The sequence below is a fragment of the Streptomyces aurantiogriseus genome (assembly GCF_014649375.1).
GTDB classification, from domain to species: Bacteria; Actinomycetota; Actinomycetes; order Streptomycetales; family Streptomycetaceae; genus Streptomyces; species Streptomyces aurantiogriseus.
In genome coordinates, this window is the sequence record NZ_BMSX01000031.1 from 57672 (window position 1) to 108170 (window position 50499).

Annotated in this window: 47 protein-coding genes and 2 pseudogenes (1 of these 49 cut by a window edge); 21 read left to right on the forward strand and 28 right to left on the reverse strand. The window is 71.2% G+C overall.

Annotated features, from left to right (window positions below):
- The 9 genes from rfaE2 to IE263_RS42065 form a co-directional block, all read right to left on the reverse strand.
- Positions 1-115, reverse strand: the start of a protein-coding gene (rfaE2, locus tag IE263_RS42025; RefSeq protein WP_189943390.1) for a D-glycero-beta-D-manno-heptose 1-phosphate adenylyltransferase. The gene continues 1313 nt to the left of window position 1, outside the view; the window shows 115 of its 1428 coding nt (coding positions 1-115); its start codon is at positions 113-115; the stop codon falls past the left edge of the window.
- On the reverse strand, positions 112-753 hold the full coding sequence (locus tag IE263_RS42030; protein ID WP_189943391.1) for a D-sedoheptulose-7-phosphate isomerase: 642 nt from the start codon (positions 751-753) through the stop codon (positions 112-114). Before IE263_RS42030 ends, rfaE2 begins: the two co-directional genes overlap by 4 nt.
- On the reverse strand, positions 750-1985 hold the full coding sequence (locus IE263_RS42035; RefSeq protein WP_189943392.1) for a glycosyltransferase: 1236 nt from the start codon (positions 1983-1985) through the stop codon (positions 750-752). The genes IE263_RS42030 and IE263_RS42035 overlap by 4 nt, the downstream gene beginning before the upstream one ends.
- The gene (locus IE263_RS42040) at positions 1982-2944 is read right to left on the reverse strand and encodes a glycosyltransferase (protein WP_189943393.1); all 963 of its coding nucleotides are present in this window, start codon (positions 2942-2944) and stop codon (positions 1982-1984) included. Before IE263_RS42040 ends, IE263_RS42035 begins: the two co-directional genes overlap by 4 nt.
- A complete protein-coding gene (locus IE263_RS42045) occupies positions 2941-3948 on the reverse strand; it encodes a glycosyltransferase family 9 protein (protein ID WP_189943394.1) in 1008 nt (335 codons plus the stop codon). Before IE263_RS42045 ends, IE263_RS42040 begins: the two co-directional genes overlap by 4 nt.
- Positions 3945-4673 carry a D-glycero-alpha-D-manno-heptose-1,7-bisphosphate 7-phosphatase gene (locus IE263_RS42050; protein WP_373312266.1) on the reverse strand — a complete coding sequence of 243 codons (729 nt, stop codon included), beginning with the start codon at positions 4671-4673 and terminating at the stop codon, positions 3945-3947. The genes IE263_RS42045 and IE263_RS42050 overlap by 4 nt, the downstream gene beginning before the upstream one ends.
- Positions 4670-5665, reverse strand: coding sequence for a glycosyltransferase (locus tag IE263_RS42055; RefSeq protein WP_229911466.1), 996 nt, complete (start codon positions 5663-5665; stop codon positions 4670-4672). Before IE263_RS42055 ends, IE263_RS42050 begins: the two co-directional genes overlap by 4 nt.
- A gap of 104 nt (positions 5666-5769) precedes the next feature.
- Entirely contained in the window at positions 5770-7404 is a 1635-nt protein-coding gene (locus IE263_RS42060; RefSeq protein ID WP_189943395.1) for a carbamoyltransferase family protein, read from the reverse strand.
- Positions 7405-7451: 47 nt separating this feature from the next.
- On the reverse strand, positions 7452-8447 hold the full coding sequence (locus tag IE263_RS42065) for an NAD-dependent epimerase/dehydratase family protein (protein WP_189943396.1): 996 nt from the start codon (positions 8445-8447) through the stop codon (positions 7452-7454).
- Positions 8448-8806: 359 nt separating this feature from the next.
- Here IE263_RS42065 and IE263_RS42070 point away from each other — a divergent pair, with 359 nt between their 5' ends.
- Both IE263_RS42070 and IE263_RS42075 read left to right on the forward strand, forming a co-directional pair.
- Positions 8807-9370, forward strand: a complete 564-nt coding sequence (locus tag IE263_RS42070; protein WP_189943397.1) for a hemerythrin domain-containing protein — start codon at positions 8807-8809, stop codon at positions 9368-9370.
- Between the two features lie 455 nt (positions 9371-9825).
- Positions 9826-11091 (forward strand): MFS transporter, encoded by a 1266-nt coding sequence (locus IE263_RS42075; RefSeq protein ID WP_229911467.1) that lies wholly within the window; start codon positions 9826-9828, stop codon positions 11089-11091.
- A gap of 153 nt (positions 11092-11244) precedes the next feature.
- Here IE263_RS42075 and IE263_RS42080 read toward each other — a convergent pair whose 3' ends face one another.
- The 3 genes from IE263_RS42080 to IE263_RS42090 form a co-directional block, all read right to left on the reverse strand.
- Positions 11245-11769 carry a hypothetical protein gene (locus tag IE263_RS42080; RefSeq protein ID WP_189943399.1) on the reverse strand — a complete coding sequence of 175 codons (525 nt, stop codon included), beginning with the start codon at positions 11767-11769 and terminating at the stop codon, positions 11245-11247.
- 233 nt (positions 11770-12002) lie between these two features.
- On the reverse strand, positions 12003-12581 hold the full coding sequence (locus tag IE263_RS42085; protein ID WP_189943400.1) for a hypothetical protein: 579 nt from the start codon (positions 12579-12581) through the stop codon (positions 12003-12005).
- A gap of 209 nt (positions 12582-12790) precedes the next feature.
- Entirely contained in the window at positions 12791-13753 is a 963-nt protein-coding gene (locus IE263_RS42090; protein WP_189943401.1) for a helix-turn-helix transcriptional regulator, read from the reverse strand.
- Positions 13754-13815: 62 nt separating this feature from the next.
- Between IE263_RS42090 and IE263_RS42095 the strand changes: the two genes are divergently transcribed.
- Positions 13816-15051 (forward strand): epoxide hydrolase family protein, encoded by a 1236-nt coding sequence (locus IE263_RS42095; RefSeq protein WP_189943402.1) that lies wholly within the window; start codon positions 13816-13818, stop codon positions 15049-15051.
- Here the strand turns inward: IE263_RS42095 and IE263_RS42100 are convergent.
- The gene (locus tag IE263_RS42100) at positions 15044-15271 is read right to left on the reverse strand and encodes a hypothetical protein (RefSeq protein WP_189943439.1); all 228 of its coding nucleotides are present in this window, start codon (positions 15269-15271) and stop codon (positions 15044-15046) included. The two genes, IE263_RS42095 and IE263_RS42100, sit on opposite strands and share 8 nt — an antisense overlap.
- The gene (locus IE263_RS42105) at positions 15243-15692 is read right to left on the reverse strand and encodes a hypothetical protein (protein ID WP_189943403.1); all 450 of its coding nucleotides are present in this window, start codon (positions 15690-15692) and stop codon (positions 15243-15245) included. The genes IE263_RS42100 and IE263_RS42105 overlap by 29 nt, the downstream gene beginning before the upstream one ends.
- Positions 15693-15900: 208 nt before the next feature.
- Here IE263_RS42105 and gnd point away from each other — a divergent pair, with 208 nt between their 5' ends.
- The 4 genes and pseudogenes from gnd (at position 15901) to IE263_RS42125 (ending at position 20171) form a co-directional block, all read left to right on the forward strand.
- Positions 15901-17343, forward strand: coding sequence for an NADP-dependent phosphogluconate dehydrogenase (gene gnd, locus IE263_RS42110; protein ID WP_189943404.1), 1443 nt, complete (start codon positions 15901-15903; stop codon positions 17341-17343).
- 63 nt (positions 17344-17406) lie between these two features.
- Positions 17407-18138: a DinB/UmuC family translesion DNA polymerase gene (locus IE263_RS49160; protein ID WP_229911461.1), complete on the forward strand. Its 732-nt coding sequence runs from the start codon at positions 17407-17409 to the stop codon at positions 18136-18138.
- Between the two features lie 248 nt (positions 18139-18386).
- A pseudogene (locus tag IE263_RS42120) lies at positions 18387-18611 on the forward strand (transposase family protein); the annotation flags it as partial.
- A 367-nt stretch (positions 18612-18978) separates the two neighbouring features.
- Positions 18979-20171, forward strand: a protein-coding gene (locus IE263_RS42125) for an IS3 family transposase (RefSeq protein ID WP_229911462.1) whose coding sequence is annotated in 2 segments (ribosomal slippage) — positions 18979-19210 and positions 19210-20171 — 1194 coding nt in all. Because the reading frame shifts where the segments join, the coding sequence is not laid out codon by codon here.
- 79 nt (positions 20172-20250) lie between these two features.
- On the opposite strand, the pseudogene IE263_RS42130 reads toward IE263_RS42125, so the two are convergent.
- Positions 20251-20658 (reverse strand): annotated as a pseudogene (locus IE263_RS42130) (transposase); the annotation flags it as partial.
- 307 nt (positions 20659-20965) lie between these two features.
- Positions 20966-24718, reverse strand: a complete 3753-nt coding sequence (locus IE263_RS42135; RefSeq protein WP_189943406.1) for an nSTAND1 domain-containing NTPase — start codon at positions 24716-24718, stop codon at positions 20966-20968.
- Between the two features lie 264 nt (positions 24719-24982).
- On the opposite strand from IE263_RS42135, the gene IE263_RS42140 reads away from it, so the two are divergent.
- The 3 genes from IE263_RS42140 (at position 24983) to IE263_RS42150 (ending at position 28785) form a co-directional block, all read left to right on the forward strand.
- Positions 24983-25789, forward strand: a complete 807-nt coding sequence (locus tag IE263_RS42140; protein ID WP_189943407.1) for an NPP1 family protein — start codon at positions 24983-24985, stop codon at positions 25787-25789.
- 446 nt (positions 25790-26235) lie between these two features.
- Positions 26236-26460, forward strand: coding sequence for a winged helix DNA-binding protein (locus IE263_RS42145; protein WP_189943408.1), 225 nt, complete (start codon positions 26236-26238; stop codon positions 26458-26460).
- 270 nt (positions 26461-26730) lie between these two features.
- The gene (locus IE263_RS42150; RefSeq protein ID WP_189943409.1) at positions 26731-28785 is read left to right on the forward strand and encodes an alpha-L-fucosidase; all 2055 of its coding nucleotides are present in this window, start codon (positions 26731-26733) and stop codon (positions 28783-28785) included.
- Positions 28786-29012: 227 nt separating this feature from the next.
- Here the strand turns inward: IE263_RS42150 and IE263_RS42155 are convergent, their stop codons facing one another.
- Genes IE263_RS42155 through IE263_RS42195 form a run of 9 tightly spaced genes read right to left on the reverse strand, consistent with a single transcriptional unit; the run spans position 29013 to position 37044 of the window.
- Complete coding sequence (locus IE263_RS42155) at positions 29013-29648, reverse strand: LutC/YkgG family protein (RefSeq protein ID WP_189943410.1); 636 nt, start codon at positions 29646-29648, stop codon at positions 29013-29015.
- Positions 29645-31144 carry a LutB/LldF family L-lactate oxidation iron-sulfur protein gene (locus IE263_RS42160; RefSeq protein WP_189943411.1) on the reverse strand — a complete coding sequence of 500 codons (1500 nt, stop codon included), beginning with the start codon at positions 31142-31144 and terminating at the stop codon, positions 29645-29647. Before IE263_RS42160 ends, IE263_RS42155 begins: the two co-directional genes overlap by 4 nt.
- The gene (locus IE263_RS42165) at positions 31141-31881 is read right to left on the reverse strand and encodes a (Fe-S)-binding protein (protein ID WP_189943412.1); all 741 of its coding nucleotides are present in this window, start codon (positions 31879-31881) and stop codon (positions 31141-31143) included. Before IE263_RS42165 ends, IE263_RS42160 begins: the two co-directional genes overlap by 4 nt.
- Positions 31872-32786: an amidohydrolase family protein gene (locus IE263_RS42170; RefSeq protein WP_373312268.1), complete on the reverse strand. Its 915-nt coding sequence runs from the start codon at positions 32784-32786 to the stop codon at positions 31872-31874. Before IE263_RS42170 ends, IE263_RS42165 begins: the two co-directional genes overlap by 10 nt.
- Positions 32774-33085 (reverse strand): L-rhamnose mutarotase, encoded by a 312-nt coding sequence (locus IE263_RS42175; protein WP_189943414.1) that lies wholly within the window; start codon positions 33083-33085, stop codon positions 32774-32776. The genes IE263_RS42170 and IE263_RS42175 overlap by 13 nt, the downstream gene beginning before the upstream one ends.
- Positions 33082-34092, reverse strand: coding sequence for an aldo/keto reductase (locus IE263_RS42180; protein ID WP_189943415.1), 1011 nt, complete (start codon positions 34090-34092; stop codon positions 33082-33084). Before IE263_RS42180 ends, IE263_RS42175 begins: the two co-directional genes overlap by 4 nt.
- Positions 34089-34847, reverse strand: coding sequence for an SDR family NAD(P)-dependent oxidoreductase (locus IE263_RS42185; protein ID WP_189943416.1), 759 nt, complete (start codon positions 34845-34847; stop codon positions 34089-34091). Before IE263_RS42185 ends, IE263_RS42180 begins: the two co-directional genes overlap by 4 nt.
- Positions 34844-36181 carry an L-fuconate dehydratase gene (locus tag IE263_RS42190; protein WP_189943417.1) on the reverse strand — a complete coding sequence of 446 codons (1338 nt, stop codon included), beginning with the start codon at positions 36179-36181 and terminating at the stop codon, positions 34844-34846. The genes IE263_RS42185 and IE263_RS42190 overlap by 4 nt, the downstream gene beginning before the upstream one ends.
- Before the next feature lie 11 nt (positions 36182-36192).
- Complete coding sequence (locus tag IE263_RS42195) at positions 36193-37044, reverse strand: fumarylacetoacetate hydrolase family protein (RefSeq protein ID WP_189943418.1); 852 nt, start codon at positions 37042-37044, stop codon at positions 36193-36195.
- 855 nt (positions 37045-37899) lie between these two features.
- Here IE263_RS42195 and IE263_RS42200 point away from each other — a divergent pair.
- From IE263_RS42200 to IE263_RS49655, 5 genes are all read left to right on the forward strand, one after another.
- Entirely contained in the window at positions 37900-38949 is a 1050-nt protein-coding gene (locus tag IE263_RS42200) for a sugar ABC transporter substrate-binding protein (protein WP_189943419.1), read from the forward strand.
- A gap of 104 nt (positions 38950-39053) precedes the next feature.
- A complete protein-coding gene (locus IE263_RS42205) occupies positions 39054-40625 on the forward strand; it encodes a sugar ABC transporter ATP-binding protein (RefSeq protein WP_189943420.1) in 1572 nt (523 codons plus the stop codon).
- Positions 40626-40627: 2 nt separating this feature from the next.
- Positions 40628-41671, forward strand: coding sequence for an ABC transporter permease (locus IE263_RS42210; protein ID WP_189943421.1), 1044 nt, complete (start codon positions 40628-40630; stop codon positions 41669-41671).
- 92 nt (positions 41672-41763) lie between these two features.
- Entirely contained in the window at positions 41764-42465 is a 702-nt protein-coding gene (locus tag IE263_RS42215; RefSeq protein ID WP_189943422.1) for a FadR/GntR family transcriptional regulator, read from the forward strand.
- 82 nt (positions 42466-42547) lie between these two features.
- The gene (locus IE263_RS49655) at positions 42548-42679 is read left to right on the forward strand and encodes a hypothetical protein (RefSeq protein ID WP_268256128.1); all 132 of its coding nucleotides are present in this window, start codon (positions 42548-42550) and stop codon (positions 42677-42679) included.
- A 321-nt stretch (positions 42680-43000) separates the two neighbouring features.
- Here the strand turns inward: IE263_RS49655 and IE263_RS42220 are convergent, their stop codons facing one another.
- Positions 43001-44446 carry a glyceraldehyde-3-phosphate dehydrogenase gene (locus IE263_RS42220; RefSeq protein ID WP_189943423.1) on the reverse strand — a complete coding sequence of 482 codons (1446 nt, stop codon included), beginning with the start codon at positions 44444-44446 and terminating at the stop codon, positions 43001-43003.
- A gap of 99 nt (positions 44447-44545) precedes the next feature.
- Here IE263_RS42220 and IE263_RS42225 point away from each other — a divergent pair, with 99 nt between their 5' ends.
- Entirely contained in the window at positions 44546-45490 is a 945-nt protein-coding gene (locus IE263_RS42225) for a DUF4231 domain-containing protein (protein ID WP_229911463.1), read from the forward strand.
- Positions 45491-45572: 82 nt separating this feature from the next.
- On the opposite strand, the gene IE263_RS42230 is transcribed toward IE263_RS42225, so the two are convergent.
- The gene (locus tag IE263_RS42230; RefSeq protein ID WP_189943425.1) at positions 45573-45974 is read right to left on the reverse strand and encodes a DUF3291 domain-containing protein; all 402 of its coding nucleotides are present in this window, start codon (positions 45972-45974) and stop codon (positions 45573-45575) included.
- Positions 45975-46111: 137 nt separating this feature from the next.
- Between IE263_RS42230 and IE263_RS42235 the strand changes: the two genes are divergently transcribed.
- From IE263_RS42235 to IE263_RS42255, 5 genes are all read left to right on the forward strand, one after another.
- Positions 46112-46399, forward strand: a complete 288-nt coding sequence (locus IE263_RS42235) for a hypothetical protein (RefSeq protein WP_229911464.1) — start codon at positions 46112-46114, stop codon at positions 46397-46399.
- 138 nt (positions 46400-46537) lie between these two features.
- Entirely contained in the window at positions 46538-48037 is a 1500-nt protein-coding gene (locus tag IE263_RS42240; RefSeq protein ID WP_189943426.1) for a purine-cytosine permease family protein, read from the forward strand.
- Positions 48034-48576: a cysteine hydrolase family protein gene (locus IE263_RS42245; protein WP_189943427.1), complete on the forward strand. Its 543-nt coding sequence runs from the start codon at positions 48034-48036 to the stop codon at positions 48574-48576. The genes IE263_RS42240 and IE263_RS42245 overlap by 4 nt, the downstream gene beginning before the upstream one ends.
- Before the next feature lie 269 nt (positions 48577-48845).
- Positions 48846-49244 (forward strand): SseB family protein, encoded by a 399-nt coding sequence (locus IE263_RS42250; RefSeq protein ID WP_189943428.1) that lies wholly within the window; start codon positions 48846-48848, stop codon positions 49242-49244.
- Positions 49245-49407: 163 nt separating this feature from the next.
- Positions 49408-50001 (forward strand): ALF repeat-containing protein, encoded by a 594-nt coding sequence (locus IE263_RS42255; protein ID WP_189943429.1) that lies wholly within the window; start codon positions 49408-49410, stop codon positions 49999-50001.
- A 7-nt stretch (positions 50002-50008) separates the two neighbouring features.
- On the opposite strand, the gene IE263_RS42260 is transcribed toward IE263_RS42255, so the two are convergent.
- Positions 50009-50398 (reverse strand): MarR family winged helix-turn-helix transcriptional regulator, encoded by a 390-nt coding sequence (locus IE263_RS42260; protein ID WP_189943430.1) that lies wholly within the window; start codon positions 50396-50398, stop codon positions 50009-50011.
- Positions 50399-50499 lie beyond the last annotated feature (101 nt).

Here is a 50499-nt window from a genome sequence, read left to right on the forward strand (position 1 = left end):
GGGCCTCGCTGACGACCGGCACCGGCGCGTCCGGGGCCAGCCGCTCGGCCCGCCCGCACAGGTCGTGATCGAGCAGCGCGTCCCCCACGACGACCAGCGGCGCGGGGGCGCTCATCCGCCGTCCTTCCCCGTCAGCGCCGTCCACCGGTTCGCAGGCGTACGCCGCCGCTCGACGGCCGCGCGCCGCTCCACGGTCCGGTCGAAGGACTCGCAGAGCATGTGGACGGCCACCAGGTGCAGCTCCTGGACCGTGGCGGCCGTCGCCGCCTCCACGCACAGGGCCGCGTCCGCGCCTCCCTCCAGCGGGTTGGGCGCCGGACCGGTCAGCGCCCAGACGGTCATCCCGAGGCGACTGGCCTCCTTCGCCGCGACCAGCAGGTTCGCGCTGGCGCCGCTGGTGGACAGCAGGATCAGGACGTCCCCGGCCCGGCCGTGCGCGGCGACCTGCCGGGCGAAGATCTCCTGCACGCCGTAGTCGTTGGCGATCGCGGTCGTGGAGGACGTGTCGGCGTGCAGGGCGAGCGCGGAGAACGGCGGGCGGTCGTCGCGGTAGCGGCCCACCAGCTCGGCGGTCAGGTGCTGGGCCTGGGCGGCGCTGCCGCCGTTGCCCGCGACCAGGAGGCGGGCGCCCGCCCCCAGACGATCGGCGAGGGCGGCGCCCCACCGCTGGATGACGGGGGAGGCGTACTCGCGGAAGCCCTCGAGCGCCTTCATCAGGTCGTCGCAGTGCGTGACGTCGCTGGCGAGTTTCATCGGACGACTCCCGAGAGCGAGGGGACGGAGGAGACGGCGCTGTAGACCTGGGTGACCCCGTCGGCGACGCGGTCCCAGGTGTAGCGGGCGAGGACGCGGCGCCGGCCGGCGGCGCCGTACCGGGCGAGCCGGGCCGGGTCGTCGAGGAGACGGCGGATCGTGTCGCAGAGGCCGTGGTCGTCGTCGGCCGGGACCAGCACGCCCGTCACGTCGTCCACGACGGTGTCGAGCTGCCCGCCCACGGCGGTGGCGACGACCGGTGCGCAGCAGGCCATCGCCTCGACCGGGACGATGCCGAACGGCTCGTAGCGGGGGAGGGACAGCACCAGGTCCGCGCCGGACATCAGCCGGGGCATCCGGGTGGGGCTCACCCCGCCCAGCAGCGTCACCCGGTCGGCGACCCCGCAGTCCTCGGCGATCGCGCACAGCCGCTCCGCCTCGGGCTCGGCGCCCAGCAGGGCCGGTTCGGGTCCGCCGGCGATGAGCAGTTCCGCGTCGGGCACGCCGGCCAGGGCACGGATCGCCCGGTCGAAGCCCTTGCGGGGGACGAGCCGGCCGACCGAGAGCAGCCGGCGCGGCGCGGACGCGGGCCGCCGCGCGCCGGGGACCGGGGCGAACTGCGTGGTGTCCACCCCGCAGGGGACGACGGAGACACGGTCGCGGGGGAGCCCCATGGCGACCAGCTCGCCCACCTCGTCCTCGCAGGTGGCGATGATCCCGGCGCACTCGCGCCCCACCGCCGTCTCGATGGCGACACGCTGCGGCGGACTGGTGTCGGCGGCGCCCTGATGCCGCTTCTTCACCGTGCCCAGCGCGTGGTACGTCTGCACCACGGGCACCCCCAGGGAGCGCGCCCCGGCCACCGCCGCCATCCCGGACATCCAGAAGTGGGCGTGCACCACGTCGGGTGGCTCCGCCGCCCACTCCCGCGCCAGCCATGCGCCGAACTCCGGTATGTACGGCAGGAGTTCGTCCTTGGGTATCGGAGCCGGCGGCCCGGCGGGCACGTGCACCACCTTCACCCCGTCCGGCGTGGTGACCCGCTCCGGCAGCCGGGGGTCGTCGCGGCGCGTGTACACGGAGACCTCGTGTCCCCGGCGGGCCAGCAGTCGGGCCAGTTGGGCCACGTACACGTTCTGTCCGCCCGCGTCCGGGCCGCCGAGCTCGGCCAGTGGGCTGGCGTGCTCGGAGACCATGGCGACGCGGCCGGCCGTCGGATGGCTGGGGCTCATCGGGTGACCTCCTTGATCAGGCGCTCCCAGTCGTCCCGGAAACGCCGTTCTCCGTAGCGGGCCTGTACCGCAGCCCGGGCGGCCTCCCCTGTGACGCGGGCGTACGCGGGATCCGCGGCGAAACGGCGGACGGCGTCCTCCAGCACGTCGAACCGGTTGGAGACCACCCCCGCTCCCTCGGGCACCGCCTCCCGCACCTCGGTGGTGTCCAGCGCCACCACCGGCATCCCGAGGAACATGGCCTCCAGCAGGGACAGCCCGAGCGACGTCCACCGGATCGGGTGCAGGTAGAGGCGGCAGCGGGCCATCGCCGGGTGCAGTTCGCCCTGCGGCAGGTCCCGGGTGCGGCAGCGGCCGGGCGGCAGCCCGAGGTGCTCGGCGAGTCCCTCCGTGCGCATGCCGAAGACGTCCAGCGGCACCGCGCGGGCGAACCCCGGCAGCAGGTCCGTCCCGGTCGTACGACCGCGGCGTACGGGCTCGTTGACGACGACCGCGGCGCGGGGCTCCGCGCCGGTCCACAGGTGGCCCGGGTCGATGATGCCGTGCTCGATCACCGCCGTCGGCGCGCGGCCGTTGTCCCACATCAGCCGGTTGAAGTGGGTGACGTGCACGAGCGTGATGTCGGTGCGGTCGGCGAGGGGGTGGCGGGTGTCGACGGCCGACTCGTGCGGGCAGTTGTGCTCGACGTACACGGCGGGCACGTCGATGCCGGGCCGGCGGCCCGTCCACTCCTGCGCCAGCTCCACCTCGTGCGGCCGTTGCAGCACCATCAGGTCGATGTCGGCCGCGCGCAGCTCGTCGGGCCGCAACTCCCGTACCGTGCGCGGCCATTCCCACGTTCTGGCGCGCCCCAGCCCGTCCGGGCCGCGCTCGGGCGTCACCGGGACGAGGAAGGTGTACGGGCCCTGGACCAACGACGTCAGCCATGAGCCGTGCACATGCCAGACAAGGATGTTCATGCGCGCTCCTTGAGCAGTTTCCGCACCGCTTGCACCACGTCCTGAGCCGTGACCTCCTCCAGACACGGATGACGCGGCACCGGGCAGTGCCGGGCCCGGGTGCCCGCGCACGGAGCCGTCTGGTCCCCGAGCAGCACGCTCGGCACGCCGTACGGCGCCCACCGCTCCGCCGGGACGACGGGCGCGAACAGGGACACGACCGGGGTGCCGACGGCCGCGGCCAGATGGGCGGGGCCGGTGTTGCCGCACACCACGACGTCGGCCGTGCGCAGCACGCCCGCCAGCACGCGCGGCTCGGTCTTGCCGCCGAGGTCCACCGCCGTGTCCCCGCTCACCCGTCGGGTCAGGCCCGTCTCGTCGGGGCCGCCGGTGACGATCACCCGGTGACCGGCGTCGGCGAGCAGCGCCACGGCCTCGGCGCAGCGTTCGGCACCCCAGGCACGGGCGGGCGCGCTGGCCCCGGGGTGGACGACGACGTACGGCCCGTTGCCGGTCAGCGCGATGGTGTCGGGCGGCGGCAGCACACGCAGCCGGCCGTCGTCCCCGGGACGCGGCGGGAAGCCCATCGCGGCGGCCGTGTCGAGCGCCGCCTCGGCCTCGTGCCGGCCCGGCAGCCGCCGGTGCCGTACGTCGAGGAGGCTGCCCGGGTGGTCGACGCTGTCGGCGCCGATCCGCCGGACGCCCGCCAGCCGCAGCACCAGGGCGGTGGGCAACGGGCTCTGGTGGAACGAAGTGAGGACGAGCGCGACGTCGAACGCGGCCTCCCTCACACGCTGCACCAGGCCGTCGACGTCCGCCTCCCGCACCGAGGGCGGATCCACGCCCTCCCACGGCGCCGACCACACGATGACCTCGTCCACGCCGGGCAGCAGCCGGGCGGCGGGCTCGCCGCGCGGGCCGCAGAGCATCGTCACCCGCGAGCAGTGCGCGGCGACCGCGCGGACGGCGGGCCCGGCGAGCAGCACGTCACCGAAGCTGTCGAGCCGTACGACCAGTGCTTTCACGCCCCGCCTCCTCGTGTGTCCGCCAGGAGCCGGGTGACGGCCGTGAGCAGGTCGGGGGCGGTCCCGGGCGCCGCCTCGACCTCCTCGGGCAGCGTCGCCGCGTTGGGCACCAGCACGCCCCGGGCACCGGCCGCGTGCGCGGCCAGGACGTCCGCCGCGATGTCGCCGATCACCACGCAGTCGGCCGGTGCCACCCCCAGGCGGCGGGCCGCCTCGATCACCAGTCCCGGCCGGGGCTTGCGGCAGGAGCAGCCGTCGTCGGGCAGATGCGGGCAGTACACCCACGTGCCGAGGCCGCCGAGCAGGGCGTCCGCCCGGTCGTTGACGCGCCGGACGTCGGCGTCCGTGAGCAGCCCGCGGCCGATGCCCGACTGGTTGCTCACCACACCGGTCGCGACGCCCGCCGCACGCAGCAGATCCAGGGCTCGCCGGGCCCCCGGCACCGGGCGCACCAGCTCGGGGTCGCCGTTGTAGGGGACGTCCTCGACGAGGGTGCCGTCGCGGTCGAAGAGGACGGCGGCGAGAGGGGTGGGCCGGTGGCCGGGCGGGTGGTGCACGCCACGGTCGCCCGCTGCGGGGGCCGTGGTCCGGTGGCCGACGGGGCGGTCCCCGGCGCCGCCGTCCGTGGGGCGGCGGCGCACGGCGTGCTCGACCGCCGCGGGGCCCTCGGCCGGGCGGTCCACGGCGCGCTCGGCGGGGGAGCGGGCCGTCGTGCGGCGGTTCACAGCGGGCCTCCCACCGGTACGGCCCCGCGGTGACGCAGCCGGCCCTCGAGCCAGTGGCGTACCGCGAGCGGGGGGATGAGCACGCTCGTGGCGAGCATGGCGGCGATCTCCTGCCGGGTCCGTGGGCCCGGTCGGATGCGGGCCAGGGCGAACTCGGCCGTGCCCAGCGTCCACAGGGCGCCGGCGACACCGGCGGCGCGGCGTCGGCCCGCCAGCGCGCAGGTGGACGCGGCGAGCGCGGCGGCGGTCACCAGGACGTGCCGGGGGAGCCGGCCGCGGGGTGCTTCGGCGCGGGTCCACCAGTCGCGGCCGTGCAGCCGGTTCATCAGGGCGTCGTCCGCGTTGCCGCGCTGGGCGCGTACCGACACCCAGCGGTCGGCCGGGCGTACCGGGTGACGGGTCGTGCGCCGGCCGCGGCGCAGCGTCCATCCGGCGGCCCGGACGCGCAGCGCGAGGTCGGCGTCCTCCCGGAAGGCCCGGCGGAACCGCTCGTCGAAGCCGCCGACGTCGATCAGGGTGGCCGTCCGGTAGGCCATGTCGGCGGTGGCCCAGGCGGCCTGTTCCAGCCCGGCGGTGCCCCGCTCCCAGTCGGTCGGCCTGCGGTCCTCGGGCAGGGGGACGGTCAGCCGCCCCTGGATGCCGCCGGTGGTCGGGCCGGCCGCCTCCAGGTCGTCGGCGAGGAGCCGGGACCAGTCCGGCAGCACCTGGACGTCGTCGTCGAGAAAGACCGTCCACGGCGTGCCGACCGTGCGCCAGCCGGCGTTGCGGGCGGCCGCCGGGCCGCGTCCCCCGGTGCGCAGGGTGCGGACCCGCCCGCGCAGGACGCCGGCCGCCTCCAGCGGCAACTCCCCGACGGGGTCGGGGCGGTCGTCCACCACGACGACCTCCACAGGCGGGTGACCGTGGGCCGCGGCGAGGGCGCGCAGGCAGTCGGCGAGGCAGGGCCGCCCGACCGTCGGGACGACGACGGAGTAGGCGGCGGCGTCCGCCACGGCGGGACCGTCGGCCACAGCGGGCTCGTCCGCCGGCGTCGGCTCGTCCGCCACGGCCGGGTCGTCTCCCATGGCCGGGCCGTCTCCCATGGCCGGGGTGCCCGTCATGCGAACACCTTCTTCCGCCGGATCGCGAACGGCCCGAGCGCGAGCAGATCCACGGGGGCGGACCCGAAGCACTCCAGGGCGTCGCGCGGATCGTCGACCATCGGCCGGCCGGCCGTGTTCAGGCTGGTGTTGACGACCACCGGCAGCCCCGTCCGCCGTTCGAAGCCGTCGATCATCCGTGCCACCAGCGGCTCGTCCGACCGGTCCACGGTCTGGATCCGGGCCGTGCCGTCCACATGGACGACGGCCGGGATCCGCTCCCGCCATGCGGTGGCGACCTCGTGCACGAACAGCATGTACGGGCTGGGCAGCGGCCCGTCGAACAGCTCCGCCGCCCGCTCCGCCAGCACCATGGGGGCGACCGGGCGGAACTCCTCCCGCCCCTTCACGGCGTTGAGGCGCTCCAGGTTCTCCGCGCGCCCGGGGTGGGCCAGCAGGGAGCGGTGGCCGAGCGCCCGGGGACCGTACTCGCTGCGGCCCTGGAACCAGGCCACGACGCCGTCCCCGGCCAACTCCTCCGCGACCGTCTCGGCGATGTCCTCGGGCTCCTCGTAGGGGACGGCCGCCCGCTCCAGCCAGGCGCGCAGCTCCGCGTCGCTCCAGCCGCGGCCCAGGGCGGCGGTCGGCATCGCCTGCACCGTCTCCTTCTGATGGGCGACGTGCAGGGCGGCACCCAGCGCCGTGCCCGCGTCCCCGGCCGCCGGCTGTACCCAGACACGCTCGAACGGACCTTGCCGGTACAGGCGGGTGTTGGCCACACAGTTGAGCGCCACCCCGCCGGCCAAGGTCAGCACGTCCTCACCGGTACGGTCGTGCAGCCACCGCACCAGCCCGAGCAGCACCTCCTCCAGACAGACCTGCGCGCTGGCGGCCACATCGGCGTGCTCCTGCGTCCAGGGGGCGCCCGCCGGACGCGGCGGCACCAGGGAGGCCCAGGGGACGGGACGGGCCCGGAAGCCGCCCTCGCCGTCCAGCCGGACGTACTCGCGCAGTCGGTCGAGGTGGCGGGGCCGGCCGTAGGAGGCGAGGGCCATCACCTTGAACTCGTCGCTGCTGCGCAGGAATCCGAGGTGCTGGGTGAGGTCCTCGTAGAACAGACCCATCGAGTCGGGCAGCGACTGCGAGCCCAGCACGGTGAGTTCACGGTTCGCGTAGCGGCCCGCGAGATGCGAGCCGCACTCGCCGCGCCCGTCGAGCACGAGCACCGCGCAGTCCGGGTGGGGAGAGGCCTGGCCGGCCGAGGCGGCGTGGGCGACGTGGTGGGCGACGAAGCGCACCTTGGCCGGGTCGAGTCCGGGCAGCGCCTCGGCGAGGAACTCCGGGGCGCGGCGCGCGTATTCCTGACGGAGGTGGTCCCAGGGGTCGTTCAGGCCCAACTGATCTGCGGGACGGGCGAGTTCGGGATCGTAGGAGTAGGCGACCGCGTCCAGCTCGGACGGGTCGAGGCCGGCCTGATCCAGGCACCAGCGGGCGGACAGCTCGGGCAGTTCCCAGGCGGAGAAGGGGACGGGTCGTTTGCCGTGCTTGCGACGGCTGAAGCGTTCCTCCTCCGTCGCTGCCACGATCCGGCCGTCCATGACGAGGGCGGCGGCGGGGTCGTGGAAAAGGGCGTTGATTCCCAGGACGCGCATACAGGGCCTCCGTGGCGGCGTGGGGGGAAGGCGTGGTGGAAGACGTCTCAGAGCGGCGGCGCCGGCTCGCGCGTGGGCTGCGTCGCGGCGAAGTAGGCGACCGTGTGCTTGATCCCCTCCTCCCAGGGCACCCTGGGCGCCCAGCCCAGCAGTTCCCGGGCCAGGCCGGTGTCCGGGCGGCGGCGCTGCGGATCGTCGACGGGGCGGTCGACGAACTCGATGCGTGAGGAGGACCCCGTCAGCTCCACCACCCGGCGGGCGATGTCCCGGACCGTGACCTCGTCGCTGCCGCCGATGTTGACGGGCCGCACCGAGTGGCTCGCGGCCACCAGCAGAACCCCGTCGACCGTGTCGTCCACGTAGCACAGCGACCGTGTCTGGCTGCCGTCGCCCGCCACCGTCAGCGGCTCTCCGGCGAGCGCCTGGCAGACGAAGGTGGGCACGGCCCGGCCGTCATGGGCGCGCATCCGCGGCCCGTACGTGTTGAACAGGCGTACGATCCCGGCGTCGGCGCCCCGGGCCCGCACATGGGCGGTGACCAGCGCCTCCGAGAACCGCTTGGCCTCGTCGTACACACTGCGCGGACCGACGGGATTGACGTTGCCCCAGTAGTCCTCCCGCTGCGGGTGCACCAGGGGATCGCCGTACACCTCGGACGTCGAGGCGAGCAGGAAACGGGCCCCGTCACGCTCCGCGACGGCCAGCATGTTGCGGGTGCCCAGGCTGCCCACGTCCAGTGTCTCCAGGGGCAGCCGCAGATAGTCGGCGGGGGAGGCGGGGCACGCGAAGTGCAGGACGAGGTCGTACGGCCCGACGAGGCGGTCCGGGCAGTCGGGCGCGGAGACGTCGCACTCGACGAACCGGAAGCCGGGGCGGCCCTCGAGGTGGGCGATGTTCCCGAGTGAACCCGACACCAGGTTGTCCGCGCAGTCGACTTCGGCACCCGAACCGAGCAGGCGTTCGCACAGGTGGCTGCCGAGGAAACCGGCGCCGCCGGTCACCACGGCACGACGCCAGGGCAGGCAGGAGGTGGCATCAGTCATGGGACGTCCTTCAGCCGTGCTCGGAAGCGCCGGACAGCGGGGGCGACGGCGTCCGGCGTGGCACGGGAGCGTTGTGGAGACAGTGAAGGAACAGGACGCACGGAGCGTGCCGATCGGCGGCACCCGTCCTGGCCGGCCGCCGTTGTCCCGACGGCACTGGCTCGGGGTTCCGAGTCAGTAGCTTTCACACGTTGATCCCTATTGTGCTCAAGCACCAGCGCGTCCGCGACTCCTGCCCCAAAGGCACCACACACACCCCGAACCCCGGGCGAAACCGGTGTCGGCCGCGCGCCGCGGGGCACTCGGGGCCGTGGCGGGTCCGACCGGAGCCGCCGTGCCCAGGGCTGGAGGTGGAGGAGATGGGTCATGGTGGGAACGTCATCGACGAGCTGGTGACCGATCACCGGGAGGTCGAGGAACTCTTCGGCAAGATCGAGGCACTGCCGTCCGGACACAAGGACCGCAAGCTGTACGCGGACCAGGTCACGATCGAGCTGGTCCGGCACTCGGTGGCCGAGGAGGCGTATCTCTACCCGGCCGTGCGCGAGCACGTGGCCGGCGGGGACGCCCTGGCCGACAAGGAGCTGGAGGACCACGCCAAGGCCGAACAGATCATGAAGGACCTCGAGGGCTGCGCGGCGGACGACGCCGAGTTCGACCGGCTGACCGGCATGCTGATGAGCGAGATCCGCGCCCATGTGGCCGACGAGGAGGGGAACCTCTTCCCCAGGTTGCGCGAGGCGTGTCCCGCGGACGCCCTCGACGACCTCGGCGACAAGGTCCGCCAGGCGAAGAAGACGGCGCCGACGCGTCCCCACCCGTCCGCCCCGGACCGACCGCCGGCCAACAAGCTGCTGGCACCGGGGGTCGGCATGGTCGACCGGATGCGTGACGCGCTGAGCGGACGGGGCAAGAAGAGCTGAGACCGGCTCCGCGGAGAAGGGCTGGGCCGGCGGCCATGGAACGCAGTCCATGGTCGCCCCGGTGAGGAGACTGAGACGGCCCTGGGGGCGATGCCGGGGGGCGGATCCGGCCGGCCGGTGGGCGGCCGGGCCCGAGGGCCTGTGATCAACCACACTCGACACAGCGAACACCCGATGAGCAGGGGCACTTGAGGGTTTCGGCGGCGGTGCGGCACGGCGCACCGCCGCCGCTTCCCCCGCCGCGTCTGTAACCATGGTCCGCGCCGTGACCGACTAGGTGGAGTGGCCGTGCAGCGCAGCCGCCGTTCCCCGGTTCCGCTGCCCCCTGTGACCGCTCGCCCCTCGGGTACCGCACTGTGTCTTCCGCACCCTCCCCTGCCCCGAACACCGCCTCCACCCCGCCGCTGACCGGCAGGGCGTCCCGCTCGCCATGGCGGTCCTTGAGGCACCGCAGCATGCGCTGGTGGTCCGTCGCGAACTTCGTCTCGAACGCCGGCACCTGGATGCAGCTCACGGTCCAGAACCTGCTCGTCCTCGAGATCACCGGCTCCGCCGCCGCGACCGGCCTGTCCATGTCCGTCCAGGCCGCTCCCGCCCTCTTCATGAGCCTGCTGGGCGGCGCGGCCGTCGACCGCTGGCCGCGCAAACTGACGGCCGCCGTCAGCCAGGCCCTCCTCGGCGCGGTCGCCTTCACCACGGCCGTGCTCGTCGCGCTGGACCAGCTCGACATGACGTCCCTCATGGTGCTGGCCGCCATCACCGGCACGATCGCCACCGTCGACGGACCGGCCTGTGCCCTGCTGGGCAACGACCTCGTGCCCATGGAGGACGTGCCCTCCGCGATCGGGGTCGGTGCGCTGGTCCACAACGCGGGCCGGCTCGTCGGCGCGGCGCTGGCGGGCGTGACGGTGGGCTTCCTCGGCACGGCCGCCGCGTACGCGGCCAACGGACTGTCGTTCCTCTTCGTGACCGCGGTCATCCCGTTCCTGCGGCCGGCGGCCCCCGCGGCGGGTCGTGCCGCGGGGGCCGCGAAGGCCGCCGTTCCACGGCAGCGCGATCGCCGCGCCGACATGACCGTTCGCGAGGGACTGCTCTTCTTCGCGCGCCGCCCCCGCCTGGTCGCGCTCGCGAGCATCACCGGCATCAGCAGCGTCTTCGGACGGAACTACGGGCTCACCCTCGCCGTACTCGTCACCGGACCGCTCGCGGGCGGGCCGGGAGCGTTCGGCACGGTCTCCACCGTCCTCGCCGTCGGCGGCATCCTCGGTGCGGTCCTGGGCGCCCGCCTGCGCAAGCCCTCCGTCCGCGCGGTGGGCGCCCTCGCGGCCGCGGGCGGGCTGCTGCAGATGGCGGCGGGCCTGTCCCCGTCCCTGGCCGTACTCCTGATCCTGGTCCTCCCCATGGCCGTAGTGGAGTCCGTCTCCGACACCGCCGGCACGGCCGTCCTCCAGACGGATCCGCCCGCCCACCTGCGAGGCCGAGTGCTCGGCGTATGGAGCAGCATCGGCACGGTATGGAGCCTCGGCGGCCCTCCGGCCCTCGGCCTCCTCATGGAACTGGCCGGCGCCCGCGGCGCCCTGGTGACCGGTGGTCTGGTCATCGCGGGCACGATCGGCGCGGGCTTCGTCCTGCGCAGGCGCCGGAACCTGGAGCCGGTGACGCTGCGGCCGAAGCCGGGCGAGGAGATGCCCGAGCGGGAAGCGCTGGGGACGGCTGCCTGAGGGCGCGTACGGGGGTGGGAACGGCTGTGAGGCGGTGGGGTGGCTGTGACGGTGGCCTTCCTCGGCCCCCATCCGTGGGGCCTTCCTCGGCCCCCCACCAGCGTCGGCTGTGACGGGGGCCTTCCTCGGCCCCCACCAGCGTCCGCCCGCCTCTCAGGCGATCAGTGCCTGCCCCGGTCCCAGGAGGTCCAGCAGCTGACGCTGGTGCAGTGCGGCCACCGGGGCGAGGAGGTCCGGGTGGCGGAGCAGCGCCGCGGCCTGACGGTCATGGGTGTCGGGGGTGAGCAGGCGGCGGAACTCCATCGGGATGCCGGTCGTGTGGTCGCCGCCGTCGAGGCCGGCCACGGCGAGGGCGGCCAGCTCCGGGTCGGTGAGGAGGCAGGCCGCCCAGCTGGCCACGACCTCGTCGACCCAGCTGCGCCAGGCCGCGTCGTCCGTGTCCGCGTCGTCCGTGTCCGCGCCGCTGATCCAGTCCAGCTTGGCCGAGCCGCCGGGGCCCGCCATGCCGACCAGGGCGGCGTCCATCACGGTCGGGTAGCGCAGCCACGCCGCGACGGTCACCGCCTGCCGCGCCTGCACCTCGCACAGGGCGGAGGCCAGCGCGCCACCGGAGGCCGGGTAGGCCCGCGTCAGCCACTGGGCGGTCGCCGCGATGAGGGGGGAGAGGTCTGCGCGCACTGAGAGCCGTCCGGGTTGCATACGAGAGCTGCGGGAGCAGGGGTCGTCGAAAACCGTAGCCCGCGGTCCCTGCGGGACGGTACGGCCGAAGCCCCGCAGGTCACGTGGCTTCGGCCACATGCGGCCACATGCGGCCACATGCGGCCACACGCGGCCGGACGTGGCCACTTTCCGGGCACCCGCCCGACGGGGTCAGTGGTGCCCCTACGGGGTCAGCGGTGCCCCGACGGGGGTCAGTGGTGCAGGAGGTACCGGGTGAGCAGGGACCGGGCCCGCTCCGGGCTGATCCCCAGCGCCGTGCCGACCGACTCCCACGACAGCTCGTCGTCCTGGACCGCCTGGGCCGCCTCCTGGCCGATGCCGGGGAGGAGACGCTCCACCGTGGCCACCGCTCTCAGAGCCGCCACCGGCGCGCGCTCCGCCAGGGTGGCCAGCTGGTCCTCCAGCCGGTCGATCAGGTCGGTGAGCTCGTCCGGGAGCGGTACGGTCCGGCGCTCGACGGACCGCAGGTGCTCGCACCAGTCGTGGTAGGCGAGAGTGGTGTCCAGGTCGTACAGCAGGCCGTCCGGCACCCGCTCCCAGTCGATCGGACGGGTCTCGCCGCGCCAGCCGCACGCGCACGCCGCACGGTAGCCGGTCGCTCTCGGACGGCGCATCGTCCCGTCGTACGCCCACCACTCGCTGGTCTCCAGCCCGCTGTCGGCGCCGCTGCCGAAGTCCATGTACACCGGCTTGGGCTCGCTGCCGTCGGCGAGGACCGCGCCGGCGATGCCCTCGTGGGACTCCCCGAACTCCCCACTCGTCCAACCCACGGATCTTCCCCCTTGCTTCAGAGCCTTCCCCCGGGCCGGGCCCGCCACCGCACGGCGACGTCCGCCCCGCAGGCGAGCATGCCCCGGCCCGCCCGCCCCCGAACGGCGGTTTCTCCTCAACACCGATCAGGCCATACCGCGCTCGCCGCAGGCCATACCGCGCCCGCCCGTCAGGGCGTGAACACCGCAAACCCCGCGCACACGGCCCTTCAATCCCCGCCCAGCGCCCCCAGACACCGTGCCGCCTGTCGGCGCAGCGCCTCCGCGAGTTCCGGTGGGGCCTGGGTGAGGGTGAAGTCGGCGTCCACGGAGGTGATCATCCAGGCCAGGTCACGGGGGTTGTCGGAGCCCAGGTGCAGCAGGCAGCTGTGATCGTCCACGGGCTCGATCACGCCCATGCCCGGCCAGACGCGGTCGGCGACCGCCTCGGCGGGCTCGTGCAGCGTGACGGTGGCCTGGAAGGGCCAGGTCCGTGACGAGAGCCGGTGGGCGAGGTAGGTCGCCACATCCCCGTCGGGGAGCTCCCGCGGGACGAACCGCGGGCCGGTCGGGGTGCGCGGAGCGATCCGGTCGACGCGGAAGGTCCGCCAGTCGGCGCGGTCGGTGTCCCAGGCGACCAGATACCAGCGGCGGTCGAAGCTCACCAGCGCGTGCGGCTCGGCCGAGCGGACGCGTGTGCCCTGCCGCGGGTCGGCGTAGTCGAAGCGCAGCCGCTCCCGCCGCCGGCACGCCTCGGCCACGGCCATCAGGGTGTCCGCCGAGACCTTGGGCCCGGGTGCCGTACCCGCCCGGACGGTGGCGGAGTGCAGGGTGCCGACCCGGTGCCGCAGCCGGGAGGGCAGCACCTGCTCCAGCTTGGTCAGGGCGCGCAGCGAGGCCTCCTCGAGGCCGGCCACCGATCCGTCGGCGGCGGTGCGCAGGCCCACCACCACGGCGACCGCCTCCTCGTCGTCGAGCAGCAACGGCGGCAGACTCGCCCCGGCGCCCAGCCGGTACCCGGCGGAACCCCGGGTGGCCTGCACGGGATAACCGAGCTCGCGCAGCCGCTCGACGTCCCGGCGCAGCGTGCGCCGGCTGACGCCCAGGCGCTCGGCCAGGTCGGCGCCGGACCGGTCGCCGTGGGTCTGCAACAGGGCGAGGAGCTTCAGCAGCCTTGCGGAGGTTTCCACCATGGCCCCAGGCTGCCGGAAGGTTAGGACCGGAACTGACCCAAGTGCTGCCTAGCGTCGTGCCCATGACCGAAAAAGCGACACCCGCGTCGACATCCGACGCGACGCCGGCCACCGATCTCCTCTCTCCCTTCCGCATCGACATTCCCCAGGAAAGCCTCGACGACCTCCACGCCCGCCTGGCCGCCACCCGCTGGCCGGACGAGCTGCCCGGGGTCGGCTGGAGCCGCGGCGTGCCGGTGGCCTACCTCAAGGATCTGGCCGCGTACTGGCGCACCGACTTCGACTGGCGGGCACAGGAGGCGGCGCTCAACGCACACCCGCAGTTCCTCACCACGATCGACGGACAGACCCTCCACTTCCTCCATGTGCGCTCCCCGGAGCCGGACGCGACCCCGCTGATGCTGCTGCACGGCTGGCCGGGCTCGGTCGTCGACTTCCTCGACGTCATCGGGCCCCTCTCCGATCCCCGTGCGCACGGTGGCGACCCGGCCGGCGCGTTTCACCTGGTCGTCCCGTCCCTGCCGGGATTCGGCTTCTCCACCCCGCTCGCCGGACCCGGCATGAACGCGGCCCGCATGGCCGCGCTCCTCACCCGCCTCATGTCCCGCCTGGGCTACGACCGTTACGGCGTCCAGGGCTACGACACCGGCTCATGGGTCGCCCCCGAGATGGGCCGGCAGGCCCCGGACGCCGTCCTCGGCGTCCACGTCAACGCCCTGCTCACCTTCCCCGTGGGCGCGGAGGGCGAGATGGACGGCCTCACCGAGGTCGAACAGCGGCGCTGGCAGGCCATGCAGGACGTCAACGACGGCTACCTGCAGTGCAACGCGAAACGCCCGCAGACGGTGGCGTACGGCCTCACCGACTCGCCCGTGGGCCAGCTCGCCTGGATCGTCGAGAAGTTCAAGGAACTCACCGCCCCGGAGGACGGCCTGCCCGAGGACAGCGTCAGCAGGGACCGCTTCCTCACGGACGTCTCCCTGTACTGGTTCACCGGCACCGCCGCCTCGGCCGCCCAGATCTACTACGAGGAAATCTCGGCGAAGGCCTGGGACGAGACCGCGGCTGAGGCCTGGGACGGGGGCCCGGCGGACGGCTGGAGCACCGGCCCCGGCGTCCCCACCGCCGTCCTCGTCTCCACCCGCGACGTGACCATCCGCCCCTGGGCCGAACGCGACCACCACGTCGTACGGTGGACCGAACTCGACCGTGGAGGCCACTTCCTCTCCCTGGAGGCGCCGGAGCTGCTCGTCGACGACGTCCGGGCGTTCTTCGGCGAGGTGAAGCCCCTCACCTGATCCCGGTCCCTCGGCCGAGAGCCGCCCGCTCCACACAGTGCCCGAGGTTCTCCGGGCCGGGCCGGAGCACACCGTCGCGCACCGCGAGGGCGCTGGCCACGGCACGGGAGGCGCAGCCCGTCTTCCTCAGCAGGTGCTCCATGCGGCTGTGCACGGTGACCCGCACGCGATCACGGACGTCCGGGTCGACCTCACGGTGTTCGACGGTCGGATCGTCCACGAGCGCTGAGGATCATGTACGGGGCCAGGCGCGTCTCCGCCGGCTGGGACGCGCCGTCGCCCTGCGGCGGGGCGAGCGGCAGGTCCAGGTCGGGTGCGGGGAAGCCGGCGCCGGTGAGCAGGTCCTGATAGCGGGGGAGGGACCGGTAGTGGCAGGCGGTGGTGACCGTGGTCCCGCTCAGCCGGCGCAGGGTGGTGGGGACGGTGTCGCCGTCGGCGTAGACGGCGCCCGGCTCGCCGTAGCGCAGGGTGGAGAACCGCGCGCCGGTCGCCTCGGGGTTGAGATCGGCGAGGACGAAGGGGGCGCCGGGGCGCACCACGCGGTGGATCTCGCCGGTGAGGGCGGCGAGCCGGGCCTCGTCGGGGTCGGTGCCGGTTCGGGTGACGCCGGCGCGACCGTGCGGACAGGTGTCGGAACTCATCCGGGAGAGAACTTCCATGCCGGTCCTCCGACGTGGACCAGGTCGACCGCCTCGCCGACGCGGTGTTCCAGCGGGTCCGATGCCAGGGGTGCCGAGAAAGGTGCCCCCTCTTCGGCTCGCCATCGAGAAGATCCGGCCCCTCGCCCGTACCAGGGGGCACGAGGGGCCGCCCGCCCCGACCGCGCCACCGATACAAGGGACGTACCTCATGAACGCAACCGCTGCCATCGGCGTCACCGGCCTCGGCGTGATGGGCCGCAACCTCGCGCGCAACTTCGCCCGCCATGGCTACACCGTCGCCGTCCACAACCGCAGCGTCGGCCGCACGCGCGCGCTCGTCGACGAGTTCGGGCACGAGGGCACGTTCGTCCCCGCCGAGTCGGCCGAGGAGTTCGTGGCCGCGCTGGAACGCCCCCGGCGGCTGATGATCATGGTGCAGGCGGGCGCGGTCACCGACGCCGTCATCGACGAGTTCGCCCCGCTCCTGGAGCCCGGCGACATGATCATCGACGGGGGCAACGCCCACTTCGCCGACACCCGCCGCCGCGAGGAGGCCCTGCGCCAGCGCGGCATCCACTTCGTCGGCACCGGCGTCTCCGGCGGCGAGGAGGGCGCCCTCAACGGGCCGTCGATCATGGTCGGCGGCTCGACCGAGTCGTACGACGTGCTCGGCCCGATGTTCGAGAGCATCAGCGCGCAGGTCGACGGCGAGCCCTGCGCCGCCCACGTCGGCACCGACGGGGCCGGGCACTTCGTGAAGATGGTCCACAACGGCATCGAGTACGCCGACATGCAGCTCATCGCCGAGGCGTACGACCTGCTGCGCCAGGTCGCCGGCTACACCCCCGCCGAGATCGCCGGGATCTTCCGCACCTGGAACGAGGGCCGCCTCGGCTCCTACCTCATCGAGATCACCGCCGAGGTCCTCGCCCACACCGACGCGGCCACCGGACGGCCGTTCGTGGACATCGTGGTCGACGCCGCCGGCCAGAAGGGCACCGGCCGCTGGACCGTGCAGACGGCCCTCGACCTGGGCTCCCCGGTCACCGCCATCGCCCAGGCCACCTTCGCCCGCGCCGCCTCCAGCCAGAGCGAGCTGCGCGCCGCCTACTCCGGACTGCCCGGCGGCACGGCCCCCGTGCTCAGCCGTACGGAGGCCGCCCGCTTCACCTCGCAGGTGGAACACGCCCTGTACGCCTCGAAGGTCATCGCCTACGACCAGGGCTGGAAGATGATCCAGGACGCGGCCGGCGAGTTCGGCTGGAAGATCGACCTGGGCGCGGTCGCCAGGATCTGGCGCGGTGGCTGCATCATCCGCGCCTCCTTCCTCGACCGCATCCGCACCGCGTACGCCGCCGACCCGGAGCTGGTCAGCCTGCTCGGTGAGATGGAGTTCGCCATGGAGATCACCGACGCCCAGGTGCCCTGGCGGGAGACCGTCGCCGCCGCCGCTCGCCGCGGCATCCCGGTCCCCGCGTTCTCCGCGGCCCTCGCCCACTACGACACCCTGCGCGCCGACCGTCTGCCGGCCGCCCTCCTCCAGGGCCAGCGGGACTTCTTCGGCGCCCACACCTACCGCCGTACCGACCGCCCCGGCGCCTTCCACACCCACTGGTCGGCGCCGGGCCGTCCGGAGACGGAGTCGGCCTGAGGAGCCCTGTCCGGCCCGCCCCCGACCGGGCGGGCCGGACCGTGGCAGGGTGCGCTGGACGTCGTGCTGGAGCGGGACTGCCTCGACCCGGCACAGCATCACCCTGCAGTTCTGGGACTCGCCGACCAGATCGGCCAACGCCTGCGCGGCGAAAGCCAGATCGCGAGCCGACTCACCCTCACAGTGCGGTACGCCGACCGCAGCTCCACCATGCGTACCCTCACCCTGCCGGAGCCCACCAACCACTCGCCCGCCCTCGCCACGGCTACGCTGAGCCTGCTGGCCGGTCTCGGATTGCAGCGAGCCAGCATACGCGCTTTCGTGATCCGCGCAGACAACCTGCTGTCAACTGGCAGGGCCTGTCGCCAGCTCTCTCTGGACCCCGGCGATGCCCGCGCCCGCGCGGCCGAAGCCGCCGCAGACCGCGCCGGTCGGCGCTTCGGGCCGGAGGCTATACGTCCAGCCGCTGTGGCGAACCGACCGCTTGTGCCAAGAACCCGGCGTATGGCCCGCTCGTCTGCCACTCTCTATTTCCGCAGGTCAGAGGACCATGTTTACTCACTGAACAACCTCGAGGTTGAATCCGGGTCGAATTCGGGCTGTAAGTATTGTGGTCCCCGTCCACTACCCGTGCGGCATATCCGGGCATTCCGGGTGTCAAATGTGGTCCCGTGCCGTTCTGTAGCAGACATCTTGGATGCTGATGCACTCGGAAGTACATGTAGGAGGTGTCTCCTTGCCGGCCGGCTCTGGCTGAACTTGAGCACCGATGGTGCGTCCTCCAGCGAGCCGTGACCTGGCCGGGATAGGTGACACTGCTCGCGCGGCATATCGAGACAGTTGCCGATGGCGCCCTCTCGGGTGTCATTGGACGCGCCGGACTGAACCCCTGTCGGCGGCGGCTGAAATCTGGTTCTGGATCACTTTCAGTGCCAGGGCCTCGGAGGGTCACTGAAACCGCGATCATGAACGGCCTCGCGCGGCGAGGAGGACCCGTTTGCGGAGCAGGTCGAAGTTGGCGCGACCGGGCATCTGGCGCTTCAGCATCCGCCGGCCCGTGGGTGACGACACCCCTCAGACGTCCGCCAGGCCATGACCTCACGCCGACCCAGCGATCCGTCAACCGCGCGCTTTCCGGGGCACGAGCACCCGTCGAGCGCGGCGTCGCGCGACTGAAGTCATGGCGGATCTTCCGCAGATCCCGGTGCAGTCCAAATCGAATGTCGTCAATCTCCGCCGCCGTCCTCACCCTGGAGCGGCACCGCTGAAAAGGCTCGTGCCCCGCGCCTGGGAGCCGACACGGGCGATCACGGTCGATGTCTGCTGCGCAGCGCGGTAGGTAGAACGCGCCGCACTCATCGGCCGAGATTCAGCTCTCTGCGCCTGATGCTGCCGTGGCGAACCGCTCACCCTTTTGCCCGAAGTGTTGCGTGGGTCGAGCCGATGGAGCGCCAGGTGGTTTCAACGGTGCCGCTTCCGACGCGGACCCGCAGCAGTGCTTGGACGTTCAGCATGGCGCCAGAGCTGTGGCGCGCGGTGCCGGTCTGCCGCCTGCTTGATCGGTAGGGCCGCGAACAGCTTCTGGTCGAGGCTGTTGCCGAGTGGTCTGCGCGCCTTCGTGAGCGTGGGGTGCGCATGGTCGCGGAGGTCCGCCCGAACTATCCGACCGAGTGGGCCGCGATGCAGGCGGTGGCCGCGAAGCTGGGCATCGGTGCGGCGGAAACGGTGCGGACCTGGGTCCGCAAGGCCGAAGTGGACACCGGCCGGCGGCCCGGGGTGACCTCGGACGAGGCCGCAGAGATCAAGCGGTTGCGGGCCGAGGTCGCAGAGTCGCGACGGGCGAACGAGATCCTCAAGGCGGCCTCAGCTTTCTTCGCGGCCGAGCTCGACCGGCCGTCGAAACGCTCGTAGCGTTCATTGACGCACACCGCCAGATGTTCGGAGTCGAGCCGATCTGCCGAGTCCTGACCAGCCACGGCCTGAAGATCGCAACGAGCACCTACTACGCCGCCAAGAACCGCGCCCCCAGCGCCCGGGCGGTCCGCGATGCGGAGCTGAAGGCGCAGATCAGCCGCGTCCACACGGATAACTTCAGCGTCTATGGGGTCCGAAAAGTCTGGCGGCAGCTGCACCGCGAAGACCTCCCCGTGGCTCGCTGCACCGTCGCCCGGCTGATGCGCGACCTGGGCCTGGAGGGCGCCCGGCGCGGGAAGAAGATCCGCACCACCGTCCGGGACGAAGGCCATGAGAGGGCCGCTGACCTGCTGCAGCGCGACTTCACCGCGTCGCGTCCTAACGAGCGGTGGGTGGCTGACTTCACCTACGTCGCCACCTGGTCCGGGATCGTCTACGTCGCGTTCGTCGTGGACCTGTTCTCCCGGGCGATCGTGGGCTGGTCCGCCGCCACCAGCAAGCGGGCCAAGCTCGTCCTCGACGCCCTCGACATGGCCTTGTGGCGCCGCGGCCGCGCCGGAACTCCCGCTGGGCCGGGGCTGGTTCATCATTCGGACGCGGGCAGCCAGTACACGTCTTTCGCGTTCACCGCGCACCTCCTCGACACCGGCATCGACGCCTCGATCGGCACCGTCGGCGACGCCCTGGACAACGCGCTCATGGAGTCCCAGATCGGCCTCTACAAGACGGAGTTGATCAGGCCCAGCAAGCCCTGGCACGGCCTCGCCGACGTGGAACTCGCCACCGCGGAATGGGTCGACTGGTTCAACAACCAGCGCCTCCACACAGCAATCGGAGACATCCCGCCCCACGAGCACGAGATCAACTACTACGCTCAACTCGAGCCCCAACCGGCGGCTGGAGTCAACGCATAGAGCCTCCACCGATCCCGGAGCGGTTCAGGGTCTCTCTCTTCCGCGCCCGCTCCATGCGGGCCGGGGCGGCCTTCAGTCACCGGTGGAACCCGGACCGGAAGACCTCAAGCACCCGACACGGCCGTTTGACGCCGAAGCGCCGCGATGATCCTCAACGAACTGGAAACGGCTCACCGGTTGGTCTCGCCGGCGAAATACTTCGCGGCCCTCCGCAGGATCTCCCGCTCGGTCTCCAGCTCCCGGATCCGGGCCCTGAGCTGGTTGTTTTCCTCTTCCAACACCCAGTCGGAGGATACCTGGACAGGCTTGAAGCCTGCCGGGGCGAGCCGACCTGCCCGGTCTGCCGCTCGCTGCGGACCCAGTTCCGCAGCGTCTCCTGGCTGATCCCCAGGTCCAGGTCCTTCGCGACCCCCTCGCACGTGTTCTTCGGCTCCGACAGGTACAGCGCGACGGCGTCCGCCCTGAACTCCGCCGAGGACACCTTCATCACTGTCCGTGACAACTCTTCCTCTGGACCCTCAAGGTCCAGTGCCCCAAGGTGTCCACGCTCAGAGGTAAAGGCCCATGCGACTGCCCAGATCGATCCGGACTCGAGGCTGTCCACCTGTCTAAGCAGGCGTAGGGGCCTGCGTCCTGGCCCCTACGCGGGGCTCTCCTCTGCCTGCTGCGGGAGGATCTGGTGCCGCTGCGCAGCCCCCGCCCGCCCGCCTGCGGGGCGCTTGGGCGCTTTCGGCTCCGGCCGCCGTCCCGGCTTTGAGAGCCGCGACGGCGCCTTCACACTGCTTCAGACTGCTTCACGGTGCATGGAGTGAGTCGCAGACCCGGCGATAGGGCTCCTCGGGTATGTACGTCTGCCACTGCGCCTCGTCGAGCTTGGTACCCGCCCGCGCACAGACCCGGAGAACCGCCCGGGACGGCTCGATGTTGTACCGCTGGAGCGGGACGTGTGCGCTGGCCGCGTAGAGCGTGCCGCTGTCCGGGCTGAACGCGAGGGTGCGGACCTCCCCGCCCGGGGTGGGCAGCGGACCGCCGAGGGGCTGCTGGGTCGCCGTGTCCCAGAGCTGAAGGGTGCCAGCAGTGCCCCCGACGGCCAGCGTGTGCCCGTCGGGACTCACCGCGAGGGCACTCACAGCCTCCGGTCCGTTGCCCAGAGAGGTGGGAAACACGTTGCGCAGCACACCGGTGCGGCGGCGAAGGTCCTCGTCCCACAGGGCTACCCGGCCGGTCCGGTCGCCTGCCGCGAGGCGTGAGCCGTCGGGGCTGAAGGCCAGGGCGCTGATGCGGTCTCCCTGTACGAGGTCACGCGGGCCGACGGACCCGGAAGGCAAGCGGACGAGCCGGCCGTCGCCGACCATCATGCGGCCGTCGGGGCGCAACGCCAGGTGGTCGCTGGCCAGGCCGGTGAGAGTCGTCGTGCGACGGCGCTGCGCCGTGTTCCAGACCTCATTGACGAGTGCTCCGCTCGGAAGCTTGCGGGTGGCATACAGGCTGCGGCCACCAGGTCCAAGGGTCAGTGCTGCAACGGCGGCAACCGGACGCGGCGGCACGAACCCGGGTGTGGACACCTCGAGCTCGGAGTGCGCTCTCAAGCGCTTCAGGTCCCAGACCGTGACCCGTTGCGGTGAGACCCGGCGACCCGGTGCCGAGACACCGTACGCGAAGGCGGTGCCTTCGGGACTGAAAGCCATCATCGGCTTCGTGTGCTGCGGGAGGACAGGCAGGGCGGGGTCGTCGGAGACGGGGAGAGGTGGAGACGGCAAGGGGAGCGGCGGCAGTTCGTAGCGGGTGTCGAGCAGTTGGAAACGGTAGGAGGTGCCGAAGCGCTGAGCGGTGGCGAGCATGCGGCCGTCGGGACTGAGCAGGGCCTCGTCCACGGGGCGTTCACGCCAGTCGGCGGTGACCGCGGCCGCGAGGTCGAGGGAATGGACGGTGCTGCCTTCGAGATAGCGCAGAACTGGACGGCGGGCGTCCCAGGCCAGACCGCAGCACAGGTGCTGGTTGTTCAGGGAGTACCGGAAGACCGGGGTGCTGGGGGCCGACAACCGCCACACTCTGATCTCCTCCTCGTCGGCGGTCGCCAGGAAGGCTCCGCCCCCGGCCTCGCTGAAGGCGGCGTAAGTGGCGCCAGGATGGTCGATCTCGGCGATCTGGCTCCCCTTCCCGGTGTCCCAGACGTGTACGGCATCCGCCGAGAGAGTCGCCAGCCTGCTTCCGCCGCCGAAGACGAGGGTGCCGCAGTCGTCGAGAACCCGCTCCCAAGCGCCGGGCACGGTACGCGGTCGCACGGTGTCCCAGACCTGCACGGGGCCGCCGCTTGCGCAGACGGCCACGAACCGTCCGTCGCGGCTCGATGTCATGTGCGCCGGACCGGCGGACCGGCTCTCCAAAATAGTGGTGCCGTCCGTGACCGAGAGCACGCGCACGCGGTCGCCGTCCGTCTCGGTCAGCAGAAAATCATCGCCGGCAGCGGCAATGCCCGGCAGGGCCGCGCCCGGACGGTGGCGTACGGTATCGGTCAGGCGGCCGGTTCTCCTGTCCCAGAGGCGGATACCACCGTCCCGGGCGACTGCGAGCACCCGGGCATCCGGCCCCACGGCGACGACGTCCCCCGTCGGCAGCCGACCCGAGCCGGTCCTGCGGTGCGCGGCCACGTCCCACGTCCGCCAGGTGCGACCGTCGATGCTGAGCAGCGTACGGCCGGAGTCCGCGAGGAAACGTTTGGGGCCGTCTCCTGGCGCGGGGTCGGTGAAGATGTCCAGTTCGGGCTGCGCCAGGGCGCCGAGCAGTGCCCTGCGGGACTCCGGCAGCGGCGAAATGCGCCAGGCGGCGACGCCGAGCAGCTGGGCGGTCCGCGGATCGGTCGTTCGCATCGCGTCGGCGACCGCGGCGACCCTGCGGGCCGCGGTGTCTGTTCGCTGCCGCTCGTTGTCGATGTGCTGTTGCCAGGCGACCATGCCGACCACGAGCGCGAGTGCCAGCACGCCGGAGAGCGCGGCGACCAGAAGCCGGACTCTGCGGGTGGTGCGCGCGGCGGCACGTCGCTCCGTCTCACGGGCGTCCGTCGAAGCACGCAGGAAAGCCTTCTCCTGGGTGGTCAGGCCGTCCGGTTCACCACGGCGCGCGAACAGTGTCTGCGCGGCGACCAGACGCCCGCCCCGCCATAACGCACCGGGGTCGCGGTCGTGCTCCACCCAGGCGCGGGCGGCCTCGGTCAGCCGCCGGTGGTGACGCAGCCGGTCCCGGTCCTCCTCGATCCATTCGCGCAGCCGGGGCCAGGAGGTGAGCAGCGCCTCGTGGGCCAGCTGGACGCCCTTCTCGTCCACGGTCAGTAAACGGGCACCGGCCAACCGCTCCACCACGGCGGGCACTTCGGGATTTGTGAACTCCTCCAGTTCGGCCCTCGTGAGAGGCCGCCTGGTGTCCGAGGTCCCCTGCCCCGGCTCGACCATCCGCAGCAGCAGCTGCCGGGCCGTACGGGCCTGCGCCGCGTCCAGCTTGCCGTACGCGTCCTCTCCGCTCGCGGCGATCGCGCCGTGCACACCTCCCGCCGCATCGTACGCGGCCAGCGTCAGCAGTCGGCCCTTGCGGCGTCGCCAGGTCTCCAGCAGTGCGTGCGACAGCATCGGCAGCCCACCGGGCTCGCCAAGGACGTCCTCGACGATCCGTGCCGTCAGTTCCCGCTCCACGAGAAGCCCGGCCGCCTGGGCCGGCTTGACGATCGTCTCGCGCAGTTCCTCCGCGCTCATGGGTCCCACCAGTAGCCCTGCGCCGGACAACGCGTCCGCCCGACCCGGGTGTTCGACACAGCGATGGTAGAAGTCGGCCCGCACAGCGATGATCACCCGCAACCGGCTCTGCGGATCGCGAGCCGCCAGCAGCAGGTCGAGGAAGCGGGTTCGCTCCTCTCGATCCCGGCACAAGGTGAACACCTCCTCGAACTGGTCCACCACGACCCAGCTCTCGGGCTCCCCCTCTGCGGGAGAGAGCAATCTTCCGTACATCGCGGCGGGCCGGTCCCCCGGCGTGAACAACCGCAGGGTGCCCTGGCCCTCGCCTTGTGCGATCGCCTCCCTCAGCCGCGGCAGCAATCCGGCCCGCAGCAATGAGGACTTGCCACTGCCCGAGGCCCCGAAGATCACCGTGAATCGATGCCCCCACACCAACTCCCACAGCTGTTCGACCAGTCGGTCCCGTCCGAAGAACAGCGCCTCGTCGTCCCCTTCGAACCGCGCCAGCCCCCGGTAGGGCGGCAGGGCATCCGGAGTGTCCGCTCGAACCGCGGCCGCCGCCTCGGCGGCCTCCTTCCACCGCCGCTCCCATTCCGCCGGGTCGGCGCCGCACGCCCGTGCATAGCCTTGGACGACAGCCAACGACGGAAGCCGTTCGCCACGTGCCGCCTCGGACAAGGTGGTGGCGGAGTACCCCGCCGACCGGGCCATCGTCCAGTACGCCGGGCGGCCGACGGCCTTCCGCAGCTCCCGGAGGTCGTAGGCAAACCGCTGTACGGGCCCGGCCTCCGGGTCCACAGGTCTTTCCGGACGCCCCACACTCGCACCCTCTTCCGCACGCATCCGTACCGTCAGGGAAAGGTGGCTGCGGTTCGGCCGGCAGAGGAATCGCACCGATCCGCAAACCCCGCTCGCGCGAGGCGCCGTTGAGGGAAGCGGCGCAACAAGCCACCGCACAACCCCACTGCCTCACACGAATTAACTGCGGTGATCGTAGGGCATGCCTTTTAACTCTCAAGTTGCCAGTCTCGGTCGAGTCGAGCCGGATACCCCGGCACACCGAGCAAACTGGAGCACCCCCCCATGTCCCGATCACAGAGGAAAAGGACTCCTCGACTTGGCAAGGCCGCACTAGTCGCGGCCAGCACCGGAGCCCTCGTCGTCGCCCTGCCGGGTACCGCGTCGGCCGGCATCCTCGCCCCCCTCCCTGAGAGCACCACGTCGTTCCAGAAGACGTTCCGGCCCTACTTCGACTACGACAGCGACAGTTGCTTCCCGGCGGCCGCGATCGACAGGTCGGGCAAGCTCAACGGCGGCCTGCAGGACACCGGTTCGGTGACGGGCGGATGCCGCACCGACCACCTCGGCAAGGCCAACACCTACTCGCGCGTCAAGTGCAACAACGGCTGGTGCGGGATCATCTACACCCTGTACTTCGAGAAGGACCAGAACGCGCCGGGCAATGTGGTCGGCGGGCACCGCCACGACTGGGAAGCCTGTGTCGCGTGGGTGAAGCAGGGCGATAGCAACCCCTCCTACGTGTCCGCCTCCGCGCACGGCAACTACACGACCAAGACGTTCAACTCCGTCCCGAGGGAGGGCACGCGCGTCAAGTGCGTGTACCACAAGGAAGGAGCCGGAACCCACTCCATGCGCTTCGCCAAGGACGGCGAGCGGCCGGAGGCCTGGGGCAACGGAGGCTGGGACCAGCCGGGCCTGGTCAGTTGGAACAGCTTCCCCAGGGGTGACGGCAACAAGGACCTCCAGGCCATTCTGAACAGTGCCACCTGGGGCAACGCCAACTTCCCGCTGAAGGACGGCCGGTTCGAGACCGAATTGGAGAGGGCCAAGCCGTCCGGCATCCCGTTCAACCCCAGGGGCAGCGGCTGACGGACATACCGGCACTGCCTGCGGTCGCCGACGCCTTTCCTCCTGCGTCGGTGACCGCTTGCGTGTCGGAGGCGCTTTCCTCTGCCCGGCCGGGCACCGGCCCGGCCGGGCAGCAGAATCCGACCGTCCGCCGCCCTGGCGATGGCAACCCGGCCAGCGCGCGACGCAACCGGGTTGTGCGCCGAGAAGGGCGCCTGGTGGATATCTGCCCAGCTCAAGCGCCGTTTCCTGTGCCTGGAAGAAGCCCGGCTTCTTCGGTGAGTGCGACACCAGAAGGTCCTTCGTCTGCTGGTTTAAGGCTCACGCGTCTCTGACCATCTAAAACCTTGCACAAGGTGGTTGCTGCCTGCCGGCTGCTGACCCGGGCGTGGTCCGGATCTTGATCCCATAGCTGTGCATGCCGCCTCCGTGATCGGGACGCTCGCCATCTGTGTGGGGCGTCGGCCGTGCAGGCCCTGGCGGCCGAGGGCCTGCTCCTGCGTGAGCAGGCGCCGCACGATGCGCGGTCCTTCAACGCCGTCCTCACCGACGCCGGCCGCGCCCGTTTGGAACAGGCTCTCCCGATCTACGTCGCCACGGTCCGCCGCCTCGTCCTCGATCACCTCGAACGTGAAGACGTCGACGTGGCCAGACTCGCCGCCGCCTGGCAGCGCATGGCTCAGACGGACTGAACTTCGCTCGAACGAGGAGCCTCTCAAGACATCCGACGTATGGCTTTGGCTTGACGGTTCAGTGATCCCTCGAGCTCACCATGTCTCCAGGAATCTCCTGGATGCGTCCCTGCTTCAGGCGAATTCTGTGTCACCTATAGACGGGGCCACCATCGACCTCCTATAAATCCATCCGATGTCTTCTGTTGGGAGACGCGAAGCACGGCCGCCATGTCGGCGTTCCGCTCCCAGCGCCCTGTCATCCCTCCCCTTGACACATGGAGCCGCACCATGTCCTCTGCCTCCCTCAGCAGACGCTCTCTGATGAAGGCCGCCGCCCTTGCCGGAGGAGTGGCGGCCTTCGGGCTGCCGCAGGTTTTGTGGCCCTCCGCAGCCGAGGCGTACACGGTTCCCTCGAAGATGGACTGGTGGTACCAGGCCAGGTTCGGGATGTTCATCCACTTCGGGTCCTACTCGCAGCTCGGCCAGGGCGAGTGGGCGTTCGACGGCCAGCGGTGGAGCAAGGCGGACTACCAGACCCAGGTCACCGAGAACTTCAACCCGACCGCGTTCAACGCCGCCACCATCGCCGAGCTGGCCGAGAACGCCGGCATGAAGTACCTCGTGATCACCGCCAAGCACCACGAGGGCTACGCGATGTGGGACTCCGGTGTACCCGGCTTCACCGACAGCACCGGCACCAAGCTGTACAACCTGCATGACTTCGGCGGCATCCAGGCCGACCCGCTCATGGACCTCAAGACCGAGTGCGAGAGCCGTGGGATCAAGTTCTGCCTGTACTACTCGATCCTCGACTGGAACCATCCTTCCCAGACCGACCGTCACGAGGGCGGTCTCACGACGATGTCGTCGCAGGCCGCCCGCGCCGGCTACATCGCCGACATGAAGGCGCAGCTGCAGGAGCTGCTGGACCGTTACGACCCGGCGCTGCTGTGGTTCGACGGCGACTGGTTCGGCGAGCCTTCCAGCCCCACCCTGGAGGACTGGTGGCTGACATCGGACGGCGTCGACCTCTACAACTGGCTGATCGCCCGCAAGCCCGGCCTCATCGTCAACGAACGGGTCAAGCGGGACCACGGTCTCGGCGACTACGCGGTCGCGGAGTTCGACATACCCAGCATGCCGATGAGCCGGCCGTGGGAGCGGTGCGCCACCATGAACGGCGCCTGGGGTTACGACGCGTCGAAGGAGAACTCCTACAGGTCCGTCAAGGACATCGTCCAGGAGCTCGTCACGGTGGTCTCCCGGGACGGCAACCTCCTGTTGAACATCGGCCCCAAGGGCGATGGCTCGGTCACCGCCGGATCCCAGACCATCCTCAACGGCGTGGCCTCATGGATGTCGACGTACAGCGACAGCATTCACGGCACCAGCGGCAGCCCGTTCGTCACCGAACCGGCGTGGGGGAAGGTCACCAAGAAGAGCGGCAAGCTCTTCGCCCATGTCTTCACCTGGCCCACGAACGGCCAGCTGCGGATCCCGAGGATCGACAACACGATCAGCCGCATCTACCTGCTGAACAACCCCTCGGTCTCGCTCTCCTACACCGTCACCGACCAGATCAATGTCACCGTGCCGACCAGCGCGCCGAACGCCAACGACTCCGTGGTGTGCGTCGAGGTCCAGGGCATGCCCGTGAGGGTCTCACCGACGGTGTTCCAGAACGTCAACTACCAAGGCTCCCGCGCTGTTCTGTCACTGGGCAGCTACACCTCCTCCCAGCTGTCCGCCGCCGGCCTGGGGCCCGCCATGGCCTCCTCCGTCCTGGTGCCCGACGGCTTCCAGGTGACGGGCTACTCCGGCGACAACTTCACCGGCACCGCCTGGACGTTCACCTCGAACGCCGCCGACCTTCGGCAGACCGGTAACAATGACGTCATCGCCTCGCTGAGGGTGACGTTCAACCCGGCCACGTACTTCCGCCTGGCCAACGTCACGAACGGCCTGGTACTGGACAGCGGCGGCAACGTCGCCAGCGGCTCGAACCTGAAGCAGTGGGAGCCGATAGACCACGCCAATCTCCAGTGGCAGGCGATCGACCTCGGAAACGGCTACTACAGGCTCGTCAACCGCACCAACGGTATGGTCGCCGACGGCTGGGGCGCCACCGGCAACGGCGACCCGGCCCGGCAGAAGGCCTGGGACGGCAGCAACACGCAGCAGTGGCAGATCACCCACCGCGGCCAGGGCCAGTACTCGATCGCCAACCGCAGCACGGGACTGGTCCTCGACGGCGGCGGCATGGTCGCAGCAGGGGCTGTGGCCAAGCAGTGGACGTGGCAGCAGAGCACCAACCTGCTGTGGACGTTCAGCCCGGTCGGCTGACTGGCGCCACCCTGGTGGCATGCCTGACTGTGATCGGGGGCTTCCACCACCGCGAGCGGATCTCTTTCAGGGTCGGCGGCCGCACAAGCGGCTCAAGAACACGGCTGAGAGGTCACATCAGATGCGGCGGCGCTGAACAGCGCCGCCGCACACGTTGGCTCGACGGCTCCTGCCGACGCGGCGGCCCTGTCACCGGCTCGGCTTCGGGCTGTCCGCCGGCGGGGCCGCTACGCGTCCTCGATCACGACGATGTCCAGGACGCGCGGGCCGTGCACGCCTTCCACCCGGTCCAGTTCGATGTCGCTGGTGGCCGAGGGGCCGGAGACGAGCGTCAGCGGCCGGTACGGGTCCAGCCGGCTCAGCGCCTCGGGCACGTCGGGGGCGATCTGGCTCGCCCGGACCACGCAGATGTGCTGGTCCGGCAGCAGGGTCAGGGCCCGGCGGCCCTGGCCGGGGCCGTGGTCGAGGGTCACGGTTCCGGTGACGGCGATGGCGGCGGCGATGGTGGTGATCACCGCGTCCGCAGCGTCGAGCTGGTCCACCGTCAGCGGCGGGACGTCCTCCAGCCGCGACCACGGCCCCTGGGAGACGAGGTCCTCGGGGAGTCCCGGCGGCAGGACCACGGACCGCGCTCCGGTGCGTGCCAGCGCGCGCCCGACGGCGGCCGCGGCACCGGCCGCCGGCACACGGACCACCGTGGCGCGGTACTCGGCGGCGCGTTCGGTGAACAGTCCGACGATGTCCGGCCCCGCGTGGTCCGCGCGACGGCCGTGCGGGACCGGTACGTCATCGGGGCTCTCGGAGCCCGGTACGTCTTGCAGAGCCGTCCTCAACGCGCTCAGGACTGTCTCGCGGCCGCTCATCGTGCTTCCTTCCCTTCCGCCGTCGTACGGCTTTCGTCTCGCCTGGTCGTTCTCGTACGGCGCCACCAGGCACGCATCGATTCCCGGGCCGGCGCGGGCGCGTCCCGGGTGGCGGACCAGCGGGCGAGGGGACCTGGCAGGAAGCCGATCCGGCCGTCGCGGGCCACCAGGCGGGCCCCGAGGGCTGCGATTCTCTGGGCGGTTGCCAGGCGTTTCGGGGAGGACAGCACCGCCGCCGCGGCCTTCATGGCCAGCGCCTCGGTGGTGGGCAGCAGCCGGTCCCGGCGCCCCGCCTCCACGGCCTCGGCGCGCAGATGTGCCAGCACCTCGGGGATGTTGATCTTCACAGGGCAGGCGTCGTAGCAGGCTCCGCACAGGGTCGAGGCGAAGGGCAGCGAGGCCGCGTTCTCGACGCCGACGAGCTGCGGGGTGAGGACGGCGCCGATCGGGCCGGGGTACACGGAGCCGTAGGCGTGGCCGCCGGTGCGCTCGTAGACCGGGCAGACGTTCAGGCAGGCCGAGCAGCGGATGCAGTTCAGCGCCTGGCGTCCCACTTCGTCGGCGAGGGTGGCGGTGCGGCCGTTGTCGAGGAGAACCAGGTGGAAGTCCTGGGGGCCGTCTCCCTCGGTGACGCCGGTCCACAGGGAGGTGTACGGGTTCATGCGCTCGCCCGTGGACGAGCGGGGCAGGAGCTGGAGGAAGACGTCCAGGTCGGCGAAGGAGGGCAGGACCTTCTCGATGCCCATGACGGTGATCAGTGTCTCCGGCAGGGTCAGGCACATCCGCCCGTTACCTTCCGACTCCACGACCACCACCGTGCCGGTGTCGGCGGCGGCGAAGTTGGCACCGGAGACGGCCACCTTGGCCCGCAGGAACTTCTCCCGTAGATGGAGCCGGGCCGCTTCGGCCAGGTCGCGCGGGTCGTCGGTGAGTCCCTCGGGGGCCGGTCTGCCCCACTGCCCCATCTGCCGGCGGAAGATCTCCCGGATCTCGGAGCGGCCCCGGTGGATGGCCGGCACGAGGATGTGCGAGGGGCGGTCGCCGCCCAACTGCACGATGAGCTCGGCGAGATCGGTCTCATACGCGCGGATGCCGGCCTCGGCGAGCGCCTCGTTGAGGCCGATCTCCTGGGTCGCCATCGACTTGACCTTGACGACCTCCCCTTCGCCGGTCGCCTCCACCAGGCCGGTGACGATGCGGTTGGCCTCGGCGGCGTCCGCCGCCCAGTGCACGGTGCCTCCCGCGGCGGTCACCGCCTTCTCCAGCCGCAGGAGATGGTGGTCGAGGTGGCGCAGGGTGTGGCGCTTGATCGCGGCGGCCGTCTCCCGCAGTTCCTCCCAGTCCTCCAGCTCGGCGGCGACCGCCAGCCGCTTGTCGCGGATGGTGCCGGTCGCCCGGCGCAGGTTCGCCCGCAACCGGGTGTCGGCGAGTGCGCCTCGCGCCGCCTCGGGGAAGGCCGGTGTGCCCAGCCATACGACGTTGTCGGCGCCGCTCACTGTGCGTCCCCTTCCGTGGAGGCCAGGATCTCGGCCAGGTGCAGCGTCCCGACGCCGGTACGGAGCCGGGACAGGCCGCCGCCGATGTGCGTGAGACAGGAGTTGTCGCCAGCGGTCAGGAACTCGGAGCCGGTGTCCAGGACATGGCGCACCTTGTCGGCCAGCATGGCGTTGGAGACGTCGGCGTTCTTCAGCGCGAAGGTGCCGCCGAAGCCGCAGCAGGACTCGGCGGCGGGCAGTTCGACGAGGTCGATGCCCCGCACCGCGCGCAGCAGCCTGAGCGGCCGGTCGCCGACGCGCAGCATGCGCAGTGAGTGGCAGGTGGGGTGGTAGGTGACCCGGTGCGGGAAGTACGCGCCGACGTCGGTGACGCCGAGGACGTCGACGAGCAGTTCCGACAGTTCGTACACCATCGGCACCACTTGCTCGACCGCCTCGGTGAGGCCGTCGTCCCCGTACCGGGCGGCCACGGCACGGTGGTGGTCGCGCACCATGCCGGCGCAGGAGCCGGAGGGGGTGACCACGGCGTCGTAGCCCGCGAAGACCTCGGTGAAACGGCGCACCATGGGCAGGGCCTCGCGGCGGTAGCCGGTGTTGAAGTGCATCTGGCCGCAGCAGGTCTGGCCCTGCGGGAACTCCACGGTGTGGCCGAGCCGTTCCAGCAGTTCGGTCACCGCGCGGCCGGTGCTCGGGAACATGGTGTCGTTGAAGCAGGTGATGAAAAGAGCTATGCGCATGGCGTTTCCTGAAGGCCCGGGGAACCGGTGACGGTCAGGCCGTAGGTCCGCGCGGCGGTGCCGGCGAAGACCGAGTGGCGTTCGAGGGGGTCGAGCCGCGCCGTCAACTTGCGGGCAACGGCGAGGACGTCGGCGTAGGTGGCTGCGAGCCGGCAGACGGGCCAGTCGGAGCCGAACATCAGCCGCTCGGGGCCGAACGCGTCCAGGACGGTGTCGGCGTACGGCTTGAGGTCCTCAATGGTCCACGAGTCCCAGTGGGCTTCAGTGACCATGCCGGAGAGTTTGCACACGGTGTTGGGAAGGGCGGCGAACCATCGGACTTCCTCGGCCCAGGGTTCCAGGGCGCCGGACGCGATGGGCGGCTTGCCGAGGTGGTCGAGGACGAATGTGAGTTCCGGCAGGCGCGCGGCGGCTTCGGCCGCGGCCTTGAGTTGGTGGGGCCTCACCACGAGGTCGTAGACGAGTCCCGCTTCGGCGACCGCGGTCAGACCGCGCAGCACGTCGGGGCGCACGAGCCAGCGGGGGTCCGGTTCTCCCTGTACCTGGTGGCGGATGCCGACCAGGTACTCGCCTCCGAGGCCCGCGTGCAACCACGCGAGGTTGGCGGCGACATCGGGTGCGGTCAGGTCGGTCCAGCCGACGACACCGGCGACCAGGTCGCTGCACGCGGCCAGTTCCAGGAATTCCGGTGTCTCCTCCGGCACGGTGACCGTCTGCACCAGCACGGTGGTGGTGACGCCGGCGGCGCGGGCCTCCGGCTCCAGGTCGGTGAGGGAGAAGTCGCGGCGCAGCGAGGCGAGTTCGGGGCCGCTGATCCAGTCCTGGTCGCGTACGGAGAGGTCCCACACATGGTGGTGGGCGTCGACGATGCCCGGTTCGGAGTGGGGTGAGGTCACAGCTGCCACACCACCGGCAGCGAGGCGTCCGCGCCCTCCGCCGAGTAGTCGTGGACGACGTCCAGCAGCTCGGCCATCCGCGCCTGCCAGGCGATGTTGACCGGCAGCTTCTCCAGTTCGGCGATCATCGCCGCGTAGTTTTCGACTTCCAGCAGGTGGAACAGGTCCGTGCCGCTGCGCCAGATCGTCCACTCGCTCACGCCCGCGGCACGGATGGCGGCTGTCAGCGCCTCGGGGACCTCACGGTGGGCTGCCTCGTACTCCTCGACGCGGTCGGCACGGACCTTGGTGTGCAGGGCGATCCTCATTGTGATTCCTTCAGCGGCGTGGCCACGGGGACCGGGGTGCCTGGGGCCAGCAGCCCTTCGGCGTGCAGCTCGTCCCACAGTGCGTCCGGGATCGGACGCCGCAGCTGCTCGATGGTGTCGCGGACCTCGTCGGGGGAGCGGGCGCCGGTCAGGACGCTCGCGACCGCGGGATGGCCGAAGGGGAAGCGCAGGGCGGCGGCGCGCAGCGGCACGCCGTGGCGTTCGGTGACCTCCCGCAGGCGCAGGGCGCGGTCGAGCACGGGCTGCGGTGCAGGGGCGTAGTCGTATGTGGCGCCGGGCCTCGGGGCGATGAGCAACCCCGAGTTGAAGACGCCGCCGATGACGACGCTTCGGCCACGGGCGGCGGCCTCCGGCAGCAGTTCGGCGAGCCCTTCCTGCTCCAGGAGGGTGTAGCGGCCGGCCAGCAGCACGATGTCGATGTCGGTCTCGCGCAGGAAGCGGGTGGGCAGCGCGGACTGGTTCATGCCGATGCCGATCGCACCGACCACACCTTCGGCCCGCAGCCGCTCCAGCGCCGGGTACGCCTCGCGCAGCGCCTGCTCGGCGTGATCGTCCGGGTCGTGCAGCAGGGCAACGTCGACACGGTCGACGCCGAGGCGGTCCAGACTCGCCTCCAGCGAGCGCAACACCCCGTCGGCGCTGAAGTCCCAGACGCGACGGTGGGTCGCGGAGACGGCGAAGCCGTTCGCGAGATCGTCGCCGCAGCCGCCCTCCGGGTCGGGTACGAGAAGTCGGCCCACCTTGGTGGACACGGTGTAGGTGTCCCGGGGGCGGTCGCGCAGTGCCGCGCCGAGGCGCCGTTCCGACAGGCCGAGCCCGTAGTGGGGTGCGGTGTCGAAGGTGCGGATGCCGGCGTCCCAGGCCGCCTCCACGGTAGCGAAGGCGGCCTCGTCGGTGACGGGCTGGTAGAGGTTGCCGAGGGCCGCGCAGCCGAGCGCGAGTTGCGTGACCCCGACCGCGCTGCCGCCCAGCGTGGTGGTCCTCACGACTGGGCCGCCGGGCGCAGTCGCAGCCCCTGCATGCCGCCGTCCACCGCGAGTGCGGTTCCGGTGACGCTGGCCGCTGCGGGGCTCGCGAGGTAGACGATGGCGGCTGCCACCTCGTCGGCGGTGACCAGACGGCCCATGGGCTGGCGGGCGTTGAGCGCGGCACGCTCCGCCTCCGGGTCGTCGGCGGCGTCCAGCAGCCGGCCCACCCAGGGCGTGTCGGCGGTGCCGGGATTGACACAGTTGACGCGGATGCCCTCGCGGACGTGGTCGGCGGCCATGGCCAGGGTGAGGGACAGCACGGCGCCCTTGCTGGCGGAGTACAGGGCGCGCTGTGGGAGTCCGGCGGTGGCCGCGATGGAACAGGTGTTGACGACGGCCGCGTGTGCGGACCTGCGCAGATGGGGGAGGGCGGCCCGGGTGGTGCGGACCATGCCGAGGACGTTGACGTCCAGGACGCGGTGCCACTGCTCGTCGGGGTTGTCCTCGACGGTACCGATGGCGCCGATGCCGGCGTTGTTGACGAGGATGTCGATGCCGCCCAGCGCGGTTGCCGCGGCCTCCACAGCGGCGCGTACCGAGGCGTCGTCGCTCACATCGGCCTTGAGTCCGAGCAACGGCCTTGGCACACCGGCGGGTTCGATGTCGAGTACGACCACCGCCGCGCCCTGCGCGGTCAGCGCGCGGGCCGTGGCGAGCCCGATCCCGGCAGCGCCTCCGGTGACGACGGCTCTGAGACCTGACAGATCGGTCATGCCGCATCCTCCTGTCCGGCGCGGTCGGCCACCCAGAACGTCCCGTCCGGGTAGCAGTATTCGGCGATGGACTCCTCCCGCATGGTGGCGGAGAAGCCGGGGGCGAGCGGCGCGGTGTAGTGGCCGTCGCGCATCACCACGGGCTCGGTGAAGTGCTGATGGAGGTGGTCGACGTACTCGATGACGCGGTTCTCGGTGGTGCCGGACAGCGCCAGGTAGTCGAACATCGACAGGTGCTGCACCAGCTCGCACAGCCCCACCCCGCCGGCATGCGGGCACACCGGCACCCCGAACTTGGCGGCGAGCAGCAGGATGGCGAGGTTTTCGTTGACTCCGCCGACGCGGGCGGCGTCGATCTGGAGGATGTCGAGGGCGCCGGCCTGCAGAAGCTGTTTGAAGACGATGCGGTTCTGCACGTGCTCGCCGGTGGCGACCTTCACGGGCGCCACCGCCTGGCGTACGGTCGCGTGGCCGAGGACGTCGTCGGGGCTGGTGGGCTCCTCGATCCAGTACGCGTCGAACTGGGCGAGGGCGTTGGTCCACTCGATCGCCTCGTCCACGTTCCAGCGCTGGTTGGCGTCGATGGCGATGCGGATGCCGTCGCCGACGGCGGCGCGGGCGGTGCGCATCCGCCGGATGTCGTCGTCGAGGTCGGCGCCGACCTTGAGCTTGATCTGGGTGAAGCCGTCGGCGACGGCCTGCTTGGCCAGCCGGGTGAGCTTGTCGTCGGAGTAGCCGAGCCAGCCGGGAGAGGTGGTGTACCCGGGGTAGCCGCGCTCCAGCAGGATCGCCTCCCGTTCCGCGAGCCTCGTGCGGCCCTCGCGCAGAAGGGTGAGGGCCTCCTCGGGAGTGAGGGCGTCGGCGATGTAGCGGAAGTCGACCTGGGAGACCAGCCATTCGGGTTCTGCGTGGGCGAGCAGTTGCCACAGCGGCTTGCCCTCCCGCTTGGCGGCGAGGTCCCACACGGCGTTGACGACGGCGCCGATCGCCATGTGCATCACGCCTTTCTCGGGGCCGAGCCAGCGCAGTTGGCTGTCCCCGATCAGGTCGCGGCTGAGCGAGCCCGGGTCGGCGCACAGCTCCGCCACGTCACGCCCCACCACGTGGGGCCGCAGTGCGTCGATCGCGGCGACCTGGACGTCGTTGCCGCGTCCGATGGTGAAGGTGAAGCCGTGGCCTTCGAGCCCGTCACCTGCGTCGGTGCGCAGCACCAGATAGGCGGCGGAGTAGTCGGGGTCCGGGTTCATCGCGTCCGAGCCGTCCAGTTCCCGTGAGGTCGGGAAGCGGACGTCGTAGGTGTCGACCGCGGTGATCCGGGCGGAGATTGCAGTCAAGGGGGTGCCTTTCACGCTTGGCCGAAGGTCTGGCGCTGGCTGCCGAATCCGTCCACGGACAGCTCGACGGTGTCACCGGCACGCAGGAAGGGGGTGCCGGGCAGGCCGAGGGCCACGCCCGCGGGCGTACCGGTGTTGATCACGTCGCCCGGCTCCAGCACCATGTACTGGCTCAGATACGACACGATGTCGTAGACCGGGAAGATCATGTCGCTGGTGTGGCCGTCCTGCCGCTTCACGCCGTTGACGCTCAGGTGCAGGCCCAGGTTCTGCGGGTCGCCGGCCTCGTCGGCGGTGACCAGCCACGGGCCGAGCGGGTTGAAGGTCTCGCAGGACTTGCCCAGGTCCCACTGCGGCGAGTACTCCAGCTGAAACTCACGCTCGGAGACGTCGTGGCTGACCGCGTAGCCGGCGATCACGGCCCGCGCGGCGTCGGGTCCGTCGAGGTAGCGTGCCCGGCGGCCGATGACGACCGCCAGTTCGACCTCCCAGTCCGTCTTCACCGAGCCTCGGGGAATCAGCACTTCGTCGTACGGGCCCACGACCGTGCCCGGGTCCTTCATGAACACCACCGGACGCGGCGGGATCGGCGCACCGGTCTCGGCAGCGTGGTCCTGGTAGTTCAGGCCGACGCAGACGACCTTGCCGGGACGGGCGACAGGTGCGCCGACCCGCAGACCCTCCGCGTCCAGCTCGGGCAGCCCGCCCGCCGCGACCGCCGCACGGGCCCGGTCGACACCGTCCCCGGCGAGGAAGGCGCCGTCGATGTCCGAGGCCACGGAGGACAGATCCAGCAGCCGGCCGTCGTCGGTGCGGACAGCGGGCCGCTCATCGCCGGGCGCGCCGACTCGTAGCAGTTTCACTGGGCAACTCCCTTGCCATGGGTGGTTCGTGAGGGGGTGAACGGCCGTACGGGCCGCGCTGCCGTCGACGCCATGAGCACGACCTGCAGAGGGTTCGACGGCCCCTGCACAGTCATCGGAGGAATGGCGGCATGGTGACTGTAAACGCAGAAGGACCCGCCGACAAAGGAAACCTCGGACGTATTTAGTCGTCGTTGGCGGCTACGCCCCGCCTGAATGGTTGATATATGTGGGTTTGCTCGTAATAGGAGATTGGGTTCGGCCCCTTCCTCCGATGAATTCAAGGTGCGCTCACACGGTCGTCTTTCCTGCTGAGAGGAGGGAGAGGCTGGCGGGCCTCCTGGTCTCGGGGGGTCGGACACCCCGTCGCGCGCCTCCTGCCCGGGCCGCCACTCAGTGTCCGTGGTGGCGTCGTTGCTGAATTGTGAGCTGTTGTCGCTCGGTGCCCCGAACCCCCTGGGCTCGATATAAGTCCAGTTGAGAAGCGGTTACGGCAGACGGTCCAGGGCGCCCGTGCGGGTCCGTGACGCCCCGCGGGCCGATGTCGCGCAAATCTGCGGCGGCGCACTCTTGTCAACGCTGGCAACGCCGTCGTAACGTCCTCGACGTCCGAGATACATCGGAGGAATGATCCGCACGCTCCGGTGAGCAATCGATGCGCACCGTGCGGCCGTTCGGCCTCCACGTCCGTCAGGCTGCCCTTCCCTCACGCCCCCGTCTGACGTGATCCGCACCCGCCCTGTACCGGATCCGCAGTCTGCCGGGCCGGCGGCCTCGTCCTTCCCCCGCAGGCGAGTACGCCCCCTCCACCCTCGCCGGGCGGCTCCCCGCCCTGCCTGAAGAGAGAACACGGTCATGAAGCTTGCTCGCACCCGATCCACGGCCGCAGCCGTCACCGCCGTCCTCGCGGCGATGTCGCTCGCCACCGCATGTAACCGCGAAGGTTCCGACGCGGTCGGCTCCGGCGGTGACAAGCCGGCCATCGGCATCGACCTGCCGCGTTCCGACTCCGACTTCTGGAACTCCTACGCCCAGTACCTGAAGAAGGACATCAAGTCCGACGGCGTCAACGCGCTGCCGCTGAGCAACTCGCAGAACGACGTCACCAAGCTGGTGGCCAACGTCCAGGTGTTCGAGAACACCGGTGCCAAGGCCGTCGTCATGGCCCCGCAGGACACCGGCGCCATCGCCTCCACTCTCGACACCCTCGCGTCCAAGAAGATCCCCGTGGTCAGTGTCGACACCAGGCCCGACAAGGGCGAGGTCTACATGGTGGTCCGCGCCGACAACCGGGCGTACGGCACCCAGGCCTGCGAGTACCTCGGCAAGCAGCTGAACGGTGTGGGCAAGGTCGCCGAACTGCAGGGCGCCCTGGACTCCATCAACGGGCGCGACCGCTCGGAGGCGTTCGCGGAGTGCATGAAGACGAAGTTCCCCAAGATCAAGTTCTTCGAGCTGCCCACCGACTGGAAGGGTGACGTGGCCTCCGCCAAGCTCCAGTCGCTGCTTGCCCAGCACCCGGACCTGAACGGTATCTACATGCAGGCCGGCGGTGTCTTCCTCCAGCCCACCCTGGCGCTGCTGGAACAGAAGAAGCTGCTCAAGCCGGCGGGCCAGAAGGGCCACATCACGATCATCTCCAACGACGGCATCCCGCAGGAGTTCGACGCCATCCGCAAGGGCCAGATCGACGCCACCGTCTCCCAGCCCGCCGACCTCTACGCCAAGTACGCGCTGTACTACGCCCAGGCCGCGGCCGAGGGCAAGACCTTCAAGCCGGGCAAGACCGACCACGACTCCACGATCATCAAGATTCCGAACGGCCTGGAGGACCAGCTGCCCGCCCCGCTGGTGACCAAGGACAACGTGGACGACAAGTCCCTCTGGGGCAACAACGTCGGCTGATCACCGGCAGCTCACGCCCGCGGTGAGGAGGGACCGGCACCCGCCTCCGTCCCCACCGCGCCCTCCCCGCTCCCAGCATCCGACGTCAAAGGACGGAATCCACCATGGCGGACACCGCGACCGGCCCCGGGCATCCGGCCCCGGTGGCCGAGGCGACCGGCATCAGCAAACGGTTCGGCGCGACCGTCGCCCTGCGCGACGCGCGTATCAGCATCGCCGCGGGCGAGTCGCACGCCCTGGTCGGCCGTAACGGCGCCGGCAAGTCGACGCTGGTGTCCATCCTCACCGGCCTTCAACAGCCCGACACCGGTTCCCTGCGCTTCTCGGGCGAGCCGGCGCCCGCCGCCGGCGACATCGACGCCTGGCGCTCCCGCGTCGCCTGTGTCTACCAGCGCTCCACCGTCATCGGTGACCTGACCGTCGCCGAGAACCTCTTCCTGAACCGGCAGAGCGCCGGCGCGGTGCAGCCCATCCGCTGGAAGCAACTGCGGCTGCGTGCAGAGGAGTTGCTCGGCGAGTACGGGGTGTCCGTCGACCCCGCCGCGCGCGCGAAGGACCTCACCGTGGAGCAGCGGCAGTTCGTCGAGATCGCCCGGGCGCTGTCGTTCGGTGCCCGGTTCATCATCCTCGACGAGCCGACCGCGAAGCTCGACGCCCGCGGCATCGGCCGCCTCTTCGACAAGCTGCGCGACCTCCAGGACCAGGGGGTCGCCTTCCTCTTCATCTCCCACCACCTGCAAGAGGTGTACGACCTCTGCGGCACGGTCACGGTCTACCGCGACGCGGCTCACATCCTCACCGCGCCCGTGGCCGACCTCGGCCACCAGGCACTGGTGGAGGCCATGACCGGCGAGTCCGCCTCCGTCGCGGCGGTCGCCGAGAGCAGGTCCCCGGCCGCACGGGCCGGCTCCGCGGAGCTGCTGGAGATCGACGGCCTGACGCTGCCCGGTGCCTGCGAGAACCTGTCTCTCTCGGTCCGCTCGGGCGAGGTCGTCGGGCTCGCCGGTGCCGCGGCCAGCGGCAATGTGCGGGTGGGCGAGGCGGTCGCCGGTCTGCACCGGGCCGAGGACGGCAGGATCTCGGTCGGCGGCCGGAGCGTGCGCACCGGCAGTGTGCCGTCCGCCCTGGCCGCCGGGGTCGGTCTGGTCCCCGAGGACCGCCACCTCCAGGGGCTGGTCAACAACCGCAGCGTGGCGGAGAACGCCACCCTGACCGTCACCGACCAGCTCGGCCCGTTCGGCACGGTCCTGCCCGCCCGCACCCGGACCTTCGCCCGACGCATGATCCAGGACCTCGACATCAAGACCCCGGGAGCCGCCACCCCGGTCTCCGCCCTGTCCGGCGGCAACCAGCAGAAGGTCGTCGTCGCCCGTGCCCTGGCCACCGACCCCCACGTGCTGGTGGCCATCCGCCCCACCAACGGCGTCGACGTCAAGTCCAAGGAGTTCCTGCTCGGCAGGATCCGGCAGGTCGCCGACGCCGGCAAGGCCGCGCTGATCGTCTCCGACGAACTCGACGACCTCAAAGTGTGCGACCGGGTCGTCGTCATGTTCCACGGCCGGGTGGTCGCCGAGTTCGACCGCGGCTGGAAGGACGACCACCTCGTTGCCGCCATGGAGGGCGTCGGCACCACCACCGCATCCACCGTATCCGGCACCGACGAGCACGGAAGGTAGTCATGTCCGCCACCACAGATCTCACCGAGCCCGCAGCGAGCGCGGCGGAGCCGGCCGCCGCGGACACCGCCCGCCGCCGGGTCGACCTGGGCCGCTTCCGTGAGCTGTCCCTGGTCCCGGCCATCCTCGTGCTGATGCTGATCGGGTTCATCGTCTCGCCGGCCTTCCTCACCGCCGACAACCTCATCGGCGTCGCCCAGCAGTCCACCGAGCTGAGCCTGCTCGTCCTCGCCACCACCTTCATCCTCATCTGCGGACGGATGGACCTGTCCCTGGAGTCGACCATCGGTGTGGCTCCGGTCATCGCCGTCTGGCTCGTGCTGCCCTCCAGCGGCGGGCGGTTCATGGGTCTCGGGCTGTTTCCCGAATGGATGGCGGTCCCGCTCTGCCTCCTGGTAGGCGTGGCGATCGGCGCCCTCAACGGCTTCCTCATCCTCAAGCTGCGCCTCAACGGCTTCATCGTCACCCTCGGCGCCCTGACCATGCTGCGAGGCCTTCAGGTGGCCCTCTCCGAGGGCCAGTCCATCGTGGAGCTGCCGTCCTCGTTCACCTACCTGGGCAAGGCCTCCTGGCTGGGCGTACCGGCCGCCATCTGGATCTGCGCGGTGCTGTTCGCGGCGGGAGGCAGCGCACTGGCGTGGCTGCGGCACGGGCGCGCGCTGTACGCGATCGGAGGCAACGCGGAGGCCGCCCGCACCGCGGGTATCCGTGTCGACCGGATCGTCTGGGTGGTGCTGATCATCGGCAGCCTGCTGGCCGCGTTCGCCGGCATCCTCTACAGCGGGCACTACGGCTCCATCTCCGCCACCCAGGGCAGCGGCTGGATCTTCCAGGTCTTCGCCGCGACCGTCATCGGCGGGGTGAGCCTCAACGGCGGCAAGGGCTCCGTCTTCGGCGCCCTCACCGGCGTCCTCACCCTCCAGCTCGTCGTCAATGTCATGACTCTGGCGGGCGTACCGCCCCTGTGGAACCAGTTCCTCAACGGCGCGATCATCATCGTCGCCCTGATCATCTCCCGCTTCGCCTCCGGCGAGAAGCAGGAGTAGCGGCCGGCTCGCGGCGGCTCCGCCCGGCTCCCGGACCAGGACCGGGCGGAGCGCGACGGCCCCTACGCACCCCCGCACAGAGAGGCACCCTCGTGGCACTGACGGACGAGGCGATGGACAAGATCAAGGCGATGATCCTCGCCGGCGAACTCGCGCCCGGCTCCCGCCTGCCCAAGGAGGACGTCCTCGCCGGACAGCTCGGCCTCTCCCGCAACTCGCTGCGCGAAGCCGTGCGGGCCCTGACCGCCATGCGGATCCTGGTCAGTCGGCAGGGCGACGGCACCTATGTCTCCAGCCTGGAGCCCCACCTTCTCCTCGAAACGCTGTCCTTCGCAGCGGACGTCTCCCAGGGGCGTACCGCCCTGCAGTTGCTCCAGGTACGCAGACTGCTCGAACCCCAGGCGACCGGACTGGCCGCGGCCGTGCTGCAACCGCACGACCTCCGGGAACTCCGCGACATCCTCGACCGGTGCCGCTCCGCCGACACCGTCGAGGACTTCGTCGCCCACGACATCGCCTTCCACCTGCGCATCGTCGAAGCCGTCGGAAACCCGGTGCTCTCCATGCTCCTGCAAGTGCTCTCCACCCGCACCCAACGCGTACGCATCGTCCGAGGCAGCCGCACCCGTGATGCCCTGGACAGTGCCCACCAGGATCACGAGGAGATCCTCCGCGCGCTCCAGGCACGCGACGCGCTGCTCGCGGTCTCCGCCGCGACTGTCCACATCGCCGCCGTCGAGCAGTGGCTGGCGACAAGCTGCGTCGACGACACTCTCCGCCCGATAGACGGCTGACCGCTCCCTCGCTGCTTTCCGGGAGACCCTCCCCGGGATCGGGCTTCAACGTGAATCGACCATCGGGATATCCACCGGACTCGTGGCCGAGAGCAACGGGCTCGCCCCGCTGGACCCGGACGACTTCGCCGAGCGCCTGCCGCGTATCCAGTCCGTGGTCACCGGCGCACACCGCGACCGGCGCCCTGCCCCCATGCCCACGGAAGAGCGGTGAAAACACCGCCTGTGACCAGCCTGCTCCTCGAGAGGCCGCTGGGTCTGCCGAAGCCGATGACCCGGGACCTCGTGATCCAGCGTGATCTCTATCGGAACGACGCGGTAGGGGCGCTGTGCCCCCGGCGAGCCTGGGTCGGACTCTGAGTCGCCATGCCTCGACGGTATTGAGCTTCAGCATCGCGACGCACCTGAAGATCACAAAGAATCGACAAGAGGTGGTTACGGAGCGGAGTCAGTGCGCACCAAGTTCCGGAATTGCAACTGGTGCGCATCTCGTACCTGCATGGCGCACTGATCCGCGGATCCTGCCAACCGTCTGTCAGGCGCTCGGCGCCGGGTACGTCGGGTACTCCACCCCGGACACGTGCTGGACGACGCGGACGACCTGGCAGGAGTAGCCGAACTCGTTGTCGTACCAGAGGTAGAGGATGGCGTTGTCGCCCTCGACCTTCAGGGCGCCCGCGTCGACGATCGAGGCGTGACGTGAGCCGATGAAGTCGCTGGAGACCGCGTCGGGGGCGCTGATGAAGTCGATCTGGCGCTTCAGCGGCGAGGTCAGCGACACCTCGCGGAGGTGGTCGAGGACCTCCTCGCGGGTGGCCTCCCGGGCGAGCTGGAGGTTGAGGATCGCGATCGACACGTCCGGCACCGGCACGCGGATCGAGCTGCCGGTGATCCTCGCCTTGAGGTCGGGCAGCGCCTTGGCGACGGCGGAGGCCGCGCCGGTCTCGGTGATGACCATGTTGAGCGGCGCGGAGCGGCCCCGCCGGTCGGACTTGTGGTAGTTGTCCAGCAGGTTCTGGTCGTTGGTGAACGAGTGAACGGTCTCCACGTGGCCGCGCAGCACGCCGTACTCGTCCGCCATCGCCTTCAGCGGCGGGACGATCGCGTTGGTGGTGCAGGAAGCGCAGGACAGGATGTTCTCGTCCGGCTTGATGGTGTCGTGGTTGACGCCGTGCACGATGTTCGGGACGTCGCCCTTGCCCGGCGCGGTCAGGACGACCTTGTCGATACCGGGGCGCAGGTGCTTCGACAGGCCCTCGCGGTCGCGCCACTTGCCCGTGTTGTCGATGAGGATGGCGTCCTTGATGCCGTACGCCGTGTAGTCCACCGCGGTCGGGTCGTCGGCGTAGATGACCTTGATCTCGTTGCCGTTGGCGACGATCGTGCTGTTCGCCTCGTCGACCGTGATCGTGCCCTGGAACTGGCCGTGCACGGAGTCGCGGCGCAGCAGTGAGGCGCGCTTGACGATGTCCTGGTCACCGCCGCCGCGCACGACGATGGCCCGCAGTCGCAGACCGTTGCCGGAGCCCGACTTCTCGATGAGCAGACGCGCGACCAGGCGGCCGATGCGGCCGAAGCCGTACAGGACGACGTCCCGTGGCTCGCGGCGGTCGATCTTGTTCGCACCCGTGGCGCCGGCGACGGCCTCGGCGGTGAACTCCGCCACCGACAGGCCCCGGTCGTCGGCCCGGTAGGTCGCGGCGAGCATGCCGATGTCGATCTGGGACGGGCCCAGGTCGAGCGCGGTGAGGGCCTGCAGGAAGGGCAGCGTCTCGGTGACCGAGAGTTCCTCACCGGCGATCTGCCGGGCGAAGCGGTGGGTCTTCAGGATGCTCACCACCGACTTGTTCACCAGGGAGCGGCTGTGCAGCAGGACCGTGACGTCCCGCTCCCGGTGGAGTTTCCCGATCATCGGGATCATCGACTCCGCGATCTCCTCGCGGTTCTTCCAGTTGGTGAACGAGTCCTCGTTGACAGTCACAGGTATCTCTTTCGAGCTAGGTGGCGCTCATATGCTAACCACCTCGCATTTCGATCATTCAAGGGACCCCCTGCTCAGGTGTGCACATGCGGTCTCGTGATGGCACCTCTGTTCCCCTTGCCGAGCTTGTTGCGGCCGCATCAGAATCCCGCTGTGAGCACCGTCGGGGGAACGGCCGTGGCAGAGCACGTCTGGCGTGCGCAGAGCGCTTGGTCGCAGGCGGCGAACCGGAGCAGAGCGGCGATCGGACGTGCCCGTGCGGCGACGCTCGGGTGTTCCGTCGCCGCGGGTGTGTTCGGCGTCGCGGCCTCCCAACTCATGGGTCCCTTACCGGGCTTGGGTCGCGCGCTCTCCTTCCTCGCCCTGCTCGCCGCGGGAGCCGCCCCCCTCGTCGCCCGTGGCGCCGCCCCCGACCGGGTGCAGCAGTGGACCCGGCTGCGCTCGGTCTCCGAGGAACTCAAGAGCCAGACGTACGTCTACCTGGCCAAGGTCGCCCACTACCGCGACCCGGCCGACCGGGACGCCGAACTCCTGCGCCGCACCGAGGCGGTGCTGGGCGAGGCCGGCCGTCTCACCTCCGTCGTCGAGGAGTTCACACCCGTCGACCGCCCGCTGCCTCCCGTCACCGACGCGGCCGGTTACGTCGGGGCGCGGCTGCGGGGCCAACTCGACGGCTACTACCGGCCGAAGGGCGCCGAGATGGCCCGCCGGGCCCGGCGTGTCGACCGCTGGGGCGTGGCCCTGGCGGCCCTGTCGGTGATGCTCGGCGCGGCCGCCGGCGCCTTCGCCGCGGAGCAGGCGGCCGCATGGATCCCCGTGGTCGCGACGGTCTCCGCGTCGGTCGTCTCTCACGGAGCGTCCGCCCGTTATGTCACCCTGCAGCTGGAGTACGGCAGAACGGCCGGTGAGCTGGACCGCATCCTGCGGTGGTGGCAGCGGCTCGCTCCGGCCACCGACACGGACGCCGACCGGCTGGCGGAACGCACGGAACACGTCGTCTCGGTGCAGAACGAGGGCTGGATGGCCAGGTGGACCGCGGACTGAAGGCGAACCGGCCGATCTGACGGCCGCGCGATCCCCGGTCGGGCACCTCGAACGTCGGCAGACGGGGCCGGCGAGGTGGCGGTCAGGAGCCGGTGCGTTCCTGCTCGGCGAGCCGGTGCCGGGCGTCCTTCCAGTCGACGGGCAGGTCGGCCGACGGGACCTGCCAGAACGTGAGGACCGAGCTCTTCATGGTGGGACGCATCCCGCTCATGATCGACCGATGCGGTTCGGTCCTCGCATACGTGTAGAGCGCCTCCTTGTTCTCCCATGCCGAGAGGGTCCAGAAGGTGCGCTTCAGCGGCTCGGCGATCAGTGAGGCGCCGTACGCGCCGGGCGCGCCGGTGACCTGCTTCCACGCGGCCAGGGACCGGAGGAAGAAGCGAGGGACGTCCTTGAAGGAGCGGACCTCGAACCGGGACGCCATGACGAACGCCTCGGTGTCCGGTGCGGGGGTGCTGACAGTCGTCCAGGGCAGGGTGGGCATGGCTGTGTCCCTCTGCTAGGCATTGGATAGCTCCACTATCCATCTTAGAGAGTGAAGCTATCCAATGAAAGGAGCGGAGCCATCACGATGCGCATCTCCGAACTGAGCCGCCGCAGTGGCGTCTCCGTGACGCGGACGTGCACGAGTCGGCGTCCGCCCGCGCCGCCGTCGCCGAGACCATGACCGCCCTGCGCTTGCTCGGCGTCCCCCTGGACCGGCACACCCTGCTGCCCTACGCCCGCCTCGCCGAGCGCACCGCCGTCCTCGACCTCGACCAACTCGACGGCCTCACCAACCTGTTGCAGACGGCAGAGCGCGCCCTGCTCCTCACCGTCCTCCCGGAGCCCGGGCTGATGGCCCTCAGACGCCTGGCCCGGGAGAACGAGTCGGCGCGACGGCACGGGGGTGCTTCCGGGGCGCCGTAGGGCCTGTCTTCCGGATCTCGCGGGCCCTCACCACAGGCCCGTCCGGCGGATCACGGCGGGCGCTGCCGGGTAGGAGTGCGTCGGGTCACCACGAGCCCCGCGTTCCTCATCCGAGAGCACCCGACAGGCAGGTCGACGATGACGCACCCGCACGGCGCCCACCCCGCCGACGCCCCGGTGGACCGACCGCTCCAGGTGGAGACGCACGGCCTGGACGTGATCCGGGACAGCGAACGCAAGGGCACACCGCGCACGCTGTTCTGGCCCTGGTTCGGGGCGAACGTCTCCATCCTCGGCCTCAGCTACGGCGCGTTCGCCCTCGGCTTCGGCATCTCCTTCTGGCAGGCCCTGATCGCCGGTGTGACCGGCATCGTCTTCTCGTTCCTGCTCTGCGGGTTCGTCGCGGTCGCCGGCAAGCGCGGCTCCGCGCCGACGATGGTGCTGAGCCGCGCCGCCCACGGGGTGCGCGGCAACCGCCTGCCCTCGACGATCTCCTGGATGCTCACCGTCGGCTGGGAGACCGTCCTCGTCTCCCTCGCCGCCCTGGCCACGGCGACCGTGTTCGACCGGCTCGGCTGGGGCGGCGGCACCGGCACCAAGGTCCTGGCGCTGATCCTGGTGGCCGCGCTGACCGTCGTCGTCGGCGTCATGGGCTTCGACCTGATCATGCGCCTGCAGACCGTGATCACCGTGGTGACGGGCGTGCTCACGCTCGTCTACGTGGGGCTCGTCGCCGACCACGTCCACTGGAGCGCCGTCAGTGCGATCCCCGCCGGTACCGCCCAGGAGTTCATCGGCGCGCTGGTGTTCATGATGACCGGCTTCGGCCTCGGCTGGGTCAACGCCGCCGCGGACTACTCCCGCTACCTGCCGCGTTCCTCCTCCGGCCGGGGCGTGATCGGCTGGACCACCTTCGGCGCCTCCCTCGCCCCCCTGCTCCTGCTGGTGTTCGGCCTCCTGCTCGCCGGCTCCTCCGAGACGCTCTCCACGGCCGTCGCCGGTGACCCGATCGGCGCGCTGACGACGATCCTGCCGACCTGGTTCCTGGTGCCGTTCGCCGTGGTCGCCGTCCTCGGCCTGGTCGGCGGCGCCGTCCTCGACATCTACTCCTCCGGTCTGGCCCTGCTCTCCGCCGGCGTGCGCATCCCGCGCCCCCTGGCAGCCCTCCTCGACGGCATCCTGATGATCGCCGGCTCGATCTACATCGTCTTCTTCGCCGACGACTTCCTCGGCCCGTTCATGGGCTTCCTCACCACCCTCGGCGTCCCCATCGCCGCCTGGTGCGGCATCATGCTCGCCGACCTCGCCCTGCGCCGCCGCGACTACGACGAGGCCGACCTCTACCGCCCCGACGGCCGCTACGGCGACGTACCGGCCCGCCCGCTGGCCCTCACCCTCGCCGCCACGGCCCTCGGCTGGGGCCTGGTCACCAACGCCTCCGCCGACTGGCTGGAGTGGCAGGGCTACCTCCTCGACCCCTTCGGCCTCGGCGGCAGGTCCGGCTCCTGGGCCTACGCCAACCTCGGTGTCCTGGCGGCCCTCGCCCTCGGCTTCCTCGGCACTCTCGCCCTGGCGGGCGGCCGAGTCCGAACGCAGGAGGCCCAGGCGCCCGGCACGGAGCGGGTGGAGCCCGTATGACCCCGGGCCTGCTCGCCGTCATCGACATGCAGCACGTCTTCGCCGACCCCGCGAGCCCCTGGGCGACCCCCCGCTTCACCGAGGCCGCGGCAGGCGTACGACGGCTGCTGCCGGCCTTCGGCGCACGCGTCACCTTCACCCGCTTCGTGGCCCCCGAGCAGCCCACCGGCGCCTGGCGCGCCTACTACGACCAGTGGCCCTTCGCCCGGCAACCCCCGGACGCGCCCCTGTGGCACCTGACGGACGAGTTCGCCACCCTGGCCCACGACGTCCTGGACGCCCCCACGTTCGGCAAGTGGACCCCCCACCTCGCCGCACGCGTCGCCCAGGAGGGCCGACTCGTCCTGACCGGCGTCAGCACCGACTGCTGCGTCCTGTCCACGGCGCTCGCCGCGGCCGACGCGGGCGCCGAGGTGCTCGTGGTCGCCGACGCCTGCGCGGGCGCGGACGACGACTCCCATGACAAGGCGTTGCAGATCATGGATCTGTACAGGCCGCTGGTGAGGGTCACGAGGGTCGCGGAACTGCTTCGCGCGTGAGCGGGGCACGTCGCGACGCGGATCCGACGGGGCTCATACCCGGCCGGGCGCGGATCCGGGGCCTCGTATCCGGCGGCGAGACCAGCGGCCCAGGGGCGCGGGGCTGTATCGACATGCGGCTCCGCCGCGCGGGCGCGACCAGCCCCCGACGGCCCGCGGCCGACCGACAACGGACGACGAAGCGGCGAATGGCTCGAACCCCGATTGACCCCAGCGGGAGCGGGTACGCGAGGCCGGACCGTCCAACCACCGCTACCTGGGGAGCTGCCATGGAGACACCCGCCCACGACGCCAACGCCACCCCCGCCGCGCGGGCGCTGGACGCCCTGGCCCGGGACACCGGGGACACGGCGGCCCTGGACACGCTCGCACACTCCGACGTCCTGGTGCCCGTGCCCGACGACGCCACCGACGAGGACGTCACCAACCCCAGCACGCTGGCGCTGCCGGTGCTGGAGCAGCCCGGCAGCGCGCCCGTGGTGCCGGTGTTCACCTCCGAGCCGGAGATGGCCGACCTGCTGCCGGGTGTCGCCCGCTACCGCGTGGTGCCGCTCGGCGCGCTCGCCCAGCAGTGGCCGGAGGGCGAACTCTCGCTCTCGATCGACGCGGCCGGCGACCACCCGCTGACCCTCACCTCGGAGGGAGTGCGCACCCTGCTGGCCCGGTGAGTCACAGGGCCTCGCAGCGGGAGCGGACGCGCCCAGCGCCCGCTCCTCTCATGTCGGCCGTGAACGGGCGGGGAAACCGCTTGCGCCGCGAGGGCGGCCCCTGGAGGATCTTGCTGCCGAAGGAGAAGCCATCGGCCACTCGTCGACCCCTGGGGGACACCACATGAGACTGACCCGCGCGGCTCTCGCCTTATCCGCAGGCACCCTTGCCCCGGCCCTGCTGCTCTCGGCGCCGTCCTTCGCCGCCGCCGCGACCCCCTCGCCGGTCACGGCGTCGGCCGCGACGGCCGCGGGCACGGAGTCGCCGTACGACTCGATGTCGGAGGACGACCTCCGTATCGAGATCCTCCGGATCCTGGCGGACGAGAGCACCGGCAAGGGTGTGCGCCGGGAGGCCCAGGAGGCGCTCGACGGCACCGTCGAGGATCTGCGCCACTTCCTGAAGACGGGCCGCTGGATCGCCCAGGACGAGGACAACGCCTTCGCCATCGCCAGGATCCTGGCCGACCCCACCATCGGCAAGGCCGTGTACCGGGAGGCCCAGAAGGCCCTCGACGGCACCGCCGCGGACCGGGCCGCCTTCCTGGAGACCGGCCTCCGGCTCGCCCAGGCAGAGGACGATCGCGTCGCCATCGCGAGGATCCTGGCGCGCCCCGGCATCAGCGCCGCCCTGCGCGCGGCGGCCGGGAAGGCGCTGGAGGGCACCCCGGAGGAGATGCGCCACTTCCTGGAAGTCGGCCAGTACGAGGTGGACTAGCCGACGCTCAGCCGCTCAGCGTCCGCTCCAGCGCCGCCCGCTGGAGCGGCAGCACCTCGGAGTGCAGGTCGCGGCCCTTGCGGGTGAGGGCGACCCACACCCCGCGCCGGTCCTCCACGCAGACGGAACGCTCCACCAGACCGTCCTTCTCCAGCCGGCCGATGAGGCGGGACAGCGCGCTCTGGCTGAGGTGCACCCGCCCGACGAGGTCCAGCACCCGGCACTGGTCGCCCTGCCGGGGCGTCTCGGAGGCGAGGATGTCGAGCACCTCGAAGTCGCTCGCGCCGAGGCCGTGCGGATGCAGCACCCGGTCGATCTCGCACATCGTGCGCGCGTGCACCGACAGGATGTCCCGCCACTGCTCCTCGAGGCCCGCCCCGGCCGTCTTCACTGCCATACCCGCACGGTAACACCGATGACATCATTTGTTTACAGTGCAACTAGTAGTGCTTGGTCAGGTTCGTTTGTGGGTGGCGTGTCTGTTTGGCTGTGGGTGTC

Coding starts and splice junctions, on each gene's coding strand:
- IE263_RS42225 (WP_229911463.1), top strand. CDS start 44,546: ATGGCACCTCTGTTCCCCTTGCCGAGCTTGTTGCGGCCGCATCAGAAT.
- IE263_RS42230 (WP_189943425.1), bottom strand. CDS start 45,974: ATGCCCACCCTGCCCTGGACGACTGTCAGCACCCCCGCACCGGACACC.
- IE263_RS42140 (WP_189943407.1), top strand. CDS start 24,983: ATGTCCCGATCACAGAGGAAAAGGACTCCTCGACTTGGCAAGGCCGCA.
- gnd (WP_189943404.1), top strand. CDS start 15,901: ATGAACGCAACCGCTGCCATCGGCGTCACCGGCCTCGGCGTGATGGGC.
- IE263_RS42075 (WP_229911467.1), top strand. CDS start 9,826: ATGCGCTGGTGGTCCGTCGCGAACTTCGTCTCGAACGCCGGCACCTGG.
- IE263_RS42175 (WP_189943414.1), bottom strand. CDS start 33,085: ATGAGGATCGCCCTGCACACCAAGGTCCGTGCCGACCGCGTCGAGGAG.
- IE263_RS42200 (WP_189943419.1), top strand. CDS start 37,900: ATGAAGCTTGCTCGCACCCGATCCACGGCCGCAGCCGTCACCGCCGTC.
- IE263_RS42210 (WP_189943421.1), top strand. CDS start 40,628: ATGTCCGCCACCACAGATCTCACCGAGCCCGCAGCGAGCGCGGCGGAG.
- IE263_RS42035 (WP_189943392.1), bottom strand. CDS start 1,985: ATGAGCCCCAGCCATCCGACGGCCGGCCGCGTCGCCATGGTCTCCGAG.
- IE263_RS42030 (WP_189943391.1), bottom strand. CDS start 753: ATGAAACTCGCCAGCGACGTCACGCACTGCGACGACCTGATGAAGGCG.
- IE263_RS42040 (WP_189943393.1), bottom strand. CDS start 2,944: ATGAACATCCTTGTCTGGCATGTGCACGGCTCATGGCTGACGTCGTTG.
- IE263_RS42065 (WP_189943396.1), bottom strand. CDS start 8,447: ATGACTGATGCCACCTCCTGCCTGCCCTGGCGTCGTGCCGTGGTGACC.
- IE263_RS42205 (WP_189943420.1), top strand. CDS start 39,054: ATGGCGGACACCGCGACCGGCCCCGGGCATCCGGCCCCGGTGGCCGAG.
- IE263_RS42260 (WP_189943430.1), bottom strand. CDS start 50,398: ATGGCAGTGAAGACGGCCGGGGCGGGCCTCGAGGAGCAGTGGCGGGAC.
- IE263_RS42250 (WP_189943428.1), top strand. CDS start 48,846: ATGGAGACACCCGCCCACGACGCCAACGCCACCCCCGCCGCGCGGGCG.
- IE263_RS42105 (WP_189943403.1), bottom strand. CDS start 15,692: ATGAGTTCCGACACCTGTCCGCACGGTCGCGCCGGCGTCACCCGAACC.
- IE263_RS42150 (WP_189943409.1), top strand. CDS start 26,731: ATGTCCTCTGCCTCCCTCAGCAGACGCTCTCTGATGAAGGCCGCCGCC.
- IE263_RS42070 (WP_189943397.1), top strand. CDS start 8,807: ATGGGTCATGGTGGGAACGTCATCGACGAGCTGGTGACCGATCACCGG.
- IE263_RS42095 (WP_189943402.1), top strand. CDS start 13,816: ATGACCGAAAAAGCGACACCCGCGTCGACATCCGACGCGACGCCGGCC.
- IE263_RS42240 (WP_189943426.1), top strand. CDS start 46,538: ATGACGCACCCGCACGGCGCCCACCCCGCCGACGCCCCGGTGGACCGA.
- IE263_RS42255 (WP_189943429.1), top strand. CDS start 49,408: ATGAGACTGACCCGCGCGGCTCTCGCCTTATCCGCAGGCACCCTTGCC.
- IE263_RS42155 (WP_189943410.1), bottom strand. CDS start 29,648: ATGAGCGGCCGCGAGACAGTCCTGAGCGCGTTGAGGACGGCTCTGCAA.
- IE263_RS42060 (WP_189943395.1), bottom strand. CDS start 7,404: ATGCGCGTCCTGGGAATCAACGCCCTTTTCCACGACCCCGCCGCCGCC.
- IE263_RS42090 (WP_189943401.1), bottom strand. CDS start 13,753: ATGGTGGAAACCTCCGCAAGGCTGCTGAAGCTCCTCGCCCTGTTGCAG.
- IE263_RS42165 (WP_189943412.1), bottom strand. CDS start 31,881: ATGCGCATAGCTCTTTTCATCACCTGCTTCAACGACACCATGTTCCCG.
- IE263_RS42185 (WP_189943416.1), bottom strand. CDS start 34,847: ATGACCGATCTGTCAGGTCTCAGAGCCGTCGTCACCGGAGGCGCTGCC.
- IE263_RS42245 (WP_189943427.1), top strand. CDS start 48,034: ATGACCCCGGGCCTGCTCGCCGTCATCGACATGCAGCACGTCTTCGCC.